General features: G+C 61.3%; 56 protein-coding genes and 1 other RNA gene (2 of these 57 running past the window's edge). 26 read left to right on the forward strand and 31 right to left on the reverse strand.

Going from position 1 to position 55,984, the window contains the following annotated elements:
- Together HX869_RS02135 and HX869_RS02140 are read left to right on the forward strand one after the other, a co-directional pair.
- Positions 1-684 carry the end of a glutamine synthetase family protein gene (locus tag HX869_RS02135; protein ID WP_003213894.1) on the forward strand. 693 nt of this gene lie to the left of the window's left edge, so only the last 684 of its 1,377 coding nucleotides appear in the window; its start codon lies beyond the left edge, outside the window; its stop codon occupies positions 682-684.
- A 252-nt stretch (positions 685-936) separates the two neighbouring features.
- Positions 937-1,575 carry a TetR/AcrR family transcriptional regulator gene (locus HX869_RS02140; protein WP_008438907.1) on the forward strand — a complete coding sequence of 213 codons (639 nt, stop codon included), beginning with the start codon at positions 937-939 and terminating at the stop codon, positions 1,573-1,575.
- Positions 1,576-1,746: 171 nt separating this feature from the next.
- On the opposite strand, the gene HX869_RS02145 is transcribed toward HX869_RS02140, so the two are convergent.
- The 10 genes from HX869_RS02145 to argE form a co-directional block, all read right to left on the reverse strand.
- The gene (locus tag HX869_RS02145) at positions 1,747-1,962 is read right to left on the reverse strand and encodes a molybdopterin-binding protein (protein ID WP_003213899.1); all 216 of its coding nucleotides are present in this window, start codon (positions 1,960-1,962) and stop codon (positions 1,747-1,749) included.
- A 29-nt stretch (positions 1,963-1,991) separates the two neighbouring features.
- Complete coding sequence (ssuB, locus tag HX869_RS02150) at positions 1,992-2,798, reverse strand: aliphatic sulfonates ABC transporter ATP-binding protein (RefSeq protein WP_003213901.1); 807 nt, start codon at positions 2,796-2,798, stop codon at positions 1,992-1,994.
- On the reverse strand, positions 2,795-3,583 hold the full coding sequence (gene ssuC, locus HX869_RS02155) for an aliphatic sulfonate ABC transporter permease SsuC (protein WP_008438905.1): 789 nt from the start codon (positions 3,581-3,583) through the stop codon (positions 2,795-2,797). The genes ssuB and ssuC overlap by 4 nt, the downstream gene beginning before the upstream one ends.
- Positions 3,584-3,592: 9 nt before the next feature.
- The gene (gene ssuD / locus HX869_RS02160; protein WP_003213905.1) at positions 3,593-4,741 is read right to left on the reverse strand and encodes an FMNH2-dependent alkanesulfonate monooxygenase; all 1,149 of its coding nucleotides are present in this window, start codon (positions 4,739-4,741) and stop codon (positions 3,593-3,595) included.
- Positions 4,742-4,766: 25 nt separating this feature from the next.
- Positions 4,767-5,735, reverse strand: coding sequence for a sulfonate ABC transporter substrate-binding protein (locus tag HX869_RS02165; protein ID WP_003213907.1), 969 nt, complete (start codon positions 5,733-5,735; stop codon positions 4,767-4,769).
- A gap of 108 nt (positions 5,736-5,843) precedes the next feature.
- Entirely contained in the window at positions 5,844-6,437 is a 594-nt protein-coding gene (ssuE, locus tag HX869_RS02170) for an NADPH-dependent FMN reductase (protein WP_003213909.1), read from the reverse strand.
- Between the two features lie 317 nt (positions 6,438-6,754).
- Entirely contained in the window at positions 6,755-7,393 is a 639-nt protein-coding gene (locus tag HX869_RS02175) for a peroxiredoxin (protein ID WP_003213910.1), read from the reverse strand.
- 273 nt (positions 7,394-7,666) lie between these two features.
- Entirely contained in the window at positions 7,667-9,025 is a 1,359-nt protein-coding gene (locus tag HX869_RS02180; protein ID WP_003213912.1) for an OprD family porin, read from the reverse strand.
- Positions 9,026-9,618: 593 nt separating this feature from the next.
- Positions 9,619-10,917, reverse strand: coding sequence for an amino-acid N-acetyltransferase (argA, locus tag HX869_RS02185; RefSeq protein ID WP_010167865.1), 1,299 nt, complete (start codon positions 10,915-10,917; stop codon positions 9,619-9,621).
- 136 nt (positions 10,918-11,053) lie between these two features.
- A complete protein-coding gene (gene argE, locus HX869_RS02190; protein WP_003213916.1) occupies positions 11,054-12,202 on the reverse strand; it encodes an acetylornithine deacetylase in 1,149 nt (382 codons plus the stop codon).
- 158 nt (positions 12,203-12,360) lie between these two features.
- Here argE and HX869_RS02195 point away from each other — a divergent pair, with 158 nt between their 5' ends.
- Positions 12,361-13,728: an inorganic triphosphatase gene (locus tag HX869_RS02195; protein ID WP_008438903.1), complete on the forward strand. Its 1,368-nt coding sequence runs from the start codon at positions 12,361-12,363 to the stop codon at positions 13,726-13,728.
- Positions 13,729-13,784: 56 nt separating this feature from the next.
- Here HX869_RS02195 and HX869_RS02200 read toward each other — a convergent pair whose 3' ends face one another.
- A complete protein-coding gene (locus HX869_RS02200) occupies positions 13,785-14,255 on the reverse strand; it encodes an Lrp/AsnC family transcriptional regulator (protein ID WP_087693276.1) in 471 nt (156 codons plus the stop codon).
- Positions 14,256-14,382: 127 nt separating this feature from the next.
- Between HX869_RS02200 and HX869_RS02205 the strand changes: the two genes are divergently transcribed.
- The 7 genes from HX869_RS02205 (at position 14,383) to HX869_RS02235 (ending at position 20,460) form a co-directional block, all read left to right on the forward strand.
- A complete protein-coding gene (locus HX869_RS02205) occupies positions 14,383-14,721 on the forward strand; it encodes a hypothetical protein (RefSeq protein ID WP_087693277.1) in 339 nt (112 codons plus the stop codon).
- A gap of 84 nt (positions 14,722-14,805) precedes the next feature.
- On the forward strand, positions 14,806-16,509 hold the full coding sequence (locus HX869_RS02210) for a GspE/PulE family protein (RefSeq protein WP_087693278.1): 1,704 nt from the start codon (positions 14,806-14,808) through the stop codon (positions 16,507-16,509).
- 56 nt (positions 16,510-16,565) lie between these two features.
- Complete coding sequence (locus HX869_RS02215) at positions 16,566-17,486, forward strand: SPFH domain-containing protein (RefSeq protein WP_003213925.1); 921 nt, start codon at positions 16,566-16,568, stop codon at positions 17,484-17,486.
- Positions 17,487-17,496: 10 nt separating this feature from the next.
- Positions 17,497-17,943, forward strand: a complete 447-nt coding sequence (locus HX869_RS02220; RefSeq protein ID WP_008438897.1) for an NfeD family protein — start codon at positions 17,497-17,499, stop codon at positions 17,941-17,943.
- A gap of 69 nt (positions 17,944-18,012) precedes the next feature.
- Positions 18,013-18,330, forward strand: coding sequence for a DUF2388 domain-containing protein (locus HX869_RS02225; RefSeq protein WP_008438896.1), 318 nt, complete (start codon positions 18,013-18,015; stop codon positions 18,328-18,330).
- A 160-nt stretch (positions 18,331-18,490) separates the two neighbouring features.
- Positions 18,491-19,162 (forward strand): outer membrane protein, encoded by a 672-nt coding sequence (locus tag HX869_RS02230; protein WP_008438895.1) that lies wholly within the window; start codon positions 18,491-18,493, stop codon positions 19,160-19,162.
- Positions 19,163-19,320: 158 nt separating this feature from the next.
- The gene (locus HX869_RS02235; protein ID WP_087693281.1) at positions 19,321-20,460 is read left to right on the forward strand and encodes a DegT/DnrJ/EryC1/StrS aminotransferase family protein; all 1,140 of its coding nucleotides are present in this window, start codon (positions 19,321-19,323) and stop codon (positions 20,458-20,460) included.
- A gap of 42 nt (positions 20,461-20,502) precedes the next feature.
- Here HX869_RS02235 and gcvH read toward each other — a convergent pair whose 3' ends face one another.
- The 9 genes from gcvH to HX869_RS02280 form a co-directional block, all read right to left on the reverse strand.
- Complete coding sequence (gene gcvH / locus HX869_RS02240; protein ID WP_087693282.1) at positions 20,503-20,886, reverse strand: glycine cleavage system protein GcvH; 384 nt, start codon at positions 20,884-20,886, stop codon at positions 20,503-20,505.
- A 51-nt stretch (positions 20,887-20,937) separates the two neighbouring features.
- Positions 20,938-22,020 carry a glycine cleavage system aminomethyltransferase GcvT gene (gene gcvT / locus HX869_RS02245; protein WP_003213938.1) on the reverse strand — a complete coding sequence of 361 codons (1,083 nt, stop codon included), beginning with the start codon at positions 22,018-22,020 and terminating at the stop codon, positions 20,938-20,940.
- Positions 22,021-22,176: 156 nt separating this feature from the next.
- Positions 22,177-23,793, reverse strand: coding sequence for an iron ABC transporter permease (locus tag HX869_RS02250; protein WP_134327502.1), 1,617 nt, complete (start codon positions 23,791-23,793; stop codon positions 22,177-22,179).
- A gap of 197 nt (positions 23,794-23,990) precedes the next feature.
- Positions 23,991-24,995: an extracellular solute-binding protein gene (locus tag HX869_RS02255; RefSeq protein ID WP_178902694.1), complete on the reverse strand. Its 1,005-nt coding sequence runs from the start codon at positions 24,993-24,995 to the stop codon at positions 23,991-23,993.
- Positions 24,996-25,090: 95 nt separating this feature from the next.
- Entirely contained in the window at positions 25,091-26,308 is a 1,218-nt protein-coding gene (locus HX869_RS02260) for a 2-octaprenyl-3-methyl-6-methoxy-1,4-benzoquinol hydroxylase (protein ID WP_162835188.1), read from the reverse strand.
- A 9-nt stretch (positions 26,309-26,317) separates the two neighbouring features.
- Complete coding sequence (locus tag HX869_RS02265) at positions 26,318-26,803, reverse strand: DUF4442 domain-containing protein (RefSeq protein ID WP_003213946.1); 486 nt, start codon at positions 26,801-26,803, stop codon at positions 26,318-26,320.
- Positions 26,796-27,983 carry a 2-octaprenyl-6-methoxyphenyl hydroxylase gene (gene ubiH / locus HX869_RS02270; RefSeq protein WP_134327503.1) on the reverse strand — a complete coding sequence of 396 codons (1,188 nt, stop codon included), beginning with the start codon at positions 27,981-27,983 and terminating at the stop codon, positions 26,796-26,798. Before ubiH ends, HX869_RS02265 begins: the two co-directional genes overlap by 8 nt.
- A complete protein-coding gene (pepP, locus tag HX869_RS02275; protein ID WP_178902695.1) occupies positions 27,980-29,302 on the reverse strand; it encodes a Xaa-Pro aminopeptidase in 1,323 nt (440 codons plus the stop codon). The genes ubiH and pepP overlap by 4 nt, the downstream gene beginning before the upstream one ends.
- A 20-nt stretch (positions 29,303-29,322) precedes the next feature.
- Positions 29,323-29,880 (reverse strand): YecA family protein, encoded by a 558-nt coding sequence (locus HX869_RS02280; RefSeq protein ID WP_003213952.1) that lies wholly within the window; start codon positions 29,878-29,880, stop codon positions 29,323-29,325.
- A 139-nt stretch (positions 29,881-30,019) separates the two neighbouring features.
- On the opposite strand from HX869_RS02280, the gene HX869_RS02285 reads away from it, so the two are divergent.
- The 4 genes from HX869_RS02285 to HX869_RS02300 all read left to right on the forward strand — a co-directional run bounded on the left by HX869_RS02285 (position 30,020) and on the right by HX869_RS02300 (position 31,438).
- Positions 30,020-30,229: a TIGR02449 family protein gene (locus tag HX869_RS02285; protein WP_003213954.1), complete on the forward strand. Its 210-nt coding sequence runs from the start codon at positions 30,020-30,022 to the stop codon at positions 30,227-30,229.
- Positions 30,226-30,543 carry a cell division protein ZapA gene (locus tag HX869_RS02290; RefSeq protein WP_003213956.1) on the forward strand — a complete coding sequence of 106 codons (318 nt, stop codon included), beginning with the start codon at positions 30,226-30,228 and terminating at the stop codon, positions 30,541-30,543. The genes HX869_RS02285 and HX869_RS02290 overlap by 4 nt, the downstream gene beginning before the upstream one ends.
- Before the next feature lie 30 nt (positions 30,544-30,573).
- Positions 30,574-30,752, forward strand: a non-coding RNA gene (gene ssrS, locus HX869_RS02295) — 6S RNA.
- Positions 30,753-30,808: 56 nt separating this feature from the next.
- On the forward strand, positions 30,809-31,438 hold the full coding sequence (locus HX869_RS02300) for a 5-formyltetrahydrofolate cyclo-ligase (RefSeq protein ID WP_087693301.1): 630 nt from the start codon (positions 30,809-30,811) through the stop codon (positions 31,436-31,438).
- Between the two features lie 7 nt (positions 31,439-31,445).
- On the opposite strand, the gene HX869_RS02305 is transcribed toward HX869_RS02300, so the two are convergent.
- On the reverse strand, positions 31,446-31,595 hold the full coding sequence (locus tag HX869_RS02305; RefSeq protein ID WP_003213959.1) for a hypothetical protein: 150 nt from the start codon (positions 31,593-31,595) through the stop codon (positions 31,446-31,448).
- A gap of 196 nt (positions 31,596-31,791) precedes the next feature.
- On the opposite strand from HX869_RS02305, the gene HX869_RS02310 reads away from it, so the two are divergent.
- The 4 genes from HX869_RS02310 to HX869_RS02325 all read left to right on the forward strand — a co-directional run bounded on the left by HX869_RS02310 (position 31,792) and on the right by HX869_RS02325 (position 37,184).
- Entirely contained in the window at positions 31,792-32,241 is a 450-nt protein-coding gene (locus HX869_RS02310) for an EVE domain-containing protein (RefSeq protein ID WP_003213961.1), read from the forward strand.
- Between the two features lie 140 nt (positions 32,242-32,381).
- On the forward strand, positions 32,382-33,347 hold the full coding sequence (locus tag HX869_RS02315) for an HlyD family secretion protein (protein WP_003213963.1): 966 nt from the start codon (positions 32,382-32,384) through the stop codon (positions 33,345-33,347).
- A complete protein-coding gene (gene rbbA, locus HX869_RS02320) occupies positions 33,344-36,064 on the forward strand; it encodes a ribosome-associated ATPase/putative transporter RbbA (RefSeq protein ID WP_177080599.1) in 2,721 nt (906 codons plus the stop codon). The genes HX869_RS02315 and rbbA overlap by 4 nt, the downstream gene beginning before the upstream one ends.
- A 1-nt stretch (position 36,065) precedes the next feature.
- On the forward strand, positions 36,066-37,184 hold the full coding sequence (locus tag HX869_RS02325; RefSeq protein WP_003213965.1) for an ABC transporter permease: 1,119 nt from the start codon (positions 36,066-36,068) through the stop codon (positions 37,182-37,184).
- Positions 37,185-37,302: 118 nt separating this feature from the next.
- Here the strand turns inward: HX869_RS02325 and HX869_RS02330 are convergent, their stop codons facing one another.
- On the reverse strand, positions 37,303-37,710 hold the full coding sequence (locus HX869_RS02330) for a flagellar basal body-associated protein FliL (RefSeq protein ID WP_003213967.1): 408 nt from the start codon (positions 37,708-37,710) through the stop codon (positions 37,303-37,305).
- A gap of 149 nt (positions 37,711-37,859) precedes the next feature.
- Between HX869_RS02330 and HX869_RS02335 the strand changes: the two genes are divergently transcribed.
- From HX869_RS02335 to glpT, 3 genes are all read left to right on the forward strand, one after another.
- Positions 37,860-38,837 (forward strand): NADPH:quinone oxidoreductase family protein, encoded by a 978-nt coding sequence (locus tag HX869_RS02335; protein ID WP_003213968.1) that lies wholly within the window; start codon positions 37,860-37,862, stop codon positions 38,835-38,837.
- Between the two features lie 76 nt (positions 38,838-38,913).
- The gene (locus tag HX869_RS02340; RefSeq protein WP_178902696.1) at positions 38,914-39,531 is read left to right on the forward strand and encodes a flagellar basal body-associated protein FliL; all 618 of its coding nucleotides are present in this window, start codon (positions 38,914-38,916) and stop codon (positions 39,529-39,531) included.
- A 220-nt stretch (positions 39,532-39,751) separates the two neighbouring features.
- Complete coding sequence (gene glpT / locus HX869_RS02345; RefSeq protein ID WP_003213972.1) at positions 39,752-41,089, forward strand: glycerol-3-phosphate transporter; 1,338 nt, start codon at positions 39,752-39,754, stop codon at positions 41,087-41,089.
- On the opposite strand, the gene HX869_RS02350 is transcribed toward glpT, so the two are convergent.
- On the reverse strand, positions 41,086-41,739 hold the full coding sequence (locus HX869_RS02350) for a gamma-glutamylcyclotransferase (RefSeq protein ID WP_003213974.1): 654 nt from the start codon (positions 41,737-41,739) through the stop codon (positions 41,086-41,088). The genes glpT and HX869_RS02350 overlap by 4 nt on opposite strands.
- A gap of 40 nt (positions 41,740-41,779) precedes the next feature.
- Entirely contained in the window at positions 41,780-44,173 is a 2,394-nt protein-coding gene (locus tag HX869_RS02355; RefSeq protein ID WP_003213976.1) for a TonB-dependent siderophore receptor, read from the reverse strand.
- Positions 44,174-44,502: 329 nt separating this feature from the next.
- Here HX869_RS02355 and HX869_RS02360 point away from each other — a divergent pair, with 329 nt between their 5' ends.
- The gene (locus HX869_RS02360) at positions 44,503-44,979 is read left to right on the forward strand and encodes a sn-glycerol-3-phosphate transporter (protein ID WP_178902697.1); all 477 of its coding nucleotides are present in this window, start codon (positions 44,503-44,505) and stop codon (positions 44,977-44,979) included.
- Positions 44,980-45,129: 150 nt separating this feature from the next.
- On the opposite strand, the gene HX869_RS02365 is transcribed toward HX869_RS02360, so the two are convergent.
- From HX869_RS02365 to HX869_RS02390, 6 genes are all read right to left on the reverse strand, one after another.
- Positions 45,130-46,098 (reverse strand): CDP-6-deoxy-delta-3,4-glucoseen reductase, encoded by a 969-nt coding sequence (locus tag HX869_RS02365; protein WP_003213981.1) that lies wholly within the window; start codon positions 46,096-46,098, stop codon positions 45,130-45,132.
- Complete coding sequence (gene ubiD / locus HX869_RS02370) at positions 46,098-47,564, reverse strand: 4-hydroxy-3-polyprenylbenzoate decarboxylase (RefSeq protein ID WP_008438879.1); 1,467 nt, start codon at positions 47,562-47,564, stop codon at positions 46,098-46,100. Before ubiD ends, HX869_RS02365 begins: the two co-directional genes overlap by 1 nt.
- 89 nt (positions 47,565-47,653) lie before the next feature.
- Positions 47,654-49,639 carry an acyltransferase family protein gene (locus HX869_RS02375; protein ID WP_177035325.1) on the reverse strand — a complete coding sequence of 662 codons (1,986 nt, stop codon included), beginning with the start codon at positions 49,637-49,639 and terminating at the stop codon, positions 47,654-47,656.
- Positions 49,640-49,795: 156 nt separating this feature from the next.
- Positions 49,796-51,055: a transcription termination factor Rho gene (rho, locus tag HX869_RS02380; protein ID WP_008438874.1), complete on the reverse strand. Its 1,260-nt coding sequence runs from the start codon at positions 51,053-51,055 to the stop codon at positions 49,796-49,798.
- Between the two features lie 234 nt (positions 51,056-51,289).
- Positions 51,290-51,619 (reverse strand): thioredoxin TrxA, encoded by a 330-nt coding sequence (gene trxA, locus HX869_RS02385; RefSeq protein WP_003213989.1) that lies wholly within the window; start codon positions 51,617-51,619, stop codon positions 51,290-51,292.
- Between the two features lie 121 nt (positions 51,620-51,740).
- Complete coding sequence (locus HX869_RS02390) at positions 51,741-52,436, reverse strand: FadR/GntR family transcriptional regulator (RefSeq protein WP_178902698.1); 696 nt, start codon at positions 52,434-52,436, stop codon at positions 51,741-51,743.
- A gap of 255 nt (positions 52,437-52,691) precedes the next feature.
- On the opposite strand from HX869_RS02390, the gene HX869_RS02395 reads away from it, so the two are divergent.
- From HX869_RS02395 to HX869_RS02410, 4 genes are read left to right on the forward strand one after another with little or no spacing between them, the layout of a single operon-like run.
- Positions 52,692-53,477 (forward strand): transporter substrate-binding domain-containing protein, encoded by a 786-nt coding sequence (locus HX869_RS02395; protein ID WP_003213993.1) that lies wholly within the window; start codon positions 52,692-52,694, stop codon positions 53,475-53,477.
- A gap of 22 nt (positions 53,478-53,499) precedes the next feature.
- Positions 53,500-54,168 (forward strand): amino acid ABC transporter permease, encoded by a 669-nt coding sequence (locus HX869_RS02400; RefSeq protein WP_003213995.1) that lies wholly within the window; start codon positions 53,500-53,502, stop codon positions 54,166-54,168.
- On the forward strand, positions 54,165-54,815 hold the full coding sequence (locus HX869_RS02405) for an amino acid ABC transporter permease (protein ID WP_003213996.1): 651 nt from the start codon (positions 54,165-54,167) through the stop codon (positions 54,813-54,815). Before HX869_RS02400 ends, HX869_RS02405 begins: the two co-directional genes overlap by 4 nt.
- Positions 54,802-55,539, forward strand: coding sequence for an amino acid ABC transporter ATP-binding protein (locus HX869_RS02410; RefSeq protein ID WP_003213999.1), 738 nt, complete (start codon positions 54,802-54,804; stop codon positions 55,537-55,539). Before HX869_RS02405 ends, HX869_RS02410 begins: the two co-directional genes overlap by 14 nt.
- Positions 55,540-55,543: 4 nt before the next feature.
- Here the strand turns inward: HX869_RS02410 and HX869_RS02415 are convergent, their stop codons facing one another.
- Positions 55,544-55,984, reverse strand: partial view of a hypothetical protein gene (locus HX869_RS02415; protein ID WP_178902699.1) — the 3' portion only. Its footprint extends 150 nt past the window's final position; only the last 441 of its 591 coding nucleotides appear in the window; its start codon lies beyond the right edge, outside the window; its stop codon occupies positions 55,544-55,546.

Consider the following 55,984-nt stretch of genomic DNA (forward strand, 5'->3'; position numbering starts at 1 on the left):
GACTACGCGGTACTGCTCAAGCGCTTGATCAAGAACATCGCCTACGACCATGAGATGGACACCACCTTCATGGCCAAGCCTTACCCGGGCCAGGCAGGCAACGGCCTACACGTGCACATTTCGATCCTGGACAAGGACGGCAAGAACATCTTTGCCAGCGAGGATCCCGAGCAGAACGCCGCATTGCGTCACGCGATCGGCGGTGTGCTGGAGACCCTACCCGCCCAAATGGCGTTCCTGTGCCCTAACGTCAACTCCTACCGTCGTTTCGGCGCACAGTTCTACGTGCCGAACTCGCCGTGCTGGGGCCTGGATAACCGCACCGTGGCGATTCGCGTACCGACCGGCTCGTCCGACGCCGTACGTATCGAACACCGTGTGGCCGGGGCTGATGCCAACCCTTACCTGCTGATGGCTTCGGTATTGGCGGGCGTGCATCACGGCCTGACCAACAAGATCGAGCCTGGCGCACCGGTGGAAGGCAACAGCTACGAGCAGAACGAACAGAGCCTGCCGAACAACCTGCGTGATGCCCTGCGCGAGCTGGACGACAGCGAGGTGATGGCCAAGTACATCGATCCTAAATACATCGATATCTTCGTCGCCTGTAAGGAAAGTGAGCTGGAGGAGTTCGAACACTCCATCTCCGACCTTGAGTACAACTGGTACCTGCATACCGTGTAAGCGGTTGCCGGGCTAAAAAGAACGCCGCAGGCCTTTGGCCTACGGCGTTTTTTTATGGCTGTTGTGGCGAGGGAGCCTGCTCCCGCCGGGCTGCGAAGCGGCCCCAATAAGAACACCGGGTTCTTTCAGGCGGAACCGAGGTGCAGGTCTTGGGCCTGCTGCGCAGTCCAGCGGGAGCAAGCTCCCTCGCCACAGGGTATGGATCATCCAGTGGCTCTGCGTACAATGCCCGCTGCCCTGTAGGAGACTTCAATGAATCGCCCTGCCACTCCTCGCAAACCCCGCGCCCGCAGCCAGGCCCGGATCGACGCGATCCTCGATGCCGCCCGCACCTTGCTGGCCGCCGAAGGCGTGGCCAGCCTGTCGATCTACAGCGTGGCCGAGCGGGCGCAGATTCCACCGTCATCGGTGTATCACTTCTTCGCCAGCGTGCCGGCGTTGCTGGAGGCGCTGACCGCTGACGTTCATGCGGCCTTTCGCGCGGCCATTCAGGCGCCCATCGATCATGATTCACTCAAGCACTGGCGCGACCTGTCCTGCGTGGTGGAGCAGCGCATGCTCAGCATCTACAGCAACGACGCCGCCGCCCGCCAATTGATCCTGGCCCAGCACGGGTTGACCGAAGTGACACAGGCCGACCGCCAGCACGACCTAGAGCTGGGAAACCTGATGTTTGAGGTGTTCAACCGGCACTTTGAGGTGCCGAGCCTGCCCGCCGATGTCGACGTGTTTGCCCTGGCCCTGGAACTGAGCGACCGCGTCTACGCACGCTCGGTGCATCAGCACGGGCAAATCACCCCGCGCATGGCCGAGGAAGGCATGCGGGTGTTTGATGCGTATGTGGGGCTTTATCTGCCGGGGTTCTTGCCCAAGCGGGTGGCTGCGCTCTGATTTTTTGTTGCCTGTCCGGGCCTCTTCGCGAGCAAGCCCGCTCCCACATTCGACCGTATTCCAAAGGTAGAACTCGGTCAAATGTGGGAGCGGGCTTGCTCGCGAAAGCAATCTTGAGAACGACAAAAACCCCGACAGGCTTTCACCTTCGGGGTTTGTGCGAACCATTGATCACAACTTGGCGATCGACACCTCGGTGGATTTCACGAAGGCAATCACTTCACTGCCGATCACCAGTTCCAGCTCTTTCACCGAGCGGGTGGTGATCACGGAAGTGACGATACCGGACGCGGTCTGTACGTCGATTTCCGACAGCACGTCGCCTTCGACGATTTCCTTGATGGTGCCTTTGAACTGGTTACGCACGTTGATGGCTTTGATAGTCATGGTCGTTCTTCCTGTGTAAGACAAGTGAGTTATTGAGCCCAACGCAATTGCGTAGGCAGCGGTGAAACAGGTTCGGGTTCCGGCGGGGTGCCGGGCAGCGACAACACACGATTAAGCACTTCGGTTTCCAGCGCCGCCAGGCGGTGGGAGCCACGCACCCGCGGACGTGGGAGTTCCACGTGCAGGTCGAGGCCGATTTCGCCGTCTTCGATCAAAATCACCCGGTCGGCAATGGCCACGGCTTCGCTGACGTCGTGGGTCACCAGCAACACGGTGAAGCCGTGCTTCTGCCAGAGGTTCTCGATCAGTTGCTGCATCTCGATCCGGGTCAGGGCATCCAGCGCCCCCAGCGGTTCGTCCAGCAGCAACAGGCGCGGTTGGTGGATCAGGGCGCGGGCCAGGGCCACGCGCTGCTTCTGGCCACCGGACAACGCCGCCGGCCATTCATTGGCGCGCTCGGCCAGGCCGACCGCTTCCAGCGCTTCCAGTGCCTGCGGGCGCCAGTTGCCCTTGAGGCCAAGGCCCACGTTGTCGATGATCTTTTTCCACGGCAGCAGGCGCGCTTCCTGGAACATCAACCGCGTGTCTTCAATCGCTTCGCTCAGCGGCGCGGAGCCGGCGAGCAGTTCGCCGCCGCTGGCTTTGTCCAGCCCGGCCAGCAGGCGCAGCAAGGTACTTTTGCCGCAGCCACTGCGGCCCACGACCGCCACGAATTGACCGGCAGGAATATGCAGGTCGATTTCCTTCAGCACTTCCCGCGAACCGAAAGCCTTGCGCAACTTGCGCACTGCCAGGGGAATGCCCCGCAGCAGGCGTGGAGGTTGTTGAGCGGTCATGCCGCACCTCCTTTATTCACTTGATAAGCCGGGTGCCAGCGCAGCCAGACTCGCTCCAGGCCTCGCGCCGCCAGGTCTGCCAGCTTGCCGAGGACCGCGTAAAGCACGATCGCCAGGACCACCACGTCGGTCTGCAGGAATTCCCGGGCGTTCATCGCCAGGTAGCCGATACCGGAACTGGCGGAGATGGTTTCCGCGACGATCAACGTCAGCCACATAAAGCCCAGCGCGAAGCGCACGCCCACCAGAATCGAAGGCAAGGCGCCCGGCAAAATCACTTGGCGAAACAGGCTGAAACCGGACAGGCCATAACTGCGGGCCATTTCCACCAGCGCCGGGTCGACGTTGCGGATGCCGTGGTAAGTATTGAGATAGATCGGGAACAGCGTGCCGAGGGCGACCAGGAATATCTTCGCCGTCTCGTCGATGCCGAACCACAGGATCACCAGCGGGATCAGCGCCAGGTGCGGCACGTTGCGGATCATCTGCACCGAGCTGTCCAGCAGGCGTTCACCCCAGGTCGACAGGCCGGTGATAAACCCCAGGGTCAGGCCGATGCTGCCGCCGATCACAAAGCCCAGGCCCGCACGCCAGCCGCTGATGGCCAGGTGGGTCCAGATTTCGCCGCTACGCACCAGGCTGACACCCGCTTCGATCACCGCGCTGGGTGCCGGCAGAATGCGCGTCGACAACCAGCCGGCCGAGACGGACAGCTGCCATACCGCCAGCAACAGGATCGGCAGCGCCCAGGGCGCCAATCGATGACTTAACTTTTCAAGGTTCATGGCGGCGCCTCAGCTCTGGGACGCAGCTTTGGGAAGAATGTCGTTGGCGACCATTTCGCCGAACGGGCTGACGTAGCCGGCGCCTTTCGGCAACTCGGGACGCTCGATGTCGAGATGCGGGAACAGCAACTCCGCTACGCGATACGACTCTTCCAGGTGTGGGTAGCCGGAGAAGATAAAGGTGTCGATACCGAGGTCCGCGTATTCCTTCACCCGCGCGGCCACGGTCGGGCCATCGCCCACCAGTGCCGTGCCGGCGCCACCGCGTACCAGGCCTACGCCCGCCCACAGGTTGGGGCTGACTTCCAGGTTGTCGCGACTGCCGCCGTGCAAGGCGGCCATGCGTTGCTGGCCTACGGAATCAAAGCGCGACAACGACGCCTGGGCGCGGGCGATGGTTTCATCGTCCACGTGGGAGATCAGTTTGTCGGCGGCCTGCCAGGCTTCGGCGTTGGTTTCACGCACGATCACATGCAGGCGAATGCCGAAGCGCAGGGTACGTCCGAGCTTGGCGGCCTTGGCGCGAACCTGTGCAATCTTTTCCGCCACCGCGGCCGGTGGCTCGCCCCAGGTCAGGACCATTTCCACTTGTTCGGCTGCCAGGTCCTGGGCCGCTTCGGAAGAGCCACCGAAATACAGCGGCGGACGCGGTTGCTGGATCGGCGGATAGAGCAACTTGGCGCCTTTGACGCTGATGTGCTGGCCGTCGTAATCGACGGTCTCGCCTTCCAGTACGCGGCGCCAGATGCGGGTGAACTCCACCGACGCCTGGTAACGCTCTTCATGGCTCAGGAACAAACCGTCGCCGGCCAATTCATCCGGGTCTCCACCGGTCACCAGGTTGAACAACGCGCGGCCGCCGGACAGACGATCCAGGGTCGCGGCCTGACGCGCAGCCACCGTCGGGGAAATGATCCCGGGGCGCAGCGCGACAAGGAATTTCAAGCGTTGGGTCACCGGGATCAGCGACGCCGCCACCAGCCACGAATCTTCGCAGGAGCGGCCGGTGGGGATCAGTACCCCGCCGAAGCCAAGGCGGTCGGCCGCCTGGGCCACTTGCTGCAAGTAACCGTGATCAACGGCGCGAGCGCCTTCGGCGGTGCCAAGGTAATGGCCGTCGCCGTGGGTAGGCAGAAACCAGAAAATATTGAGGCTCATGGAGTTGTCTCCTGAAGAAGTCGGATTACGGCGCTTTGGCAACGGCGGCAGGTGGTGTCCAGATCACGTCCTTGATGCTCAAGGGTTTGGGGATCAATTTGAGTTGGTAGAAGCTGTCGGCGATTTTCTGCTGCGCCGCGATCACTTCAGGCGTCAGGAACTGCGCACCGTAGCCCTGGCGTTTTACCGAGGTCAGGGTGATGTCAGCCGGCAGGCCCAGCAGCGGAGCAACTTGTTCGGTGACTTGTTCCGGGTTGGCCTTGGACCATTCGCCCACGGCGCGGACTTCTTCCACCAGCGTCTTGATCACTTCAGGGTGTTTTTCGGCGTACGGCTTGGTGGCCAGGTAGAACTGATGGTTGTCGGCAATGCCGGTGCCGTCACGCAGGGTGCGGGCTTGCAGTTGCTTCTCGGCGGCTGCCTGGTACGGGTCCCAGATCACCCAGGCATCGACGCTGCCACGCTCGAACGCGGCGCGGGCATCGGCGGGCGGCAGGAACACGGTTTGCACGTCGGTGTATTTCAGGCCGGCATCTTCCAGGGCACGTACCAGCAGGTAATGCACGTTGGAGCCTTTATTGAGGACGACTTTCTTGCCCTTGAGGTCTTGCACCGATTTGATCGGCGAGTCTTTCGGTACCAGGATCGCTTCGCTGGTAGGCGCCGGCGGTTCATAGGCGACGTAGAGCAGATCGGCACCGGCAGCCTGGGCGAACACTGGCGGGGTTTCACCCGTCACGCCGAAGTCGATGGAGCCTACGTTCAACCCTTCCAGCAGCTGCGGGCCGCCGGGAAACTCGGTCCACTGCACTTGCACGCCCTGCTCGGCCAGGCGCTTTTCCAGCGAGCCCTTGGCCTTGAGCAGCACCAGGGTGCCGTATTTCTGATAGCCGATCCGCAAGGTTTCGGCGGCCTGGGCTTGAACAATGGCGCCGAAGGACACAGCCGCAGCAAACAGTGCGACCAGACCACGACGCAAGATGACAGTGCGCATGGCGCTCTCTCCAAATATACGATTAGGGGGTTGGCTGCACCTGCTTGGCCGTTGGCGGCTGAGTAAGGTGAGTAGTACTTGTCGAATTCAGGTAAAGCTGGGTAAGGCTTAAATGCTCCAGCGAGCACTCAACAAACGTTCATTCAACACATTGGGGTCAAGGGGTTTCGGGCGGCGGGCCATGGCGCTGTAGAACGTCTCCAGGGCCTCGCTCAAGCGTTGTTCCAGCACCGGCACCAGTTGCGCCTGGGCGCTGCCTTCGCCGTAGGCGATCTGGCTGTCTTCGGCGAAAATCCCGTGGAGCAATTCCTGGGCTTTCAATGCCGACAGCACCGGCTTCAGCGCGTAGTCCACCGCGAGCATGTGGGCGATGCTGCCGCCGGTGGCCATCGGCAACACTATTTTGTGGGCCAGGGCGCGTTCAGGCAGCAGGTCGAGGATGGTTTTCAGCGCGCCGGAAAACGAAGCCTTGTACACCGGCGTGGCGATCACCAGGCCATCGGCGTTCGCCACTTGCTGCAACAGGTCGATGATTTTCGGGCTATCGAACCGCGCGTGCAGCAAGTCTTCGGCCGGGAAGTCCCGTATCTGATAACTCACCACTTCCACGCCTTGTTGCTGCAACCAGTTGCGGGTGTGATCCAGCAAGACCCCGGACCGGGAACGTTGGCTGGGGCTACCACCAAGTGTTACGACCAGCATGTAGGAAATTCCTTTGGAAAGTGTCGGCGGTTCGCTATGTGGCGATGGCGCCAAGATGGGACAGACCATATCAGCCAATTTATATATCTATAAATCTTATTTTTTCATTTGTTTATTCTTTAAATGCATATGCTGCCGACTAAATCGCAGGCATAAAAAAAGGCCGTCGAAACGGCCTTAAAACCCCTGCTATGTGAGACTTGAAATGCGCGCAAGTGTGGGAGCGGGCTTGCTCGCGAAAGCGGTGTGTCATTCAAAGATGCATCAACTGACAGTGCGCATTCGCGAGCAAGCCCGCTCCCACATGTGGTTGTGTGTCAGCGATTCGGTTGAGGCGTGAGCCGCAGGTACGGCTTCACCGCCCGGTAACCCTTCGGAAAGCGTTTCTTGATCTCTTCCTCGTCCTTGAGCGACGGCACTATCACCACTTCGTCACCGTCCTGCCAGTTGGCCGGGGTCGCGACTTTGTGGTTGTCGGTCAGTTGCAGCGAGTCGATCACCCGCAGGATTTCGTGGAAGTTGCGACCGGTGCTGGCCGGGTAGGTGATGGTCAGGCGAATCTTTTTGTTCGGATCAATCACGAACAGCGAACGCACGGTAAGGGTGTCACTGGCATTCGGGTGGATCAGGTCGTACAGGTCGGAGACCTTGCGGTCAGCGTCGGCCAGGATCGGGAAGTTGACGATGGTGTTCTGGGTTTCGTTGATGTCTTCGATCCACTTGTGGTGGGAGTCCACCGGGTCCACCGACAGCGCAATGGCCTTGACGCCCCGCTTGGCGAATTCATCCTTGAGCTTGGCGGTGAAACCCAGCTCGGTGGTGCACACCGGGGTGAAGTCCGCCGGGTGGGAAAACAGCACGCCCCAGCTATCGCCCAGCCACTCGTGGAAGCGAATCTTGCCGGCGCTGGAATCCTGTTCAAAGTCGGGGGCGATGTCGCCCAGTCTGAGGCTCATGGTGTGGCTCCTGATGAGTGCTTATGGAGCCCACTGTGCCTGTGTCGCGGATTATTTAAAAAGAATAAATATCGATTTATCTAGACGATAAAGGAATATTAAAAATCTGTTCATTGGACTTGGCAACGGGCGTGGATCAACATCCGCTTCAAGGTTCGAGAAGGCCTTGAGACGCTGTACAAAGAGGGGTTCAGGACGGGCTTGCGGGGGTTGAGCCCGGCTTGAAAAGTAAAGCACCCTGCCCGGCATTGCGCCGGGCAAGGTTTTACGCTCTTACTTGAACGCGTAGGTGTAGCTGAGGATTACGCGGTTTTCGTCCTGGGAACGGGTGTTCGCCAGGTCGGTACGCCACATCGCGTTTTTCCAGGCAACGCCCAGGTTTTTCAGCGGACCTTCTGGAACAACGTAAGCCAGGGTCAGGTCGCGTTCCCACTCGTTACGCTCGCCGACGGTGGTGTCGATGTTGCTACCTTTGAGGTAAACCACGCCGGCAGTCAGGCCAGGTACGCCGATCTTGGCGAAGTCATAGGCGTAGCGAGCTTGCCAGGTACGTTCGCCAGCACGGGCAAACTTCTGGATTTGCATGTCGGTGATGGTGCTGTTAGACGAGCCGTCACCTTGGTTCAGCCAAGGGAAGTCGCTGTCGCCCTTGGTGTACTGGTAGCCAGCACCGAAGGTGTGACCGGCAACCGAGTACAGCGCCAGGTAGCTGTACAGGTCGTTGTCGACCTTACCTTTGACCTTGGTGGCGTTGGTCGGATGATCCGAGTAGTAGCCGGAGGTGTAGTAACCGGCAGTATCACCGTTGGCACCGTTGTCACGGCTGCGGTAGTAGCGCAGGTCACTTTTCAGGACGCCAGGACCGATCGCCCAGTTGTGGACCAGGCCCAGGAAGTTCTGAGAGTAGAAATCCTTCAGCTCGCCGAAGTAGTACGAAGCGGTCAGGTCTTTGTTGATTTTGTAGTCAGCACCGGCGTAGTAGAACTTGTTGACGAAGTTACCAGCGTCGTAGTTCGAGCTGCCGTTGGCACCGGCCAGGGACAGACCTTCATTGTTGCTGGAGTTACGGCCTTTGGAGTGCTCGATCTGACCAGCAGTCAGGGTCAGGTCCTTGAACTCGTTCGAAGAGATCTCGCCGCCCTGGAAGGTTTGTGGCAACAGACGACCGTCGTTGGTCTTGATCACCGGGTTGTTCGGCTGCAAGGTACCGATCTTCAGCACGGTTTGGGAGATCTTGACCTTACCGGTCACGCCCAGGCTGGCGAAATCGTGAACGGCCTTGTTGCCATCACTTGGGAACACGGTGCCGCCGGAAGCAGTACCAGTGTAGTTACCGTGATCAGCGCGGCTGGAATCCAGACGCACGCCGTACAGGCCGATGGCGTCAAGACCGAAGCCCACAGTACCTTGGGTAAAACCCGAGATGAAACGCAGGTCGAAACCCTGACCCCATTCAGCGTTTTTGCTGCGGGTGTTCGAGGTAGCCGATGGCTTCAGATCGCGGTTGTCGGTGTTGATGTAAAAGTTACGTACGCCCAGCGTGATCTTGCTGTCATCGATAAAACCAGCGGCGCCTGCTTGTTGGGCGATTGCCCCCAAAGCTACGGCCAACGCCAATGTTGACTTCTTCATGTACCGCTCCTCTCATTTCTAATTTTTGTATTTCTTAGGTCTCGGGTCTGACGCCCTCGATCCACAGATGCGCGATTAGCACCGGATAGTGACTGACAAGTCAATCGTAACCTTGTGTGTCTACTACTTTCGTCTAACCGCAGTTAATTTGGTCCTTGCAGGGTAATGAGTTTTTCATACACCCAAAAAGAATTGTTTCGTCCTTTTTCATACCATTCAGGAATAACGCTTTCCATGGGACGGTCAAGCCGACAGGCGATGCCGCTCCATAAGCGTTTTCCGAAAGAGTATGTCTTTGCGCTTTTTTAGATCGTTTTGTGTTGACCAAACGGGGTCATACGTCACTCACGATCAAAAACGCGACGCCATCATGGCCAAACGCACATCATTCCGTCAATTTGTTACAGTTTTTGTATCGATGAAACTTTCCTGCCGTCCCAGCAATCCACCTCACCGTACCCGGTGATAATGTCACTTTGATGTCAGTTATATGTATAAATTGGCAAACCCTGTGTTCAGGGCCGATGCATCCGCCGAGGAGCATGACTCGCCAAAGTGACAGGCGAGAGGATTGCCCCCTCGCCCCTTCAGGCTTACAACGCCTTTTCGAAAATCTTCGAATTACGCTGATAGTTGTATAACGACGCCCGCGCCGACGGCAGGCGATCCACCGTGCTCGGCACAAAACCACGCTCGCGGAACCAGTGGGCGGTACGGGTCGTCAGCACGAACAGTGTCTTCAAACCCTGGGCCCGGGCACGGGTCTCGATGCGCTCCAGCAGTTCGTCACCGCGACCGCCATGGCGGTATTCCGGGTTCACGGCCAGGCACGCCAGCTCCCCTGCGTCGGAGTCGGCGATCTGATACAGCGCCGCACAGGCGATGATCATGCCTTCACGTTCCACCACGCTGAACTGCTCGATTTCCCGCTCCAGCACTTCCCGGGAACGACGCACCAGAATCCCCTGCTCTTCCAGCGGGCTGATCAGGTCCAGCAACCCGCCGACGTCTTCAATCGCCGCTTCGCGCACCAGTTCGAACTGTTCCTGGGCCACCAGCGTACCGCCGCCGTCCCGGGTGAACAGCTCGGTCAGCAAAGCACCATCTTCGGCATAACTGACAATGTGGCTGCGGCCTACGCCGCCACGGCAAGCTTCAGCCGCCGCGTCCAGCAGCTCAGCCTGGTAGTTGCTGCCCAAGCGTTGCAGGTGCGCAGGCACCTGTTGCGGCCGCAACTCACGCACCAGGCGGCCGTGCTCGTCGATCAGACCGAGATCGGCACCGAACAGCAGCAACTTGTCCGCGCCCAGGTCGATGGCCGCGCGGGTGGCGACGTCTTCACAGGCGAGGTTGAAGATTTCGCCGGTAGGCGAGTAGCCCAGCGGCGACAGCAGCACGATGGAGCGCTCGTCCAGCAGGCGGTTGATGCCCTTGCGGTCGACCCGGCGCACTTCGCCGGTGTGGTGATAGTCGACGCCTTCAAGTACACCGATCGGGCGCGCCGTCACCAGGTTGCCGCTGGCCACCCGCAGGCGCGAGCCCTGCATCGGCGAAGAGGCCATGTCCATCGACAAGCGCGCTTCGATAGCAATGCGCAGATGGCCGACCGCATCGATCACGCACTCCAGGGTTGCGGCATCGGTGATGCGCAAGCCTTCGTGGTAAGCCGGGGTCAGGCCGCGGGCGGCGAGGCGGGTTTCAATTTGCGGGCGCGAACCGTGGACCAGCACCAGTCGTACGCCCAGGCTGTGGAGCAGCACCAGGTCGTGGACGATATTGCCGAAGTTCGGGTGCTCTACACCATCGCCCGGCAGCATGACGACAAAAGTGCAATCCCGGTGGGCATTGATGTAAGGCGAAGCGTGACGAAGCCAATTGACGTATTCGGGCATAAAAACCTGGGCCTGTAATAAAAAGCAGCCAAAAATGGATGAATCGCAAAAACGCACAGCGGGCTGTTGGTTATCGTCGGAACAGGCTTGGCGACACGCTCGCTCTCCTTCTATGTACGGATGGGCAGGGGTTAATTTATGCAGGTGTCAGGCAGTAATGTTGAATCAGTTCACGCAATAGACGCACTGTAGGCGTCAAGCGTGACATTTCAAGGTACTCGCCTGGCTGGTGGGCGCAGGCGATATCGCCAGGGCCAAGCACCAGGGTCTCGCAACCAAGGCGCTGAAGATAAGGCGCTTCGGTGCCGAACGCCACTGCTTCGGCGCGATGACCGGTAAGTCGTTCAGCTACCCGCACCAACTCTGCATCCTCGGCCTGCTCGAACGGCGGCACTTCGGGGAACAGCGGCGCATAGTCGATCTTCACCTGATGGCGCTCGGCCAAGGGTTCGAGCTTCTGCCGGATGGCAGCGCGCAGCACCTGGGGATCCATGCCCGGCAGGGGCCGCAGGTCGAATTCCAGGGAGCATTGGCCGCAGATGCGGTTGGGGTTGTCGCCACCGTGGATGCAGCCGAAGTTCATGGTCGGCTGTGGCACGCTGAACTGCGGATTGCGGTATTCGCGCTGCCAGGCCAGGCGCAGGCCACGCAGTTCGCCAATGGCGTCATGCATGGCTTCGAGGGCGCTGTGGCCCAGGCTTGGGTCCGACGAATGGCCGCTGCGCCCGAGAATATCGATGCGCTCCATCATTACGCCCTTGTGCAGGCGGATGGGTTTGAGGCCGGTGGGTTCACCGATCACCGCCGCACGGCCCAAGGGACGACCCGCCTCGGCCAGTGCACGAGCACCGGCCATGGAGCTTTCTTCATCGCAGGTAGCAAGAATCAGCAGCGGCTGCTTGAAAGGCTGGTCGAGCAACGGCTGGACGGCTTCGATCACCAGGGCGAAAAAGCCCTTCATGTCACAGCTGCCCAGTCCTACCCAGCGGCCGTCGACTTCCGTCAGCTTGAGCGGATCGGTCTGCCATAGGGCGCCGTCGTACGGCACGGTGTCACTGTGGCCCGCCAACACCAGGCCGCCAGGGCCGGTGCCGAAACTGGCCAACAGGTTGAATTTGCCTGGGCTGACCTGCTGGATGTCGCAGGCAAAGCCCAGGTCTGCCAGCCAGGTGGCGAGCAAATCGATGACCGGGCGGTTGGATTGGTCGAGAGAGGCCTGGGTACAACTGACCGAAGGCGCGGCAATCAGCGCGGCGAATTGTTCTTTCATGGACGGTAAAGGCATGCGCTGTCTCTCAACTTCCCGGACGAACCCCATCATAGAGCTATCTGAGTGACACAATAAACCGTTGCGGCACGTTGCCGGGCTCAGTCCTGTACACTGCACGACCTTGGCAGCCACTCTTTTCCCCGGCTGCGCTCCCGATCCTGGATTTTCCGGCCATGCAGAAAGAAACCGAAATCAAGCTCCGTGTCAGCCGCGAAACCCTCGCCGCGCTGCGTGAGCACCCGTTACTGAAAAAACGCAACAAAAGTGGCTGGGAACGCCGTGAGTTGATGAACCAGTACTTCGACACCCCGGAACGCGACCTGGCCCAGGCCAAAGTGGCCCTGCGCCTGCGCAAAGACGGCGACGAAGTGATCCAGACCCTCAAGACCCGTGGCCAGAGCGTCGCCGGCTTGTCGGAACGCAATGAGTACAACTGGGACCTGGCCAAAGCCAAGCTCGACGTGAAGAAACTCGACGGCGAATGCTGGCCCGAGCAACTGGCCGAGCTGGACAAAAAGACCCTCAAGCCGATCTTCACCACCGATTTCGTCCGCGAACGCGCTGAAATCGCCTGGGGCCGCGGCAAGGCCAAGGTGGTGATCGAAGCCGCCCTGGACCTGGGCCACGTGGTTGCCGGCAAGCAGAAAGAAGAAATCTGCGAGCTGGAACTGGAACTGCGCGAAGGCGACCCGGCCGCCCTGCTGGAGCTGGCCGCTGAACTGGCCGCGACCCTGGCGCTGATGCCGTGCGATATCAGCAAGGCCGAGCGTGGCTATCGCCTGTTCGACGCCAACAGCTACTCCCTGAGCCTGCCGGCACCGCTGCTGCACGCCGAAATGCCGCTGGACGACGCATTTGCTGCCGTCATGTGGCATCTGTTGGGCAGCAGCCAGCGCCTGGCCGAGCAATACCGTTTCAACGGCCACTGGCGCCTGCTGCAGGACTGGGTGGAAAACCTCGGCGAACTGCGGGCCCTGCTCGGCAGCCTCGGCCAGGCCGCACCGCGTCAGTCCACCAGCGAATTGCGCGCCGCACTGGACGCCTTGCTGGAAGACTGGCGTCCGCTGGTCCAGGCCGGTGACGACGATGAAGACATCCGCAAGGCCGCGCCGGAGCAGTTCGCCGAAGAACTGGAAGACGTGCGCTGGGGCTTGTTCTCCCTGACCACTTCCCGCTGGCTGCTGGCCCGCACCTGGGCCGCGGATCGCAACGTGCGTGGCAATCGCCAGGGCGCTGCACAGCTGGCCAACTGGCTGCCGCGCCTGCTGGCCGATGACGCCGTTGCCCTGCAACTGCCGCGCTACCAGCAACAGCCGGAAGACCTGGCCGAGCAACTGCCGCGTATCGAACGCATCCTGGCCTGGCTGCACCATGCACGCCAGGTGCTGGATATCGCCGAGCTGGACCGTTTGTATGGCGAGCTGAACAAGCTGGCGCACCTGGCCAACCAGCCGATCACCGATGAGTCGCTGGATGCGCGGATGCATCAGGCGATTGCGGTGTATCAGAATCGCGCCTGGAAAACCCTGCTGCGCCTGTAAAACCTTGTGGCGAGGGAGCTTGCTCCCTCTTCACTAAAATCAGGCCAAGACAACTATCAGCGCAACACCGGCAAACTCGTGGTGGACTTGATCTCCGACAAGGCCACTATCGAGTTGACCTCCTGAATCCCCGGCACCATCGAGAGTTTTTCGAAGAAAAACCGCTCATACGCCTCGATGTCCGACGTGACGATCCGCAGTAGAAAGTCCACCGCCCCCATCAGCACATAACATTCCAGCACTTCCGGAAAACCGCGAATCGCCTCGGTGAACTCGGTGAAGTTGGAACGGCCGTGGGCGTTGAGTTTCACCTCGGCAAAAATCTGCGTATTAAGGCCGATTTTCTTGCGATCCAGCAGGGTGACTTGGCCGCGAATCACACCCTCCTCTTTCAGCCGCTGAATCCGGCGCCAGCACGGCGACTGCGACAGGCCGACCTGTTCGGCGATCTGCGCGCTGGAGAGCGAAGCGTCTTCCTGCAACAGCGCGAGAATGCGCCGGTCGTACACGTCCAATTCAGCGTGCATAGAAATACCCATTAATCATGATTTAAAGAATTACATGATTCTCTTATAAGCCAATACAGGCTGTTTTAGATAAGAAATCTCCCGCGACGAATGCAAAAATTTCTCCAGTCGAATCCGGAGAATCATCATGCACGTCGTCGAAGCCTCCCACCCCGCCCAACGCGTTGACGCCTGGGCCGTCAGCAATGCCCACTGCCAGGCGCACTATCAAATGCTCGCCGAGGCTGAACCCGACGTGTTGTGCCGGGTGCTCAACTATTTTGCCCTGCAGTTCCTGGTGCCACGTCAGGTGAGCGTGCAGCGTGAAGACGACCTGCTGGCGATCGATATCGTGATGGATGGCCTGAGCTGGCACCGGGCCCAGGTGATCGGCGAAAAACTTCGTAACCTGATCAGTGTGTGCTCGCTGGAGCTGCGCCCGGTAGATGCTGCGCGGCCTCTGGCGGTCCAGGCGGCCGCTCAGTAAAAGCCTGCAATAAACCCCGGAGGCCGAAGCGCAAAGGGTGACTAGCCTGAGGACTACGCCTAATCGTTGCCCAGGAACGTCACCATGTCCGTTGCGCCAAATCCCCAGGATCGCTGGCTGGAAATCCATCAGTTGTTGCCTGCCCTGATCGACCAGGGCCTGGTGCCCGCCGACCTGGCTCTACCGGCGAACAGTGGGCTGCATCCCCTGGAATGCATTGCCAGCCATGGGCCGTCTCTGGAAATGCTGACCGAATGGCTCGCCCGCCACTGCGGCCAGCCCTACCTGCGTATCGACCCGTTGAAAATCGACGTCGCGGCGGTGGTGCCGCTGATGTCCTATGCCTTTGCCCAGCGCCACAAGATCCTGGCCGTTGCGGTCGACGCCCACAGCGTTACCGTCGCCAGTGCCCAGCCTTACGTGTGCAGTTGGGAAGCCGGCCTGGCTCAGGTGTTGAAGCGCTCCATCAAGCGGGTGCTGGCCAATCCCCAGGAGATCCAGCGCTGCACCGTGGAGTTTTACCGACTGGCGAAATCGGTCAGCGGCGCCATTGATCAAAAAACCTCCGGCGCGCCGAATATCGAACAACTGCTCAATCTCGGCGCCAGCGACCAGGAGCCCGACGCCAACGACGCGCACATCGTCAACATCGTCGACTGGCTGTTGCAGTACGCCTTTGGCCAGCGGGCCAGTGATATCCATATCGAACCCGGACGCGATCAGGGGCGCGTGCGTTTTCGCATCGACGGGCTGCTGCATGACGTCTATCAATTCCCATCCCAGGTGACGATGGCGGTGGTCAGCCGCCTGAAAAGCCTGGGCCGGATGAACGTGGCGGAAAAACGCAAACCCCAGGACGGCCGGGTGAAGACCAAAAGCCCCACGGGCGGGGAAGTGGAGCTGCGCCTGTCGACCTTGCCCATAGCCTTCGGCGAAAAGCTGGTGATGCGAATTTTTGACCCGCAGGTGCTGCACAAGGATTTCCAGCAACTGGGACTTTCCAGCGACGACCTGCAACGCTGGCAATCCATGACCGGCCAGGCCAACGGCATCATCCTGGTCACCGGCCCTACCGGTTCCGGCAAGACCAGCACGCTGTACACCACGCTCAAGCAACTGGCCACTCGCGAGGTCAACCTGTGCACCGTCGAAGACCCGATCGAGATGGTGGAGCCGGCCTTCAACCAGATGCAGGTGCAGCACAACATCGACCTGACCTTCGCCAGCGGCATCCGCGCCCTGATGCGCCAGGACCCGGACATCATCATGATCGGCGAGATTCGCGACCTGGAAACCGCAGAAATGGCGATCCAGGCCGCCCTGACCGGGCATCTGGTGCTGTCGACGTTGCACACCAACGATGCGCCCGGCGCCATCAGCCGCTTGCTGGAACTGGGCATTCCCCATTACCTGATCAATGCCACGCTGCTGGGGGTGATGGCCCAGCGCCTGGTCAGGCTGTTGTGCCCGCACTGCAAGCGGCAAGCCGGGCAGGTCCATCAGGCAGTGGGTTGCGGCGAGTGCCGGGAAAGTGGCTATCGGGGTCGAGCCGGGGTCTACGAGATCATGCTGATGAACGATCGCCTCAAGGCCCTGGTCAGCCCGGGCACCGACCTCCAGGCCCTGCGTCTGGCGGCCCTTGACCAGGGAATGTGCAGCTTGCGGTCCGCCGGTATGCGCAAGGTAATGGCAGGACTGACAACACTTGAAGAGGTACTGCGAGTGACGCCTGGGGATTCAGAAACAAATCCTTTGATCGATGGCGCGGTAATCCGTCCTTATCGGTGACAACACCGTTACAATCGGAAAAACCTCGCTTCACCGTCACCAGACAAGGAATCGTTATGCAGATCGGAACCGTACTGCTTCTTTTTGTAGGCTTGGCCGTCGCCATCCTTTTCATGGGTTTCAAGGTGGTCCCGCAGGGTTACCAGTGGACAGTCGAGCGCTTCGGCCGCTACACCAACACCCTCAAGCCCGGCCTGAACATCATCATTCCGGTCATGGACCGCATCGGTCGCAAGATCAACGTGATGGAAAGCGTGCTGGATATCCCACCCCAGGAAGTCATCACCGCTGACAACGCCACGGTGCAGATCGACGCCGTGTGCTTCTTCCAGGTGGTCAATACCGCCCAGGCTGCCTACGAGGTGAACAACCTCGAACACGCCATCCGCAACCTGTTGCAAACCAACATCCGTACCGTGCTCGGCTCCATGGAGCTGGATGCGATGCTCAGCCAGCGTGACGGCATCAACGAAAAACTGCTGCGCACCGTCGACGAAGCCACCGCACCGTGGGGCATCAAGATCACCCGGATCGAGATCAAGGACATCAGCCCGCCTGCCGACCTGATGGCCGCCATGTCCGGCCAGATGAAGGCCGAGCGGATCAAGCGTGCGCAGATCCTCGAGGCCGAAGGCCTGCGAGCCTCCGCGATCCTGACCGCCGAAGGCAAGAAGCAGGCGCAGATCCTGGAGGCCGAAGGTGGTCGTCAGGCCGCCTTCCTGGAATCCGAAGCCCGCGAACGTCAGGCCGAGGCCGAAGCCCGCGCCACTCAAGTGGTATCGGAAGCCATCGCCACCGGTAACGTGCAGGCCATCAACTACTTCGTCGCCCAGAAATACATCGACGCACTGGGCAAGCTGGCCTCGGCCAACAACAGCAAGGTGATCCTGATGCCGCTGGAAGCCAGCCAGGTGATTGGCGCAGTCGGCGGCATCGGCGAAATCGTCAAGGCAACCTTCGACAACAAGAAAGCCTGAGGCACGCACCATGTGGGAATTCCTGCAGCACCTGTCGTTTTGGGACTGGCTGGCACTGGGCACGGTGCTGTTGATCCTTGAAGTGTTCGGTGCCGGTGGTTATCTGCTGTGGATGGGCATCGCCGCGGCAGCCGTGGGCGTGATCAAGTTCCTGGTGCCGAGCCTGGGGCTGGAGTGGCAACTGCTGCTGTTCGCCGTGTTGTCGATCCTCACGGCGGTGTACTGGTGGCGACGCCAGCGCAGCAGCGCCAAGGTCAGCGACCAGCCGGGGCTGAACATGCGCGGCTCCGAGTTGATCGGTCGCACCTTTGTGGTGCATCAGGCCATCGTCGAGGGCCGTGGCAAGATCAAGGTGGGTGACGGTGTGTGGATGGCATCCGGGCCGGACGCGCCGGCTGGGGCACACGTACGTGTCATTGGTCAGGAAGGCGTGATTTTGCAGGTTGAAACTGTTTAGTCATCCATGGAACTCGGCTGGGCTATCTACAATCAAACTGTTCAGATAACCCAGTCGGAGTCACCCATCATGCGTCTAAAATATGCTGTCGCAACCCTCGCTGTGCTTTCCCTTCCTGTCGGTTCAGCCATGGCCGACAGCTTCTGGCGTAATGTCATCTCATCGGGTGCCACGACCGGCTCGACGTACCTGACCTTCAAGGACCACAAAATGGTAGTCGCCGCCCAGGACGACGCCGGTAGCTTCGTCGCCAGTGACGGCAACATCCGTGGCCCATACCTGGAAGCTGCGATGCAGAAAGTCCGCGCCGATAACCCTGGCCTCAAGGCCACGGATATGGACCTGGCGAACGCAATCCTGGCAAAAAACGCCATTGCTTCCGAGTAATACCGCCGCATAAAAAATGCCGTTCCTCGAGAGCGGCATTTTTTTGCCCTGATTTCCTACGCCAGACGCTGGCGATTCCGCATCTGAACAGGAAAAGTCCTGTCGAGTTGCAGGCGCGCCCGGCAACAAGCTATCGATTCCCTTCAGACTGAGTGAATCGATGACCATGCAAAAACTCTCCTACGCCCTGCTGCTCGCCGCGGTTGCCACGCCTTATGCCCAGGCAGAAAGCTGGTACGGGTCGGCAAAGCTCAACAGCGCCCGGCAGAATCTCTCAAGCTCACTGCTGACCAGCCCACGCGTAACCCACCGGGTAGAAGCCCCCGACAGCAGCAAGACGTTCACCGGCTCATTCGCCGTGGGCTATGCCTTTGCCGATGGCTGGCGCCTGGAGGGGGAATACACGATGCCCAGCCACTCGACCTTCAAATCCCATTGGGCACCGTTCAATGCCAACGTCAACAGCCTGCGCACCGACAGCCAGCGCCTGATGCTCAACGGTTATAAAAACATCCCGATCAATGAATGGCTGTCGTTCTACGGTATGGCGGGAGTCGGCGTGGCCCAGGTTGACGCCGAGGGTTACCAGACCAACGACACCCGCCGTTTCGCCAGCAATCGCCAATACAACTTCGCCTACAGCGTTGGCCTGGGGCTGGATGCCAAGGTCAGCGAAACCCTGACCCTGGGTACCGGCTGGCGTTACGTGGACATGGGCGGGATCGAGACCGGCTACAACACGTTCGCCAATCGGATAAACGCCCGGGACGAACAGCTCAAAGGCAAGCTCAAAGAGCAGAACGTGTTTCTTGAGGCACGCGTTGCCTTCTGACACCGATGCTGAAATGCCGCTCCCGAGGCGGCATTTTTTGTTTCAGGCGGGACGATTCATTCACAGACGACAGGCTATATTCAGTCGAGCCGTGCAACCATGCCCGGCATTGATATGCTTTTTTCTCATCGCCTTCTGAAACGGATGCCTTCAACGTCATGAGCCAACTGCCCTTTCTGCCGTTCTCCAAGCCCACCATTGATGAAGCCACCATCTCGGCGGTAGGCGACGTACTGCGCTCCGGCTGGATCACCAGCGGGCCGAAAGTGCAGGCGTTCGAGGCGCAGTTGTCGGAATATTTTGGGGGGCGCCCGGTGCGTACCTTCAACTCGGGCACCTGCACCATGGAGATTGCCTTGCGCATCGCCGGTATCGGGCCTGGTGACGAAGTCATCACCACCCCGATTTCGTGGGTAGCCACGGCCAACGTGATTCTGGAAGTCGGTGCCACGCCGGTGTTCGCCGACATCGACCCGGTGACCCGCAATATCGACCTGGCCAAGGTGGAAGCCGCGATCACACCGCGGACCAAGGCAATCATCCCGGTATACCTGGCGGGCCTGCCGTTGGACATGCCATTGCTCTACGCGCTGGCCAACAAGTACAACCTGCGCATCGTCGAAGATGCAGCCCAGGCCCTGGGTTCCAGCTGGGATGGCCAACGCATTGGCGCTACCGGCGATTTCGTATCGTTCAGCTTCCAGGCGAACAAGAACATCACCTCGTCCGAAGGCGGCTGCCTGGTATTGAACAACGCTGAAGAAGCGCGCCTGGCGGAAAAATATCGCCTGCAGGGCGTGACCCGCACCGGCTTCGATGGCCTGGACGTGGATGTGTTGGGCGGCAAGTTCAACATGACCGACATCGCAGCAGCCATCGGCCTGGGCCAGTTTGCCCATATCGAGAAGATCACTGCCCACCGCCAGGAACTGGCACGGCACTATTTCGAATGCTTCGGCAGTGATTTTGAAGCGCAGTACGGTGCGCAATTGCCACCGGCAGACTTCGAAAACAGCAACTGGCACCTGTTCCAGCTGGTACTGCCGGAGCGTCAGGACGGCCTGCCCGCACGCGCCACGTTCATGGAGCAGATGCAGGCCCATGGCGTCGGCATTGGCTATCACTACCCACCGATCCACCTGCTGAGCTTGTACAAGGCACAGGGATTCAAGGAAGGCATGTTCCCGGTAGCGGAAAAAGTGGGGCGTTTGATTGTGTCGTTGCCGATGTTCACGGCGATGACGAAAGCGGACGTAGAGCGTTCGGTAGCGGCGGTAAAAGCGGTGTTGAAGCGCTGACAAAACCTTTGCGGGAGCCGGTTGCCGGCTCCCGCAGCGGGATCACTCGCCGATGGCAGCCTTGTAGCCGGCAGCGTCCAGCAATTTTTTCAGTTCATCCGGGTTGCTTGGCTTGAGCTTGAAGATCCAGGCGCCGTAAGGGTCGGAGTTCAACAGCTCTGGCTCACCGCTCAAGGCGTCGTTCACCGCGATCACTTCGCCAGCAATTGGCGAGTAGATATCCGAAGCGGCCTTCACCGATTCAACCACGCCGGCCTGGTCAGCCGCCTTGAACACGTTGCCGACTTCGGTCAACTCAACGAACACTACATCCCCCAATGCTTCCTGGGCATGGTCCGAGATCCCGACGGTCACGGTGCCGTCAGCTTCCAGACGGGCCCATTCGTGACTTTCGGCAAAACGCAGGTCGGCAGGGATATCGCTCATAGTCTGTGTCCTCAAGGAAAAATGTCAGCGGCCATTGGCCCGCCGGAAAAGTTAGATCAATGTTTTGCCATGGCGCACGAACGTCGGTTTGACCACCCGAACCGGGTACCACTTGCCGCGGATTTCCACCTCGGCCCGGTCAGCAGTCGCCGACGGCACACGCGCCAGGGCAATGGATTTGCTTAGCGTAGGAGAGAAACTACCACTGGTGATCTCTCCTTCGCCAACATTGGCGATACGAACCACCTGGTGAGCGCGTAAAACCCCGCGCTCTTCCAGCACCAGGCCGACCAGCTTGGACTTCACACCCGCAGCCTTTTCGGCTTCCAGGGCGGCGCGGCCGATGAAATCCCGCTCGGCCGGCTCCCAGGCGATGCTCCAGGCCATGTTGGCTGCCAGGGGCGAAACGTCCTGATGAATATCCTGACCGTAGAGGTTCATGCCGGCCTCAAGGCGCAGCGTGTCGCGGGCGCCGAGGCCGATAGGCGAAATGCCTGCGCCTACCAGGTCGTTGAAGAACGCCGGGGCCTGATCGGCCGGCAGGACAATTTCAAGACCGTCTTCGCCGGTGTAACCGGTGCGCGCGATAAACCAGTCGCCGTCAGCCAGGCCTTCAAAGGGCTTGAGCTGATGGATCAGGGTGGCGCGGGACTGGGTCACCAGTTCAGCGATCTTTTGCCGGGCATGGGGGCCTTGAATGGCGAGCATGGCCAATTCGGGCCGCTCGCGGAGCTGGGCCTGATAGCTGCCGAGCCGAGCCTGCATCCAGGCCATGTCCTGGTCACGGGTGGCGGCGTTGACCACCAGCCGGTAACCGCCCTCGGTACGGTAGACGATCATGTCGTCCACCACGCCGCCCTGCTCGTTGAGCATGGCGCTGTATAACGCGCGGCCGCAGCCGTGCAATCGGTCAACATCATTGGCCAGCAAATGCTGGAGCCATTCCTTGGCCTGGGGGCCTGTGATATCGATCACGGTCATATGGGATACATCGAACACCCCGCAGTCGCGTCGCACCTGATGGTGCTCCTCAACCTGCGAGCCGTAGTGCAAAGGCATATCCCAACCGCCAAAATCGACCATTTTCGCGCCAAGGGCGAGATGCAGGTCATACAGAGGCGTGCGCTGTCCCATGGGTTTCTCCTTCCGGGCGTGGCGAAGGTGCGGACGGTCGCCGTTCGGGCCGCACGCCTTGAAATACAAGGCCTGTAGCCGCGTTCAGCAACCCGATCTGAAAGATCGACCGCACCGAATGCCGCGCATTGTAGCCTCAAGCCGTAGGACTGGCACCTAACCGATTCGTCGCGCCGAACGTCGGATCAACCCGATGACCGGTAACAGCCCCACCAATACCAGGGTCAGGGCCGGCAGCGAAGCCCGCGCCCACTCCCCTTCGCTGGTCATCTCGAAAATCCGCACCGCCAGCGTGTCCCAGCCGAACGGGCGCATCAGCAGGGTCGCCGGCATTTCCTTGAGCACATCGACAAACACCAGCAGCGCCGCGCTCAGGGTGCCCGGCAGCAAAAGTGGCAGATACACTTTGCAAAACAGTCGCGGCCCGCTGACCCCAAGACTGCGGGCGGCTTCCGGCAAGGATGGACGGATTCGCGCCAGGCTGTTTTCCAGCGGCCCGTAGGCCACCGCAATGAAGCGCACCAGATACGCCAGCAGCAAGGCCGACAAACTGCCCAGTAACAGCGGTTTGCCGGCGCCCCCCAGCCAGCCGGAGACCGGGATCACCAGTTCACGATCCAGGTAGCTGAACGCCAGCATGATCGACACCGCCAGTACCGAGCCGGGCAGCGCGTAGCCTACGTTGGCCAGACTGATGCCGGAGCGGATGGCCCGGGTGGGCGCCAGGCGATGGGCGAACGCCAGCACCAGGGCCACGCTGACGGTGATCAGGGCAGCCATACCGCCCAGGTACAGGGTATGGACGATCAAACCGGCGTAGCGCTCGTCCAGGTCGAAACGGCCACGCTGCCAGAACCAGGCCACCAGTTGCAGCATCGGGATCACGAACGCGCAGGCGAACACCAATCCGCACCAACCACTGGCCGCCGCAGCCTTGAAGCCGCGCAGGTGGTAAAGCGCCTTGCCGCGAGGTCGCTCATTGGTCGGCCGGCTGGCGCCCCGGGCACGGCGTTCGCCGTACAGCACCAGCATCACCACCAACAGCAACAGGCTGGCCAGTTGCGCGGCACTGGAGAGGCTGAAAAAGCCGTACCAGGTCTTGTAGATGGCGGTGGTAAAGGTGTCGAAGTTGAACACCGAGACGGCGCCGAAATCAGCCAGGGTTTCCATCAGCGCAAGGGCCACGCCCGCACCGATGGCGGGACGCGCCATGGGCAGGGCCACCCGCCAGAACGCTTGCCACGGCGACTGCCCCAAGACACGCGCCGCTTCCATCAGGCCTTTGCCCTGGGCGAGGAACGCGGTGCGTGCCAGCAGATAAACATAGGGGTAGAACACCAGCACCAGCACGATGATCACACCGCTGGTCGAGCGCACACGCGGCAGGCGCAAGCCTGTACCAAACCATTCGCGCAGCAGGGTTTGCACCGGGCCGGAGAAGTCCAGCAGGCCGACGAAGACGAAGGCGAGCACATAGGCGGGAATCGCGAAGGGCAGCATCAACGCCCAGTCCAGCCAGCGCCGGCCGGGGAATTCGCAGAGGCTGGTCAGCCAGGCCAGGCTGACGCCCAGCAGCGTAACGCCCACACCGACGCCCAGCACCAGGGTCAAGGTGTTGCCCAGCAGACGTGGCATCTGGGTTTCCCACAGGTGGGACCAGATTTGATGGTCGATGGTCTGCCACGACAGCAACAGCACGCTCAGCGGCAGCAGCACCAGGGCGGCAACGGTGAAGACCGGCAGGTACCAGCGGCGTTGGGCGGGATGGGCCAAAGGTTAATTCTCAGAGAATGAATAGCTTGAAGCCAGCGCTAACCAATGTGGGAGCGGGCTTGTGTGGGAGCGGGCTTGCTCGCGAAAGCGGCGTGTCAGTCAACGCCTATGTGACTGATACACCGCTTTCGCGAGCAAGCCCGCTCCCACACAAACCCGCCCCCACATTTAGATCGGCGGCGCCTTGCAAATTGTATCTAGTTCCAGCCAGCGCGATCCATCAAGCGAATCGCCTCAGCCTGACGCTTGCCCGCCACTTCCACCGGCAATGTGTCAGCCACAAACTTGCCCCAGGTCGCCACCTCCGCCGACGGCGGCACCGCCGGGTTGGCCGGGAATTCCTGGTTCACATCCGCAAAGATCTTCTGCGCTTCCGGCGTGGTCATCCACTCCACCAGCGCCTTGGCTGCTTCCGGGTGCGGTGCATGCTTGGTCAGGCCGATGCCCGACAGGTTGACGTGCACCCCGCGGTCGCCCTGGTTCGGCCAGAACAACTTCACCGCCAGGTCCGGCTTCTGCTTGTGCAGGCGGCCGTAGTAGTAGGTGTTCACGATGCCCACGTCACACTGCCCGGCGTTGATCGCTTCCAGCACGGCAATGTCATCGGAGAACACGTCGGTGGACAGGTTGTTGACCCAGCCCTTGACGATTTCTTCGGTCTTGGCCGCGCCGTGGGTTTCGATCAGGGTGGCGGTCAGCGACTGGTTGTAGACCTTCTTCGCGGTGCGCAGGCACAGGCGGCCTTCCCACTGTTTGTCGGCCAGGGCTTCGTAGGTGGTCAGGTCGCTCGGTTTCACGCGATCGGTGGAGTAGGCGATGGTCCGCGCTCGCAGGCTCAGGCCAGTCCAGGCATGGGCCGAAGAACGGTATTGAAGGGGAATATTCTTGTCGATCACCGCAGAGGTGAACGGCTGCAGGATGCCCATCTGCTCGGCCTGCCAGAGGTTACCGGCGTCGACGGTGAGCAGCAGGTCGGCGGTGGCGTTTTCACCTTCGGCCTTGATGCGCTGCATCAGCGGCGCTTCCTTGTCGGTGATGAACTTCACCTGCACGCCGGTCTTCTTGGTGTAGGCGTCGAACACCGGCTTGATCAGTTCGTCGATGCGCGAGGAGTAGACCACGACCTCATCGGCCGCCTGCACGGTGGTGCTGCCGATAAGAGTGAGTGCCAGGGCAGTCAGGAGGCGCTTGGGTGCCAGCATGGGTGCGGTCTCTCATTTGCAAAAAGAGCGCAAATGATAAGGACTCACATTTGGTAACGCTCAACGGAGCCGTTACCAGATGTTGCGCAGCACCCTCAGGCCTTGGCCAGCTCCGGCAAATCCCCGGTCAAACCCAATGCCTGACGCACAAACAACGCCTTGGCCTCCGGCATCTGCTCAACCACCTTCAGCCCTGCATTACGCAGCCAGCGCAACGGCAGTTGATCGGCCTGGAACAACCGCTCAAAGCCTTCCATCGCCGCCATCAGCGCCAGGTTGTGCGGCATGCGCCGACGCTCGTAACGGCTGAGCACCTTCACATCCGCCAGGCGCTCGCCGCGCTCGTTGGCCGCCAGCAGGACCTCGGCCAGCACGGCCGCATCGAGGAAGCCCAGGTTCACCCCCTGCCCCGCCAGCGGATGAATGACGTGGGCCGCGTCGCCAATCAATGCCAGGCCTTCGGCCACGTAACGTTTGGCGTGGCGCTGACGCAACGGCACGCACAGCCGTGGATCGGCGCTTATCACGCTGCCCAGGCGGCCTTCGAAGGCATTTTCAAGTTCACGGCAGAAGCTTTCATCGTCCAGCGCCATCAAGCGCTCGGACTCACTCGGGGTGGTCGACCAGACGATCGAACACCAGTCTTCCTGCCCGTCCCGCACCAGCGGCAGGAATGCCAGCGGGCCATTGTCGGTAAAACGCTGCCAGGCCGTCTTTTGATGCACCTGGCTGCTGCGCACACTGGTGACGATGGCGTTGTGCAAATAATCCCACTCACGGGTAGCAGTGCCGGTCAGGCGACGTACTGCCGAGTTGGCACCGTCCGCCGCGACCACCAGTGGCGCGCGCAAGGTGCGGCCATCGGCGAGGGTCAGCAGCCAGTCATCGCCGGAGCGGCGCATCTGTTCCAGGCGCGCATTGGCCAGCAGGCCGAGGTCGCAGTCGTGCAGGCGGTCGAGCAAGGCGTCCTGGACCACACGGTTTTCGACGATATGCCCCAGCACCTCAGCATGCACGCTGGCCGCCGAGAAGTGGATCTGCCCGGTGCCGCTGCCGTCCCACACCTGCATCTCGCCGTACGGGCTGGCACGTCGCTCGACAATCCCGTCCCACACGCCAAGGCGCTCGAGGATGCGCTGGCTGGCGGCCGACAAGGCGCTCACCCGCGGTTCGAACGCAGCATGAGGGTCGAACGGCTTGACACTCAGCGGGCTGCCGTCGAGCAGCAGCACCTGCAGGCCACTGCCCTGCAACGCCAGCGCCAGGGCGCTTCCGACCATTCCGGCCCCGACAATCAGCACATCTGCGCGCATGTCCATGCTTTAAGCCTGTCTCGATTGCAGCTTGCGCCGCACGTAAAGGGTTTTGTCGACCCGCGCCACCAGGGTGCCGGAGCCGTCATGAATCTGTACCTTGAGCTGCGGTAAATACTTGTCGCCGCTGGCGGTGTGCTGGCGAATCTCGTCCAGCAACGCCTGGTCGATGGAAAATTCGGCGAACACCGGGCCTTTGCCCGGCGAGATAAAGTCGATAGCGGCAGCCTTGTCCCAGACAATGTAGTCGCGGCCCAGGTTCTCCATCAGCATCAGCATGTAGAACGGGTCGACCATCGAATACAGGCTGCCGCCAAACTGCGTGCCGACGTAGTTGCGGTTGTACCAGCCCAGGCCCATGCGCACCTTGACCTCGCGGAAATCGCTGCCGATGTGCAACACCCGAACTCCGGCCCCGAGGTACGGCGGGTACAGGGTCATGATCCAGCGCAACAGCCGCGCCTTGCCCAGGCGTCGGGTCAGCCACTCACGCATCGGGACGGGTACCCAGGCCCATGGCCTGGCGCGCGAACCAGCGCTTGGCCGGCGGCAGCAAGTCGAGGCCCAGCAAGCCCATGTTGCGGCCCAGCGCGACCAACGGTTGCGCACTGCCAAACAGGCGGGTGACCTGATCGGAGAAGCCGACGGTGAGTTTCTGGTCCATGCGCTGACGCTCGCGGTACGCCTGCAGTGTCGCCAGGTCGCCCGGAATCGCCGGCCCGGCCAGCAGCGCCTCGGCCAACGCGTAGGCATCCCGCAGGGACAGGTTGAAGCCCTGACCGGCAATCGGGTGCAGGCTGTGGGCGGCATTGCCAAGTACGGCCAGATGAGAGCGCACTTGTTCTTCCGCTTCCACGAGCGTCAGCGGGTACAGGTGGCGCGCACCGACTTGCTTGAGGGTGCCCAGGCGGTAGCCGAACACGCCCTGCAGTTCACTCAGGAAGCTGCGTTCGTCCAGATCGGCCAGGCGCTTGGCGTCCATGCCGACGCGGGTCCAGACCAGCGCGCAGCGGTTGTCCGGCAACGGCAGCAAGGCCATCGGGCCTTCGTCGGTGAACCGCTCGAACGCCTCGCCGTTGTGGGCCTCGCTTGGGGTGATGTTGGCGATCAGCGCGCTCTGGTTGTACGGCCGCTTTTTAACGCCGATGCCCAGTTGCTCGCGCAAACCTGAGCGACCGCCATCGGCCAGCACCGCGAGGTCGCACTCCAGCACGGTTTCGTCATTGAGGGTCAGGCGGTAGCCATCGGCAAGCGGCTCCATGCGCGTAACTTCCGCCGGGCAACGCCAACTGACCACGTCCTTGTCCAGCCCTTGCCACAGGCATTGGCCCAGCCAGGCGTTTTCCACCACGTAGCCAAGCGCCGGCACACCCTCTTCCATGGCCGACAGGCGCGCGGTAGAGAAGCGGCCACGGTCCGACACATGAATCTGTTTGATCGGCTCGGCGCGGCGAGAGATTTCCTGCCACACGCCCAACCGTTGATAGATCTGCCGCGCGCCAAAGGACAGCGCTGAAGAACGCGCGTCATAGCTCGGCTGGTAGCTGTCGCCGGGGGCAAACGGCTCGATTAGCACGATCTTCCAGCCCCGGGCCTTGGCTCCGGCCTGCAAGGCCAATGCGAGGCTGGCACCCACCAGGCCGCCGCCGATAATCGCCAGGTTGACCCGGCTCATCGGGCGCTCGCCATCAATGCTTCGATCTCGGCGACGGACTTGGGCACGCCACCGGTCAGAATTTCACAGCCTTGCTTGGTCACCACCACGTCGTCCTCGATGCGTACGCCAATGCCACGCCATTTCTTCGCCACGTTCTGGTTGTCCGGCGAGATGTAAATCCCCGGCTCCACGGTCAGTGCCATGCCGACTTCCAGCACCCGCCACTCGCCGCCGACCTTGTATTCGCCGACATCGTGCACATCCATCCCCAGCCAGTGGCCGGCGCGGTGCATGTAGAAGGCTTTATAGGCTTCACTGGCGATCAGTTCGTCGACATCACCCTGCAACAATCCCAGCCTCACCAGCCCGGCAGTGATCACTTGCACCGTCGCCTCGTGGGCCTGGTTCCAATGCTTGTTCGGGGCGATTTCGGCAAAGGCGGCTTCCTGGGAAGCCAGCACGATTTCATAAATCGCCTTCTGCTCGGCGGAAAACTTGCCGCTCACCGGCCAGGTGCGGGTGATGTCGCTGGCGTAGCAGTCGATCTCGCAGCCGGCGTCGATCAGCACCAGGTCGCCGTCCTTGAGCACCGCGTCATTCTGCTGGTAATGCAGGATGCAGCTGTTGCGCCCCGAGGCGACGATGGAACCATAGGCCGGCATCTTCGCCCCGCCCTTGCGAAACTCGTAGTCGAGCTCCGCTTCCAGGCTGAACTCATGCAACCCGGCGCGGCTGGCCTGCATCGCCCGTACATGGGCCGCGCAGGAAATCCGCGCCGCCTCGCGCATCACCTTCACTTCTGCCGCCGATTTATACAGGCGCATGTCATGAAGCAGATGATCCAGGGCAACAAATTCGTTCGGTGGCTGGGCGCCGAGGTGCGCTTTAGAGCGGATCACGTTGATCCACTCCATCAGGTGCCGGTCGAATTCGGCATTGCTGCCCATGGCCGAATACACCCGGTCGCGGCCTTCGATCAGGCCGGGCAGGATGTCGTCGATATCGGTAATCGGGAAGGCGTCATCGGTGCCAAAATCGCGAATCGCGCCTTCGGTGCCCGCTCGCAGGCCGTCCCACAGTTCGCGCTCGGCATTGCGTTCGCGGCAGAACAGCACGTACTCGCCGTGCTGGCGGCCGGGCATCAGCACGATCACCGCCTCCGGTTCGGGGAAGCCGCTCAGGTACTGGAAGTCGCTGTCCTGGCGGTAGACGTGCTCGACGTCACGGTTGCGGATGGCTACCGCGGCCGCCGGCAGGATGGCGATGCTGTTGGGTTCCATCTGCGCCATGAGCGCCTTGCGGCGCCGGGTGTATTCCGCTTTGGGGATATGGATCATGGGCAGATGGGCTTCCTTTCTTAGTGCAGCGACGGCTTGGGTGCAGCGGGCTCAGCCGATTTACGGGTCTCGGTGAACAGCAGCAGCGGCGCGACGCGCAGGTATTCCATGACTTCCATGTAGTCGCTTTCGCCGTCTTCGGACTCTTCCAGGGCGTCTTGCACCTGAGAGATGGCGGCCAGGTCCTGCAGCACTTCCTGGGCATCGGTGCTCAGGTCGAGGCCGCCGGCGTTCACGCCGAAACCGTGGAGGAAGCCTTGGCACCATTGGCCCAACGCGGCGGCGCGCTCGGTGAGCGGCGCGTCATCGGTAGGCAGCAGCAGGACGACGGTGACGTCATCACCGGTCAGCTCGCCTTTAACCATCTCTTGCAGGCCGATGAGCGCATTGCGCACGTTTTCGGTAGGCTCGGTTTCCAGCAGCTCGGCGACGTCGGCCAGCCAGTTGTCGGCATCAAAGCCGACACCGGTGCAACTGCGGCCCAGCAGCACGCCGTGCAGTTCGGCAGGCGAGCAAGGATGACCGCTGGAACTCAGCAGTTTGGAAAAAGCATCGTACGGGGAGTTCTGAATGGGCATGGTGAGCTAGGCGCCAGACGGCGCAATGTCTAGAATGAAGCGCTGTATCCTAGCATCGGCAGACGTACCAAGACTATCGAGGGCGTCAGATCGTTTATCCAGCAGTTGCCATTCATCAGACAAAATCCAGTGGAACCCAATGGAAGACACCGACCTGCAAGCGCTGATGGCCAGACTCGAGCTGCTAATTAACCGGGTCGAGCAACTTAAGAGCCAAAACGGACTCCTATTAGCTCAGGAAAAGACCTGGCGCGAGGAACGCGCTCACCTCATTGAAAAAAACGAAATCGCCCGGCGTAAGGTCGAATCGATGATTTCGCGCCTGAAGGCCCTGGAGCAAGACTCATGAGTTCAAGCAATAGCGTCACCGTGCAGATTCTCGACAAAGAATATTCGATCATCTGCCCCCAGGAAGAACGCAGCAACCTGGTGAGCGCTGCCCGCTACCTGGACGGCAAGATGCGCGAAATCCGCAGCAGCGGCAAAGTCATCGGCGCCGATCGCATCGCCGTGATGGCCGCCCTGAACATTACCCACGATCTGCTGCATAAGCAGGAACGGCCTGACGTGCAGGCCAGCGGCTCGACGCGCGAGCAGGTGCGCGACCTGCTGGAGCGGGTCGATCTGGTACTTTCTACCGATCCAGAGCCACCCAAGGGCTGATTGCGGCGTCGGTTTCGGGTATACTCGCCCCACTCCCTGGCGTGCTTGCCAGTCGGCGATGTCCCTGAGCCGATTCGCACTACCCTGGAAGTTACACGTTGGGCTGGTGTGCATGTCCGCTAGACGGAAAGCCTTAAAGCCTACTGTTTCTTCCACCTTGAACTTTCGGGTTCAAGGGCTAAGTCGACAGCGGTTCTGTCGGGGAGCCTGATTCCCAAATCCAATGCCAGTCCCAGGACTGGCATTGTTTTATGAGCCGAAAACCATGACCGAACCTGCGCCGCTTTCCCGCCCGCAACTTCGACGCATGCTGCGCAAAGCCCGCCGCGCCCTGACGCCAAGCGAGCAACGCCAGGCCGCCCTGGGCCTGTATCGGCAACTGGCACAGCACCCGCTGTTTCGCCGGGCCAAACACCTATCCTTATATCTACCGACGGACGGTGAAATCGATCCGCGCCTGCTGCTGCGCGCTGCACAGCGCCGGGGCAAGGCGACGTACCTGCCGGTGCTCAGTGCATGGCCGCGAACCAAGATGGTGTTCCAGCGAGTGCGCCCCGGCGAAAAGCTGAGGCCCAACCGTTTTCGCATCCTCGAGCCCCAGGTAAATGCCGGCCGGCAACGCAAGGTCTGGGCGCTGGACCTTGTGCTGCTGCCACTGGTTGGCTTTGATGATGTGGGCGGACGGTTGGGCATGGGCGGCGGGTTTTATGACCGCAGCCTGGCCTACATGGCCCGCCGGAAATCCTGGCGCAAGCCGACGCTGTTGGGCCTGGCCCATGAATGCCAGAAGGTCGAACGATTGGCGCAGGCAAGCTGGGATGTCCCGCTTGAGGGCACAGTCACCGATAAGGATTGGTATATAGCAGAGACGCTACTGGAATCAGCAGCGCCTTGAAGACGGGTCAGCGTTTGAACGGTTGCGGCTGTTGCTGTGCGAGTTCAATCGGCGCGTCAGTCTTGTTCGACCACAAGCTCTGCGCATAGCCGGTGGTCACAACGCCCAGGCCGAACAAAATAACCAAAATCCATAGTAAATCCGGTTTGCGTTTCATCGATTGCCCCCCTTCAGGCATCTTGCACACGATGACAGCAACGTTCCATTAGTAGTCCGTGCCAGCTGCGTCAAGCTCAAAACCCCGGCATTCTGCGTTAACGTGAACCAACACGCAAACCTTGACGCCAACCGACTGTCGGTTTGTCATAAAATTGCAGGACAACTTTCCCAATCGACTTTTGAGGAGCGAAAACATGGCCTATTGGCTGATGAAATCCGAGCCCGATGAACTGTCCATCAAGGGCCTGGAAAAGCTCGGCGAGGCCCGGTGGGACGGGGTGCGCAACTACCAGGCGCGGAACTTCCTGCGGGCGATGGCGGTGGGTGACCAGTTCTTCTTCTACCACTCCAGCTGCCCGGAACCGGGGATTGCCGGCATCGGTAAAATCGTCGAGGCAGCCTACCCGGACCCGACCGCGCTGGAGCCCGACAGTCATTATTTCGACGCCAAGGCCAGCCCTGAAAAAAACCCGTGGAGCGCGATCAATGTTGCCCACGTCGAGACCTTTGCGAAGGTCCTGGGGCTGGGCTACCTGAAACAGCAAACCGCCCTCGCCGAGTTGCCTCTGGTGCAAAAAGGCAGCCGCCTTTCGGTGATGCCGGTCACCGCCGAGCAATGGGCCGCCGTACTCGGCCTGCGCTGAAACAGCAGAACCCTGCGGTCACGCCCATGGCGCATGCATCTGCGCGCCAACCGGGTTAGGCTGGCGCTTCATTTGACCCGCATCAAGGGCCTCCGGGCAGGATCGGTCAAACTAGGACGCTAACGCCGCAGGATGCACCCATGTCGACGAACCACCGTACCTCCCATCTTTTCGCCATTCCATTGATTGTCTTGCTGCTGGCCGCCGGCGGCTTCGGCTATTGGCAATCCACCCAGGACCGCCTGCCCGAAGGCTTGAGCATGGGCAATGGCCGGCTGGAATCGACTGAAGTGCAGATCGCCGCCAAGATCCCCGGGCGCCTCGCCGAAGTGCGGGTGGACGAAGGCGACAAGGTGCTCAAGGGCCAACTGCTGGCGCGCATGGACACCCGCACCCTGGAAGCCCAACGCGCCCAGGCCGAAGCCGAAGTGCTGCGGGCCAGGGAGAATTTCGCTGCTGCCGAAGCCAATGTGCAACTGCGCCGGAGCGAACAACTGCTGGCCAGCCAGGAACTCAAGCGCACCCAGGAGCTGTACAAGCGCGGCTTCGCCAGCGGCCAGCTGATCGACCAGCAGCAGGCCCGGCAAAACACCGGCAACGCTGCCGTGGTCGCCGCCCAGGCCCAGGTCAATTCGGTAAAGGCCGCCATCGGCGCCGCCCAGGCTCAGGTCGCCCAGCTCACCAGTGAAATCGAAGACAGCAGCCTGCGGGCGCCTATCGACGGCATCATCCAGCTACGCCTGGCCGAACCCGGCGAAGTGCTCGGCGCGGGTGGTCGCGTGTTGCTGCTGATCGACCCCAACGACCAATACATGAACCTGTATCTGCCCGCTTCGGTAACCGGCGCCCTGACCGTCGGCAGTGAGGCGCGGATCGTCCTCGACGCCCTGCCGAAGCAACCGCTGCCGGCGAAAATCAGCTTCGTCGCCGCCAAGTCGCAGTTCACCCCCAAGGAAGTGGAAACCCGCGACGAACGTCAGAAGCTGGTGTTCCGGGTCAAGCTGCGCCTGACCCAACCAAGCGCCGTGCCCCAAGCCAAACCGGGCATGCCCGGCGCCGGCTATGTGCGCACCGCTGACCTGGACTGGCCGGCCAACCTGCAATGAACGGCCTGGCGCTGCACGCCACGGGGATCAACCATCGCTACGGCAAGCAACAGGCGCTGATCGACATCGCCTTCAGCCTGCCCGCCGGCACACGCTGCGGGTTGATCGGCCCGGACGGCGCCGGCAAGTCGAGCCTGCTGGGCTTGATCGCCGGGGTCAAAAAGCTTCAACAAGGCGAACTGCAAGTACTCGGCGGCTCGATCGAAGACCGCCGCCACCGCAACAGCCTGTACCCGCGCATCGCCTTTATGCCCCAGGGCCTGGGCGGCAACCTGTACCCCGAGCTGTCCATCAGCGAAAACATCCGGTTCTTTGCCACGCTGTTCGGCCTGTCAAAAGCCGATTGCGACCAGCGCATGCACAACCTGCTGCTGGCCACCGACCTCGCACGCTTCGCCGAGCGCCCCGCCGGCAAGCTCTCCGGCGGCATGAAGCAGAAGCTCGGCCTGTGCTGTGCGCTGATCCACGACCCGGACCTGTTGATCCTCGACGAACCCACCACCGGGGTCGACCCATTGTCCCGTCGGCGCTTCTGGGAACTGGTGGAAACCGTACGCAGCGAACGCCCGCAGCTCACACTGCTGGTGGCCACCGCCTACATGGAAGAAGCCGAGCAGTTTGAACACTGCCTGATGCTCGACCGCGGCAAGCTGATCGCCGACGGCCTGAGCAGCGAACTCGCCGCCGCGACGCCCAGCGGCAAACTGGACGAAGCCTTCACCCATTTCCAGGGCGACAGTGCCCATAACAACGAGCCGCTGGTGATTCCGCCCCGGCAAAGCGACAACACCGACATCGCCATCGAAGCCCACGACCTGACCCTGCGCTTCGGCGACTTCACGGCAGTCAACAAGGTCAGCTTCGCCATTGGCCGGGGCGAGATCTTTGGTTTCCTCGGCTCCAACGGCTGCGGCAAGACCACCACCATGAAAGTCCTCACCGGGTTGATGCCCGCCACCGAGGGCACCGCCACGCTGCTGGGCAACCCGGTAAACGCCAAGGACCTGGCCACCCGCAAGCGCGTGGGTTTCATGTCGCAAAGCTTCTCGCTGTACGGCGAACTCAGCGTGCGCCAGAACCTGGTGCTGCATGCGCAGTTGTTCGACCTGCCCAAGGCCGAGAGCGGCCAGCGCATCGACGAGTTGATCAAGCGTTTTGACCTGGGCGACGTTGCCGAGCAGCCGTCCGGCGAGTTGCCGCTGGGCCTGCGCCAGCGCTTGTCCCTGGCGGTGGCGGTGCTGCACCGCCCGGAAGTGCTGATCCTCGATGAGCCGACCTCGGGCGTCGACCCGGCCGCGCGGGATGACTTCTGGCGGCTGCTGATCGAACTGTCCCGGGAACAGGGCGTGACGATCTTCCTGTCCACCCACTTCATGAACGAAGCCCAGCGCTGCGACCGCATCTCGCTGATGCACGCGGGCAAGGTGCTGGCCTGCGACACGCCGGACGCGCTGCAACAGCAGTTCCACGGCGAAACCCTGGAAGCGGCGTTCGTCACCTGCCTCGAACAGGCCCAAGGCGCGCCCGAAGCGGCCACCGCGCCCTCCGAAACCGTCAGCGAACCCATGGCCCCACCCGTCAGCAAACGCGGGTTCAGCGTCGCCCGCCTGTTGGCCGTGGCCAGCCGCGAAGGCAAGGAACTGCTGCGGGACAAAGTGCGCATGGCCTTCGCCCTGTTGGGGGCGATTTTCATGATGGTGATCTTCGGCTACGGCATTTCCCTGGACGTGGAAAAGCTCGCCTTCGCCGTCTACGACCAGGATCAGACGCCGCAAAGCCGGGCCTACTTGGAAGCCTTTCGCAGTTCGCGCTATTTCGCCGAACAGTCGCCGATCACTGACTCCAACGAACTGCACAAACGCCTGCAGCGCTCGGAGATCAAACTGGCGCTGGAGATTCCGCCAGGGTTCGGCCGCGATCTCTACGCCGGCCGCCAACCCGCCGTGGCCGCCTGGCTCGATGGCGGCATGCCGTTCCGTGCGGAAACCAGCCGCAATTATGTCGAGGCCGTGCACCAGGCCAACCTCCAACAACTGGCCGAACTGAACAGCACACCACTGAATCAGCAAGCCGCCGCCAAACTGGAAACCCGCTTTCGCTACAACCAGGACGTGGTCAGCGTGAACGCTATCGGTCCCGGCGTGATGGCGCTGATCCTCGCGTTTATCCCGGCGATGCTCACGGCCCTGGGGATCGTGCGCGAGAAGGAACTGGGCTCCATCACCAACTTCTACGCCACACCCCTGACCCGCCTGGAATTCCTGTTGGGCAAGCAGGCGCCGTACCTGGCCGTGAGCCTGATCAACCTGGGCCTGCTGGTGGCGATGAACCGCTGGCTGTTCGGCGTGCCGTTCAAGGGCAGCGGCGTGACCCTGGCTTTCGGCGGCCTGCTGTATGTGCTGGCCACCACCAGCATGGGCCTGCTGATTTCCGCGTTCACCCGCACCCAGATCGCAGCGATCCTCGGCACCATGATCATCACCAGCCTGCCGACCATCCAGTTCTCCGGGCTGATCGTGCCGCGCTCGTCCCTGGAAGGCGCCGCCGCGTTGATGGGCATGTTGTTTCCGGCGGGCTACTTCCTCGACATTGCGGTGGGCACCTTTACCAAGGCCCTGGACCTGCGTCAGCTATGGCCACAGTGCCTGGCGCTGTTCGGGTTTTTCCTGGGGTTCACCGGGCTTAGCCTGATCATGCTCAAGAAGCAGGAGGCCTGAGATGCACAAGTTCGCCCATATCCTGCGCCTCGGCATCAAGGAACTGACCAGCCTGCGCCACGACAGCGTGTTGCTGCTGTTCCTGTTCTACGCCTTTACCGTCGCCATCTATATGCCCGCCGCCGGCTCGGTGATCGGCGTGCACAACGCCAGCGTGGCCTTTGTGGATGAAGACCACAGCGCGCTTTCCCGGCAACTGGCCGAAGCGCTGCAACCGCCGGAATTCCAGGCGGCGGTGCCGTTGCCGTACGACCAACTGGACAAGGTGATGGACAGCGGCCAGTACACCTTCGTGATCAACGTGCCGGCGAATTTCCAGGCCGACCTGTTGGCCGGGCGCCAGCCGGGGGTGCAGGTCAACGTCGATGCCACGGCCATGAGCCAGGCATTCATGGGTGCCGGGTATATCGGGCGGATTTTCCAGCGGGAATTGCTGACCTATGGCAACCAGGCCGATGCCGCCCAAAAGGCGCCGGCGCTGCTGACCACCCGGGCGCTGTTCAATACCAATCTGGAAGGCGGCTGGTTTCTGGCGGTGATCCAGATCGTCAACAACATCACCATCCTCGCCATCGTGCTGACCGGCACCGCGCTGCTGCGTGAGCGCGAACACGGCACCCTCGACCATTTGCTGGTGCTGCCGCTGACTGCGCTGGAAATCATGCTGGCGAAAATCTGGAGCAACATGCTGGTGGTGGTGCTGTGCACCTGGCTGTCGCTGGAAGTGGTGGTGAAAGGCTTGCTCGGCGTGCCGCTGGCCGGGTCGCTGACTTTGTTTTTGCTGGTGACGGCGCTGTACCTGTTTGCCAGTACTGCCCTCGGCATCTTCCTCGCCACCCTCGCCCGCTCGACGCCGCAGTTTGGCCTGCTGGCGATCCCGGTGATTATCCCGATGCTGCTGTTGTCCGGCGGCAGCACGCCGCTGGACAGTATGCCGCAGTGGTTGCAATGGGTGATGCAGGGCTCGCCGTCGACGCACTTTGTGAGCCTGAGTGCGGCGATTCTGTTCCGGGATGCGGGTGTGAATGTGGTGTGGCCGGACTTGCTGGCGCTGGCGGGGATTGGGTTGCTGTTCTTTGCGGTGGCGTTGGCGCGGTTCAGGAAGAGCCTGGCTTCCTGAGGTGTCTGTCAGGGCCTCTTCGCGAGCAAGCCCGCTCCCACATTCAACCGCATTCTCATGTTAGAACTCGGTCAAGTGTGGGAGCGGGCTTGCTCGCGAAGAGCGCGAAGCGACCGGCTTACTGGATGATCAGGTTGTTGAACAACAGATCCTCAACCTGCGGCTTGCCGGTTTCGTCGTTCATCACTTGCTGGGTCTGCTTCAGGGCTTCCTGGCGCAGTTTTTCCTTCCCATCAACGCTGCTCATGGTGTCGTTAGTCTGCTGGGTAAACAGCGCCACCAACTGGTTGCGAATCAGCGCGTCGTTGGCTTTCACGGCAGCGGCTGCCTCGGGACCGGTGACCCGCAGGGCGATATCCGCCTTGAACACCCGCAGCTTCGCGGTGCCATCAAGGCCGTAGTTACCGACAAACGGCGGGCTCAGGCTGATATAGCTGACCTTCGGCGCTTCGCCTTCTTTGGCTTCTTCGGCCAGGGCTGCCGTCGGCAGTGTCAGGGCCAGCATCAACAGGATCCACGCTTTCACAGTTCATTCCTCAATTCGGTTGCCCAGTAGCATAACGCTAGCAGCCCTGAGCACAAGCTTATGGCGACTTATCAGGCCGGGGCATGCTCGTTGACCCGTCGCCCTGCCCACCTACACTTATCGGCCAACACGCCAAAAGGAATAGTCCGATGAAAGCTGTGCTGTGCAAAGCCTTCGGCCCCGCCGAAAACCTGGTGCTGGAAGACGTCGAAAGCCCGGCGATCAAGAAGAACGAAATCCTGTTGGACGTGCATGCGGCCGGGGTCAATTTCCCGGACACCCTGATCATCGAGGGCAAGTACCAGTTCAAGCCGCCCTTCCCGTTTTCGCCGGGCGGTGAAGCGGCAGGCGTGATCAGCCAAGTCGGTGAGAACGTCAGCCACCTGAAGGTCGGTGACCGGGTGATGGCCCTGACCGGCTGGGGCAGCTTCGCCGAGCAGGTTGCGGTGCCGGGCTACAACGTGCTGCCGATCCCGCCGAGCATGGACTTCAACACCGCCGCCGCCTTCAGCATGACCTACGGCACGTCGATGCACGCCCTGAAGCAACGGGCCAACCTGCAACCCGGGGAAACCCTGCTGGTGCTCGGTGCCTCCGGCGGCGTCGGCCTGGCTGCGGTGGAAATCGGCAAGGCCATGGGCGCCCGGGTGATCGCCGCGGCCAGCAGCGCCGACAAGCTGGCGGTGGCCAAGGCTGCCGGTGCCGATGAGTTGATCAACTACAGCGAAGCCAGCCTCAAGGACGAGATCAAACGCCTTACCGGCGGCAACGGCGTGGACGTGATCTACGATCCGGTGGGCGGCGACCTGTTTGACCAGGCCATTCGCGGCATCGCCTGGAATGGCCGGCTGCTGGTGGTGGGCTTTGCCAGCGGGCGCATTCCCGAGCTGCCGGTGAACCTGGCGCTGCTCAAGGGCGCGGCGGTGGTCGGGGTGTTCTGGGGGTCGTTCGCCCAGCGCCAGCCGCAGGACAATGCCGCCAACTTCCAGCAACTGTTCGGCTGGTTCGCCGAGGGCAAGTTGAAGCCGCTGGTGTCCCAGGTGTACCCGCTGGAGCAGGCGGCGCAGGCGATCAACGACCTCGGCCAGCGCAAGGCTGTGGGCAAGGTCGTGGTGCAGCTACGCTGACTATTGTTTCATTTTGTCCGCGGAGTGCCTGGGCCCATGATCGGCCGAGGCACTCACTCACTGGCAGGAATGAATAATGGTCACACCGCTGCGCGCGCTGTTTCTGGGGTTGTTGATGATGGTGTCGGCTCACGCCTTTGCCCATAAAGAGGGCAAGGATGTACGCGGGCTGAACAACGTGACGGTGCTGATCGTGCGCCATGCGGAAAAACCCGATGAAGGTCCGTTGCTGAGCCCCAAGGGCGAACAGCGGGCGGCGGCCTACGCCAGCTATTTCGACCCGCTGCTGTTGAACGGCATCTCCGTGGTGCCCCAGCGGCTGATCGCTACCAGCGACAGCAAGGAAAGCTCTCGCCCGCGCCTGACCCTGACACCCCTGGCCCGGCGCCTGCAGCTCCCGCTTGAAACACCCTACTCAGACGATCAAGTCGGCAAGCTGGTGAAGTCCCTGCGCAAGTCCAACCAGGCGCAGACCGTGTTGATCGCCTGGCATCACGGGCATATCGACAAGTTGATCGAGGCCTTCGGCGGTGACGGCGCGGCGCTGACCGGCATGAAGAAATGGCCGGAAAATGTGTATGACTGGCTGATCGTGTTGCGCTTCGACGACCAGGGTCAACTGGTGGAATCCCGCAGCCAGAAGATCCAGGAACACCTGCTTCCAGGTGATATCGCAGCCGCCAACGGCAACTGAACCGAATCACTGCCTGTGGTGAGGGAGCTTGCTCCCTCACCACAGCTTCTTGGCATTCCCGCCTGAAAACGCCCCTCACTTGCCTCTAAGCGACATGTTCGTAAAAGAACATGCAATTGCACTCAATTCCTATGCCCGCAGATAAGAGGCGGTGCTATTTTCGGTAACGAAACTGTAACATTCGCATCCGCAGTCAAAACAAGAAATCTGGAGCTCTTGAATGTTTGCTTTCTTCCGTCCTGCCGCACATCAGGCGCCCCTGCCTGAAGAAAAAATAGACAGCACGTACCGACGCCTGCGCTGGCAGATCTTCGCCGGTATTTTCTTCGGTTACGCCGGGTACTACCTGCTGCGCAAGAACTTCTCCCTGGCCATGCCGTACCTGATCGACGAGGGTTACACCCGTGGCCAGTTGGGCCTGGCAATGTCGGCGATCGCAATTGCCTACGGCCTGTCCAAGTTCCTCATGGGCCTGGTGTCCGACCGCTCCAACCCACGCTACTTCCTGCCCTTCGGCCTGTTGGTGTCCGCCGGGGTGATGTTCATTTTCGGTTTCGCACCTTGGGCTACCTCCAGCGTGACCATGATGTTCATTCTGCTGTTCATCAACGGCTGGGCCCAGGGCATGGGCTGGCCGCCAAGTGGGCGGACCATGGTGCACTGGTGGTCGCAGAAGGAACGTGGCGGTGTGGTTTCCGTATGGAACGTGGCGCATAACGTCGGCGGCGGCTTGATCGGCCCGCTGTTCCTGCTGGGCATGGCCTGGTTCAACGACTGGCACGCGGCGTTCTACGTCCCGGCTACCGTGGCCCTGCTGGTGGCGGCGTTTGCCTTCATCACCATGCGCGACACCCCGCAATCGGTGGGCCTGCCGCCCATCGAGCAATACAAGAACGATTACCCGGAAGGCTACGACGCCAGCCACGAGGACGAATTCAGCGCCAAGGAAATCTTCGTCAAGTACGTGCTGCGCAACAAAATGCTCTGGTACATCGCCTTCGCCAACGTCTTCGTCTACCTGCTGCGCTACGGCGTGCTGGACTGGGCACCGACGTACCTCAAGGAAGCCAAGCACTTCGACGTGGATAAAACCTCGTGGGCGTACTTCTTCTACGAGTGGGCGGGCATTCCGGGCACGCTGCTGTGCGGCTGGATGTCGGACAAGATCTTCCGTGGCAACCGTGGCCTGACCGGCATTGTGTTCATGGGCCTGGTCACCGTGGCGACCCTGGTTTACTGGCTCAACCCGCCGGGCAACCCGATGATCGACATGATCGCGCTGTTCTCCATCGGCTTCCTGATCTACGGCCCGGTGATGCTGATCGGCCTGCAGGCGCTGGAACTGGCACCGAAAAAAGCCGCCGGTACCGCAGCGGGCTTCACGGGCCTGTTCGGTTACCTGGGTGGTTCAGTGGCAGCGAGTGCGGCCATGGGCTACACCGTTGACCATTTCGGCTGGGACGGTGGTTTCGTATTGCTGATCGGCGCGTGCCTGCTGGCCATCGCGTTCCTGATCCCCACCTTGTGGCACACCAATAGCGTCAGTGCCGCACGTTAATCGTCGGAACAGCCTTTGGAACACCGCTTGAGCCGCGCCTCCAGATTCTTGTCTGGCATGGCGTGGCTACGCAGGGCGTTGACGGTCTGCTCGACATAATCGCGCGTAGTGCCGTAACGCCCGCAAGCGCTTTGCAACACGTGATTCAGCACGATGTCGGGCAAATTGCCGGCATAACTGGGCAGGTGCCGCTCCAGGACAAAACCCAATGCCTGCACCTGGCTGCCATCTTCCAGACGACAGCTGAGCCAGTGCGGCCGGTACGAGGGATACGGCATCTCGCGCTGCCACAGGGCATACAGCGAGGCCTCCAGTTGATCTTCCGGCAAGCGGTAGGCAAACCCGCTGCACGAGCCGCCGCGATCCAGGCCAAACACCAACCCCGGTATTTCCGGCGTGCCCCGGTGCTCATGGGACCACAGGTACAAGCCCCGGTGATAACCGTGGACCCGCGCCCGCATCCGCTGTGTCGACGAACATTCAGGCCGCCAGATCAGCGAACCGTAAGCGAATAGCCAGACCGGCCCACCCTTGTGCAGCGCCATGGTGGCTTGCATCGAGCTCATCAACTGTTCGTGAGTGAGTTGCGGCCCCAGATCGAGCCGCGGAGGGTAAGCCAATTGCAAAAGATCAGATTCAATGGCGGTCATGGCAGATCGCTTAGGTCTCCTTTGTTGTTACGAGAAGCTGTTACCAGTTGTAAGCAACTTTACCGTAATAGAACGCGCCGCTGTAACCGTACGGCGAAAAAGTGCTATAGGCCAAATTGCCACCACTGCTGGCGTAGGCATTGAGTTTTTCCGGGTATTTGTCGGTGACGTTGTCGCCGCCAACGGTGAAGGTCCAGTTTTTCAGCTTGTAGTCGGCTGACAGATCCAACAGCCAGGCGGCCTTGAAGCGCTGGTCGTTGGTCGGGTCGGCCTGGTAGCTGGTGAATGAACCATAGCGCACCAAATTACTGTGCAGCGCCCAGTTGCCGAAACTCAGGTCGTTGCCCAGGCTCAGCTTGTGCTGTGGCGTGGTATCGCCCAGCAGGCCGATGCGCTCGCGACGGTCCACCCGAACCAGGCTCGCGCCCAGGCTATCCAGCACGGACGGGTTGGCTTTTACGTCGGTGACCTTGGTGTGGTTGTAGTTGTAGCCCACGGTGCTGTTCCAGCGCACACCGTTGTCCAGTTGGTAGCGATAGTTGGCCACCAGGTCGACGCCATTGGTGGTGGTGTCGGTGGCGTTGGTGAAGTAGCGCACGGTGGTGTAGTTGATGTTGCCGACGCCATTGGCCTGCAGATACGCGAGCGCAGCCGGGTTCTTGCTCAGGTCCAGGTTGGAGGACAGGCTGATGCGGTCGCTGATGTCGATACGGTAGACATCGGCGGTCACGGTCAGGTTGTCGGTCGGCTCCAGCACCAGGCCGAGACTGTAGTTGCGGGACTTCTCGGCTTTCAGGTCTTCAGCGCCGAGCAGGCGCGCCACCTGGCTGTTGGCCGGGAAGGTGCCGGCTTCCTGGATGGTGTTGCCGATCAGTTGCGACGAGGTGTAGGCGAAGTTTTGCTGTGCCAGGGACGGCGCACGGAAACCGTTGGATACACTGCCGCGCAAGGCCACTTGCGGGGTGAAGTCGTAGCGCGCCGAGAGCGAGCCGCTGACGTTGGAGCCAAAATCACTGTAGTCCTCGTGACGCACGGCGGCGGAGGCACTGAGTTTTTCGGTGAAGTTGGTTTCCAGGTCCAGGTACTGCGCCCAGTTGTGGCGCGTGCTGGTGCCGGCGTCGGAATCACGGAAGCCGCCCAGGCCCGAGCTGCCGGTCTGGTAGTAGGACGCCGGGTCGCCCGCCTTGATCTGGTAACCCTGGTCCAGGTATTCGCCGCCAAACGCCACCGACACTGGATACGGCAACCAGCCCAGGCTGAATTCCCGCGACAGGTCCAGGCTGAGTTGCTTCTGGTCATTGACCAACGTGCCATTGTCGAACTTGCGCGGCGTGGCCAGGCCCAGCGAGGTGTTGATGGTTTCGGTACCGATCTGGTACTGGTTCTTGCCGTAGTTGACCGACACATCGTAGTGCCAGTCATAGGCCAACAACCCGCGCAGGCCGACCGCCAGGGACGTGTCTTCCACGTCACCGCGAATCAACGGCAGGTAACCATTGGGGTTGAGCGCAGGAATGTTGTTGCTCGCGTTGCTGGCCCGGTAGAACGCCGCCGTCTCGCCGCGGGTCTTGCTGTAGCCGCCAAACGCATAGAACTCGGCCGCATCGCTGAAGGAATATTCCGAGTTGAGAAACAGCTTGCCCTGGTCAGTGGCCGGCTCGCCCTGGCGGAACACCCGCTGGCCGTAGGTCGTCGAACCAACGCTGCCCGGACGCAGGTCCTTGCCGGCGCGGTTGGTGTAATCGTTGTCGGCGCCTTCGGCAGAGATGTTGATAAACCCGTTATCGCCCAGCGCCACACCGGTGTTGCCGCTGAGGTTGCGCTGGATACCGTCGCCCTTCTTGTACTCACCAAACTTGCTGGTGATCGAGCCGCCGTGGTCGTCATGCTTGAGGATCACGTTGATCACCCCGGCAATCGCATCGGAGCCGTAGCGGGCCGATGCGCCGTCACGCAGCACCTCGATATGGTCGACCGCCGACAACGGGATCGCATTCAAATCCGCCGGCGCCGAGCCACGCCCAACCGCACCGCCGAGATTGACGAAGGCACTGGTGTGGCGGCGCTTGCCGTTGACCAGCACCAACACCTGGTCCGGTGACAGGCCACGCAGCTGCGCCGGGCGCACCAGTTCGGCACCGTCTACCAGGCTCGGGCGTGGAAAGTTGATGGAAGGAATCAATCGGGCCAACACCGCGCCCAACTCATCAGAGCCGGTGCTGCGCAAGGTGTCGCCGGAAATCACATCGATAGGTGACAGCGAGGCACTGGCGGTGCGCTCTTGGGCGCGGGTGCCGGTGACAATGACTGTATCGAGTTTGGGTACATCGGCAGTGGCCGTTTCGGCGGATGCCACTGGACTGAATCCCACAGCGGTCAGCAAATTAGCCGACAAAATCGCCGTGTACAGCAGGTGCTGCTTGTTGCTCCCCATACCGCTCCCCTTGGAATCAAAAGCCAGAACGTCAATGCTCTGAGCTCGTACGATCGATCCGTGTGGCGGACGGTGGCGGTCATTTATTGGTTATTGGCAGAAAGTCGGTAGTCCGTTGGCATATAGCTTAATGATATTTATGTAACAAATTAAATACCTTTAAAGAATAAGCGAATGCATAAGCCCAGGCCGCTCCGCTCATCAGGATTGGCTGCCTCAATCCCTGTAGTTTCAGCGCAGGTTCAGCCTGGGGGCACGCTGAGCCTTCAAAATAGGCGTCTGTCACGACCCACCTGGCCGCCAACCGAATCGACTACCGAGGTCACTCCATGAAATACCGACTGCCCAGCCTGTTGTTCCTGGCACAGGCCACCACCGCCCTGGCGGCGGAAGTGCCGACCCAGGACGAAAAAGGCTTCTGGTATACCCAGACGAGCGTCTACACCCGGCATTTTGCGCCGGACAAGGACCACAACAACAACCAGGACCTGATCGGCCTGGAGCGCAATGAAGCGTCAGGCCTGGTGTATGGCGGGGCGACGTTTCGCAACTCGTTCAGCCAGCGTTCGTACTACGCCTATGCCGGCAAACGCTACGACATGCCCGATTACCCGGTGTACTTGAAGCTGACAGGGGGTGTGATCCAGGGCTATCGCGGCAAGTACCGCGACAAGATTCCGCTGAATGGACTGGGGGTAGCGCCGGCGATCATCCCCTCGGTGGGCACCCACTACGGGCCGGTCGCCGCCGAGCTGGTGTTGCTCGGGTTCAATGCGGCGATGGTGACCACGGGCGTTCGTTTCTGATCGAGCCGCTGAAGGGCTTCTGTGGCGAGGGAGCTTGCTCCCGCTGGGTCGCGAAGCGGCCCTGAAGTTCATGCGATCTTAAAGATAGAACCCAGCGACTGTTTCGGGGCCGCTGCGCAGCCCAGCGGGAGCAAGCTCCCTCGCCACACGTTACGGGCGGGGTGCGTAGGCAAATACGTCAGCACGCATCTGGTGTGCATCCATGCCGGCCTCGACCAGCGCATCCAGGGTGCCGTAGATCATCGCCGGTGAACCGCTGGCGTAGACATGCACGGCCTTGAGGTCGCTGATGTCTTCGCACACCGCTTCATGCAACAGCCCGCAGCGCCCTTCCCAGCCACACAGGTCGCTGACCACTTTGTGCAGGAACAGGTTGGGCAGTTGCAGCCACTGGTCCCAGTGCTCGATGTCGTAGAAGTCTTCCGGTCGACGTACACCCCAATACAGATGCACCGGGTGCTTGAAGCCACTGGCGCGACAGTGTTCGATCAGGCTATGCATCTGGGCCATGCCGGTGCCGGCGGCGATCAGCACCAGCGGCCCGTCGGGCAGTTCCGCCAGGTGGGTGTCGCCAAACGGCATTTCGATGCGGGCCATCTGGTTGCGCTGCAACTGCTCCAGCAGGCTGCGGGCGCTGTCTTCCCGGGCCAGCACGTGCAATTCCAGCTCGCGCCCGGCGTGGGGCGCCGAGGCCAGGGAGAATGCCGACTTCTCGCCGTTTTCCCGCTCGATCATCAGGTATTGCCCGGCGTGGTAGCGTACCGCCTTGCCGGCCGGAGCCCGCAGGCGCACGCGCCAGACGTCACCGCCCACTTCAACGCATTCACTCAGTTGGCAAGACAGTTTGCGCACCGGCAATTCTCCCGGCGCCAGCACGCCATCCCACAACACAATGCAATCTTCCAGCGGTTCGGCAATGCAGGTATAGAACTCGCCATGGTCACGCACCTCACCGGCTTGCTGCACCCGGCCTTCCACCAGCAGCGCCGCGCACACGTGGCACACGCCATTGCGGCAGGCCTGGGGGCAATCGTAGCCCAGGCGGCGCGCGCCCTCGAGGATCCGCTCGCCGGGCGTCAGTTCAAGTACCGCACCGGAAGGCTGCAGGGTTACACGCATCAATCTATTCCTAATTCTTTCCAGAGCGCATCGACACGGGCAGTGACCGCTTCGTCCTTGACGATCACGCGGCCCCATTCGCGGGTGGTTTCACCCGGCCATTTATGGGTGGCGTCCAGGCCCATTTTCGAGCCGAGGCCCGATACCGGGGAAGCAAAGTCGAGGTAGTCGATCGGCGTGTTGTCGATCATCACCGTGTCGCGCTTGGGGTCCATACGCGTGGTGATGGCCCAGATCACGTCGTTCCAGTCCCGGGCGTTGATGTCGTCGTCGGTGACAATAACGAACTTGGTGTACATGAACTGTCGCAAAAACGACCACACACCCAGCATTACCCGCTTGGCGTGGCCGGGGTACGACTTCTTCATCGTCACGATGGCCATGCGGTACGAGCAGCCTTCGGGCGGCAGGTAGAAGTCGGTGATTTCCGGAAACTGCTTTTGCAGGATCGGCACAAACACTTCGTTCAACGCCACGCCGAGGATCGCCGGCTCATCCGGCGGGCGGCCGGTGTAGGTGCTGTGGTAGATCGGCTTGATCCGGTGGGTGATGCGCTCGACGGTGAACACCGGGAAGCTGTCGACTTCGTTGTAGTAGCCGGTGTGGTCGCCGTAGGGGCCTTCATCGGCCATCTCGCCCGGGTGAATCACGCCTTCGAGGATGATTTCGGCGGTGGCCGGCACTTGCAGGTCGTTACCGCGGCATTTCACCAGCTCAGTGCGATTGCCGCGCAACAGGCCCGCGAAAGCGTACTCGGACAGGCTGTCGGGCACCGGCGTGACGGCGCCGAGGATGGTCGCCGGGTCGGCGCCCAGGGCCACGGAAACAGGGAATGGCTGGCCGGGGTGCTTTTCGCACCACTCACGGAAATCCAGGGCGCCGCCACGGTGGCTCAGCCAGCGCATGATGACCTTGTTGCGGCCGATCACTTGCTGACGGTAGATGCCGAGGTTCTGGCGGTCCTTGTTCGGGCCCTTGGTGACGGTCAGGCCCCAGGTGATCAGCGGGCCGACATCGCCAGGCCAGCAGGTCTGCACGGGGAGCATGCCGAGGTCGACATCCTCGCCTTCGATCACCACTTCCTGGCAAACCGCGTCTTTCACGACCTTGGGGGCCATGGCGATGATCTTGCGGAAGATGGGCAGCTTCGACCAGGCGTCCTTGAGCCCCTTGGGTGGCTCGGGCTCCTTGAGGAAGGCCAGCAGCTTGCCGATCTCGCGCAGTTCGCTGACCGACTCGGCGCCCATGCCAAACGCCACGCGGTCGGGGGTGCCGAACAGGTTGCCGAGCACCGGGATATCAAAGCCCACCGGGTTTTCGAACAGCAGCGCCGGGCCCTTGTTGCGCAAGGTGCGGTCGCAAATCTCAGTCATCTCCAGGACCGGGGAAATCGGCACCTGGATACGTTTCAACTCTCCGCGCTGCTCAAGTTGCTGCACGAAATCCCGAAGATCCTTGAATTTCATTAACCATGCCACCCGTAAAATAGGCGTACATCCTACCTGCTCTTACGGTCGCTGGCAGCTTATTGAGCAGCATTGCCGACGACACAGACTCAAAGAGCCGATGCCTGGGTTTCATCGCGCAAGGCTTTGAACAAGGGTTCAAGAAACGCCTCGACATACCGCGAACCAACCGCCGAGAGGTGATTGTCGTCGGTGTACAGCGACTGACCGTCCAGTTCCACCCGGCACCAGTCATTCGCACTGCATAACTTGGGCGCCGGATCCATTACCTTTACCCCGGGATCAGCCGCCGCCATGCGCTCGAATACGCTGCTGATATAGGCCTGGCGCTGGAGGTGCTCATCCAGGGGCATGCCTTCTTTGTCGGTGGGCCGGCCGAGCATCGCCAGGCGACTCAGGCGGTAAGGCGGACTGAATTCCTGCAGGGGGACTTCCTTGACCAGCCACACCCGATGGCCGCTGGCGCGCAATTGCTGCACAAGGGCGCCGAGACTTTCAGCGAAGCGCCGCTCGGCGAAGGCGCGGTCATAGGTTCCGGTCGCCGGGTCCAGCAACGAAGCCTCGGTATCACCATCGCGCTGCCCATAGACATACAGGCTCCAGCGCGCCACCAGCACCACGTCGCTAAAGGTTTCCTTGCCGAGCAGTTGCGTGACCTGCTGGTTAAAGGTCAAGCAGCCCGGAACGCTTTCCTTGCGATTAAACGGCAGGCAACCGGCATAACCTGCCTGCGTGACGCTGACACCGTACTTGCTGGCGCCGTCTCGCAACGCCGGAACCAGCGCCGTGGCATGGCTATCGCCCCAGACCAGCGCGCGCGTCGGCGCGGACTGAGGCCCGAAATGACAAAATCCATGGTGGCGATTTTTCCCACCATCCACCAGGCAGGCCATAAGGTCCGGGCTCCACTCGCGCGCCTGGGCAAATTGCAGCGCCTCGGGCGACAGGCGCCAAGGCAAGCCCTTCGTCATGACCAGGCCTTTGCCGAGCAGTCCCACCCCAAGCAGCGCGATACCCGCCGCCACCAGGATTTGCTTGCGCCCTGCCAACAGCCGACGTTCACGGAACGGCGCCTCGACAAACCGCCAGGACGCATAACCCAGCACCAGGCTCAACACAAACAGTGCACCAAGCTCCCACGGGCCCAGCCCGTCGACACTGGCGTACTTGCCAAACACGTACACCGGCCAGTGCCACAGGTACCAGGAGTAGGAGATCAGGCCAATCCCCACCAGCAAGCGGCTACCCAGCAGCTTGCTGGTCAGGGTAGTTTGCTGGCCGTTGGCCCAAATCAGGCAGACCACGCCCACCACCGGCAACAGCGCTGCGGCGCCGGGAAACGGCGTGCTCGGGTCATACGCGAAGACCGCCAGCAGGATCAGGCCGAGGCCGGCAAGGCTGACGGCCTGCGCCAACGCCGGGCTGGCGCGGTACTCGCGTACCGGCATTACCGCCAGCATTGCGCCCGCCAACAGCTCCCAGGCACGCATCTGCAGCAGGAAAAAGGCTCTTTCCGGAGCGTGGGCCACCGCCCATGTACTCATGCCGAATGACACCAGCAACAACACGAACAGCGCCGTGCGCCAATATTTGAGCCGGCTCGACAGCAGTGTCAGCAGGAGTGGGAAGAGGATGTAGAACTGTTCTTCAACCGACAATGACCAGGTATGCAGCAACGGTTTGATATCGGAGGCCACATCAAAGTAACCGTCCTGACGCATGAAAAACAGGTTGGAGATAAACACCACCTGGTTATGTATCGAGCGCCCCAACTCGCTGTAATCCTTGGGCGCCAGCAGGAACCAGCCCACCACCAGCGCGCCGAGCATCATCACGAACAGTGCCGGCAGGATACGCCGCGCTCGCCTGGCCCAGAAGCTGACAAAACTGAAACGGCCGGCCTCACGCTCGCGCCAGATGATCGAGGTGATCAAGTAGCCGGAGATCACGAAAAACACGTCGACGCCGACAAAGCCGCCGGTAAAGCCCGGTACACCAAAATGAAACAGCACAACAGCGAGCACAGCTATGGCACGCAGGCCGTCAATGTCCCTGCGATAAGCGAGAATGGTCATAAAATCTTGTAATTTGCCTGATCGGATGGACAGCGAGTGTAGTCACACACGCGAATTTGTTTCTAAACAGACACACACTAAAGCCAAAACTCCTTTTCCAGAAACAAAAAAAATGGCGCCCCATGGGGCGCCATCCTTTTTGACCGAAGCGTCGTGTTACTTACGCTTCATCGACAGGAAGAACTCGTCGTTGGTCTTGGTGGTTTTCAGCTTGTCGATCAGGAACTCGATGGCCGCAACTTCGTCCATCGGGTGCAGCAGCTTGCGCAGGATCCACATGCGCTGCAGTTCGTCATCGGCGGTCAGCAACTCTTCGCGGCGCGTGCCGGAACGGTTGATGTTGATGGCCGGGAACACCCGCTTCTCGGCGATACGACGGTCCAAAGGCAGTTCCATGTTGCCGGTACCTTTGAACTCTTCGTAGATCACTTCATCCATCTTCGAACCGGTTTCAACCAGTGCGGTGGCGATGATGGTCAGCGAGCCGCCTTCTTCGATGTTCCGCGCAGCGCCGAAGAAACGTTTCGGTTTCTCCAGGGCGTGGGCATCGACACCACCGGTGAGCACCTTGCCGGAGCTTGGGATCACGGTGTTGTAGGCACGGGCCAGACGGGTGATGGAGTCGAGCAGGATCACCACGTCTTTCTTGTGTTCGACCAGGCGCTTGGCCTTCTCGATCACCATTTCGGCAACCTGCACGTGGCGGGTTGGCGGCTCATCGAACGTCGAGGCAACCACTTCGCCGCGCACGGTGCGCTGCATTTCGGTTACTTCTTCCGGACGCTCATCGATCAGCAACACGATCAGGTGAACTTCAGGGTTATTACGGGCGATGTTCGCTGCGATGTTCTGCAGCATGATGGTCTTGCCGGCTTTCGGCGGGGCCACGATCAGGCCGCGCTGGCCTTTGCCGATCGGGGCACACAGGTCGATGACACGACCGGTCAAGTCTTCGGTGGAACCGTTGCCGGCTTCCATCTTCATGCGCACGGTCGGGAACAGCGGCGTCAGGTTCTCGAAGAGAATCTTGTTTTTCGCGTTCTCGGGACGATCGTAGTTGATCGTGTCGACCTTGAGCAGGGCGAAATAACGCTCGCCTTCCTTTGGAGGGCGGATCTTGCCAACGATGGTGTCACCGGTGCGCAAGTTGAAGCGACGGATCTGGCTCGGCGAGACGTAGATATCGTCTGGGCCGGCGAGATAGGAAGCGTCTGCAGAGCGGAGGAAGCCGAAGCCGTCCTGGAGAATCTCCAGCACGCCATCACCGGAGATTTCCTCGCCGCTTTTCGCGTGCTTTTTCAGCAGGGAGAAAATCACGTCCTGCTTGCGCGAACGGGCCATATTTTCTATGCCCATCTGTTCGGCCAATTCGAGCAGTTCGGTAATCGGCTTTTGCTTGAGTTCAGTCAGATTCATATAGGAATGACGTAATCATTTATGGAGGGGGGGAAATTAAGCTTTTGGCTTAATGAGGCCGCGCCGCAGAGAAGGCGACAGGATCGCGTACTAATCGAAAAGGAGAGCGTCGGCGACGGCTTGCAGGGGGCAGTGGAGAAACCAGTGCGGGGCCGAATGTACCACCTGAGTTTCAGAGCGTCTAGCCCTGTTTCACGAAAAAGCCCCGCAAATTGCGGGGCTTTTTGAGGACGCTTAGATATTGGCGTCGAGGAAAGCTTGCAGCTGGGACTTCGACAGCGCGCCGACCTTGGTGGCCTCGACGTTGCCGTTCTTGAACAGCATCAGGGTCGGGATACCACGCACGCCGTGCTTGGCCGGAGTTTCCTGGTTGTCATCGATGTTCAGCTTGGCAATGGTCAACTTGCCTTCGTAAGTGGTGGCAATGTCGTCCAGGACCGGAGCGATCATTTTGCAAGGACCGCACCACTCAGCCCAGTAGTCAACCAGCACCGGGCCCTGGGCCTTCAGTACTTCGGCCTCGAAGGTCGCGTCGGTGACGTGCTTGATAAGATCGTTGCTCATGGATGTCTCCGGGTTGTAAGCAAAAAAAACGTTGCCCATCATAGCCGCCCTTCCCGCGTTCAGGAAGCTGCAGCTGATTGACTCTTCCTATGATGGCGCATGAGTTTGGGTATAGCCCAACTCATGGGGTTACGGGAGTGATGAAGGCAATCCCTGTACGCAACGCCGCGTTACGCACATGTTCCTGCATGCTTTTCTGCGCCGCCCCGCTGGCGCGTCGGGCCAGGGCACGGAGGACCTTGCGGTGCTCCTGCCAGGTCTCCATGGCCCGCTCCGGCCGGATGAACGGTAGTTTCTGGCTCTCCAGGAACACCTCGGCACTGGCGCTGAGGATGCTCACCATCGCCTGATTGCCGCTGGCCAGCAGGATGCGCCGGTGGAATTCGAAGTCCAGCTGGGCGGCTGCCTCGAAATCACCGGCCTTCAGCTCCTTGCGCATCGCCTCGACGTTATCTTCCAGGATGTCCAACTCCCCGGTGGTCAGCGTCACCGCCGCCAGCCCCGCCGCAAAACCTTCCAGGGCGTAGCGCAGTTGAAAGATATCCAGCGGCGTCGCCTGTGCCGTAAACGGCCAGGCCAACCCCGGCAGCTCTTCGGCCGCTTGCACGAACACGCCTTTGCCCGGCTGCACACTTACCACGCCCAAGGCACTGAGGGACGACAAGGCTTCACGCAAAGAGGCCCGGCTCACGCCCAATTGCAGCGCCAGGTCGCGCTGGGAGGGCAACGCATCACCCGGCCCGAAGCCCTCGTCAGCGATCAATTTGCGGATGGCCTGTAGCGCCACTTCCGGTACGGCTTGGGCGATGGAATTCATAAGAAACTCAGGTTTCCAGTCAACTGAGCGGCTAGTTGTAAAGCTATTCGCAGCGCCCGGCAAGCCACGCCCCAAAGGGGCTCGCGCGGTTTTGACGGCGCTCGAAAAGGGTGCAGAAAACCCATTAACTGTTCAGACCAGTAAGACCGCCAAGACTCAACAGCCACCGGCTCTGGCGCGAAATACGGCGGTGCTGGCATGGGCTGTGCACTGGCAAAAACCGGAAAATCCTTTCGTCCTTTTCGGAGAGTCGCCATGACCAAGCGTTGCAGCGCCCTGCTCACTGCCCTGTTTGCCAGCCTGATGCTGAGCCAGGCGCCCGCCCAGGCCAACGGTCTGGACGATATCGTCGCCCGTGGCACCCTCAAGGTGGCCGTGCCCCAGGATTTCCCGCCGTTCGGCTCGGTCGGCCCGGACATGAAGCCCCGCGGCCTGGACATCGACACCGCAAAGCTTTTGGCCGACCAGCTCAAGGTCAAGCTTGAACTGACCCCGGTCAACAGCACCAACCGCATCCCGTTCCTCACCACCGGCAAGGTCGACCTGGTGATTTCCAGCCTGGGCAAGAACGCCGAGCGCGAGAAGGTCATCGACTTCTCCAAGGCCTACGCGCCCTTCTACCTCGCCGTATTCGGCCCTCCCGATGCGCCGATCAGCACCGTTGACGACCTCAAGGGCAAAACCATCAGCGTGACCCGTGGCGCCATCGAAGACATCGAGCTGACCGCCGTGGCGCCTAAAGAGGCGACGATCAAGCGCTTTGAAGACAACAACTCGACCATCGCCGCCTACCTCGCCGGCCAGGTGGACCTGATCGCCAGCGGCAACGTGGTGATGGTGGCCATCAGCGAACGCAACCCCAAGCGCGTGCCGGCACTGAAAGTGAAGCTCAAGGACTCGCCGGTGTACGTGGGCGTGAACAAGAACGAGCCGGCGCTGCTGGACAAGGTGAACCAGATCCTGGTCGCGGCCAAGGCCGACGGCAGCCTGGAAAAGAATGCATTGCAGTGGCTCAAAGAGCCGCTGCCGGCTGATCTCTGAGCGCGGTAACGAGGGTTAGCCTATGGCCTATCAATTCGACTTTGTGCCGGTCCTGGCCAATACCGATCTGTTGCTGCGCGGCGCGCTGTTCACACTTGAACTGACCGCCATCGGTGCAGTACTGGGCGTGGCGCTGGGAATCGTCGGCGCCGTGGTGCGGGCGTGGAAGATCCAGCCGTTCAGTTGGATCTTCGGCGTGTACGTCGAGTTGATCCGCAACACGCCGTTCCTGGTGCAGTTGTTTTTCATCTTCTTCGGCCTGCCGTCCCTCGGCCTGAAAATCACCGAATGGCAGGCGGCAGTGCTGGCGATGGTGATCAACCTGGGGGCGTACTCCACCGAGATCATCCGCGCCGGGATCCAGGCGATCCCCCGCGGGCAACTGGAAGCGGCGGCCGCGCTGGCGATGACACGTTTCGAGGCGTTCCGCCATGTGGTGTTGCTGCCCGCGCTGGGCAAGGTCTGGCCGGCCCTGAGCAGCCAGATCATCATCGTGATGCTCGGCTCGGCGGTCTGCTCGCAGATCGCCACCGAGGAACTGAGCTTTGCCGCCAATTTTATCCAGTCGCGCAACTTCCGCGCCTTTGAAACCTATGCGCTGACAACCCTGGTCTACCTGTGCATGGCGTTGATGATCCGCCAATTGCTGAACTGGATCGGCCGGCGCTATGTCATGAGGAACGCCCGATGAGTGATTTTTCGTTCTGGGACATCGTGCGCAACCTGCTCACCGGTTTGCAGTGGACCTTGCTGCTGTCGCTGGTGGCGTTCATCGGCGGCGGCGTGATCGGTTTGCTGGTGATGACTATGCGCATCAGCACCAAGGCGTTCCCGCGCAATGTCGCCCGCACCTATATCGAGCTGTTCCAGGGCACGCCGCTGTTGATGCAACTGTTCCTAGTGTTCTTCGGCATCGCCTTGCTCGGCGTGGACATTTCGCCCTGGCTGGCGGCGGCGATTGCCTTGACCCTGTTCACCAGCGCCTACCTGGCCGAAATCTGGCGTGGCTGCGTCGACTCCATCGCCCACGGCCAATGGGAGGCGTCCGCGAGCCTGGCCCTGAACCCGCTGGAGCAATTGCGCTATGTGATCCTGCCCCAGGCCCTGCGCATTGCCGTGGCGCCAACCGTGGGTTTCTCGGTGCAAGTGGTCAAGGGCACCGCCGTGACCTCGATCATCGGCTTCACCGAGCTGACCAAGACCGGCGGCATGCTCGCCAACGCTACCTTCGAACCCTTCATGGTCTATGGCCTGGTGGCGCTGGGTTACTTCCTGCTCTGCTACCCCTTGTCCCTCAGTGCGCGCTACCTGGAAAGGAGACTGCATGCCTCTGCTTAGAATTTCCGCCCTGCATAAGTATTACGGCGATCACCACGTACTCAAGGGCATCGACCTGAGTGTCGAAGAAGGCCAGGTGGTGGCGATCATCGGTCGCAGCGGCTCGGGCAAATCCACCCTGCTGCGCACCCTCAATGGCCTGGAGTCGATCAATGACGGCGTGATCGAGGTCGACGGCGAATACCTCGACGCCGCCCGCGCCGACCTGCGCACCCTGCGGCAGAAAGTCGGCATGGTGTTCCAGCAGTTCAACCTGTTCCCACACCTGACGGTGGGCGAAAACGTCATGCTTGCGCCGCAAGTGGTGCAGAAAGTGCCGAAAGCCAAGGCCGCACAATTGGCGCGACAAATGCTCGAGCGCGTTGGGCTGGGGGAGAAGTTCGACGCGTTCCCCGATCGTTTGTCCGGCGGCCAGCAGCAGCGGGTAGCAATCGCCCGGGCTCTGGCGATGTCGCCCAAAGTGCTGCTGTGCGATGAAATCACCTCGGCCCTGGACCCGGAGCTGGTCAACGAAGTGCTCAGCGTAGTGCGCCAACTGGCCAAGGATGGCATGACACTGATCATGGTCACCCATGAGATGCGTTTTGCCCGGGAAGTGGGTGACAAGCTGGTGTTCATGCACCAGGGCAAGGTGCATGAAGTGGGCGACCCGAAAATCCTGTTTGCCAATCCGCAGACCGCCGAGCTGGCCAACTTCATTGGTTCGGTGGAGCGCACGGACTGAGGCATCAAGCCCCGGGCGCCCACTCAAAACCGCCCTGCCCCTCAAATGTCGTTTCATCCCTGACGGCCAGCAAAGCCGCAGGCAGGAAGGTCTCGACGTTGACCAGGGCGGTGAAGCGGCGCCCATGCACCGGCATACCCGCTACGTGTGCAACAAGCCTATGGCCCGGCAGCAATCGTCCGGTCGCCGGCTCTTCAGACAGGTGCGGCATTACCAGCTCAACGGATTTTCCATCGACTTGAGCGGACTGCAGGCTCAGGGTGAAATGCCCCTGGCGCCCAAACCGAAAGCCCTGCTGGTTGGCGGGTACGCCCGTAAAGCGCAGCGCCATGGATACCGGCACCTCACAGGCCATGCTCAGGCGAAGCGTGCGCTTGCCCAGCGCGATCTGTGGGTCGCCCCGCTCGGCCTGGCGAACCAGGCCGTAATCAACCCGGGGCTGGCT

Origin of the sequence: Pseudomonas sp. P7779 (assembly GCF_013386315.1) — a bacterium.
Classification (GTDB): Bacteria; Pseudomonadota; Gammaproteobacteria; order Pseudomonadales; family Pseudomonadaceae; genus Aquipseudomonas.

Excerpts from the sequence above, each read along its gene's own strand:
- HX869_RS02140 (WP_008438907.1), top strand. The coding sequence starts at position 937 with ATGAATCGCCCTGCCACTCCTCGCAAACCCCGCGCCCGCAGCCAGGCC.
- HX869_RS02145 (WP_003213899.1), bottom strand. The coding sequence starts at position 1,962 with ATGACTATCAAAGCCATCAACGTGCGTAACCAGTTCAAAGGCACCATC.
- ssuB (WP_003213901.1), bottom strand. The coding sequence starts at position 2,798 with ATGACCGCTCAACAACCTCCACGCCTGCTGCGGGGCATTCCCCTGGCA.
- ssuC (WP_008438905.1), bottom strand. The coding sequence starts at position 3,583 with ATGAACCTTGAAAAGTTAAGTCATCGATTGGCGCCCTGGGCGCTGCCG.
- ssuD (WP_003213905.1), bottom strand. The coding sequence starts at position 4,741 with ATGAGCCTCAATATTTTCTGGTTTCTGCCTACCCACGGCGACGGCCAT.
- HX869_RS02165 (WP_003213907.1), bottom strand. The coding sequence starts at position 5,735 with ATGCGCACTGTCATCTTGCGTCGTGGTCTGGTCGCACTGTTTGCTGCG.
- ssuE (WP_003213909.1), bottom strand. The coding sequence starts at position 6,437 with ATGCTGGTCGTAACACTTGGTGGTAGCCCCAGCCAACGTTCCCGGTCC.
- HX869_RS02175 (WP_003213910.1), bottom strand. The coding sequence starts at position 7,393 with ATGAGCCTCAGACTGGGCGACATCGCCCCCGACTTTGAACAGGATTCC.
- HX869_RS02180 (WP_003213912.1), bottom strand. The coding sequence starts at position 9,025 with ATGAAGAAGTCAACATTGGCGTTGGCCGTAGCTTTGGGGGCAATCGCC.
- argA (WP_010167865.1), bottom strand. The coding sequence starts at position 10,917 with ATGCCCGAATACGTCAATTGGCTTCGTCACGCTTCGCCTTACATCAAT.
- argE (WP_003213916.1), bottom strand. The coding sequence starts at position 12,202 with ATGCCTTTACCGTCCATGAAAGAACAATTCGCCGCGCTGATTGCCGCG.
- HX869_RS02195 (WP_008438903.1), top strand. The coding sequence starts at position 12,361 with ATGCAGAAAGAAACCGAAATCAAGCTCCGTGTCAGCCGCGAAACCCTC.
- HX869_RS02200 (WP_087693276.1), bottom strand. The coding sequence starts at position 14,255 with ATGCACGCTGAATTGGACGTGTACGACCGGCGCATTCTCGCGCTGTTG.
- HX869_RS02205 (WP_087693277.1), top strand. The coding sequence starts at position 14,383 with ATGCACGTCGTCGAAGCCTCCCACCCCGCCCAACGCGTTGACGCCTGG.
- HX869_RS02210 (WP_087693278.1), top strand. The coding sequence starts at position 14,806 with ATGTCCGTTGCGCCAAATCCCCAGGATCGCTGGCTGGAAATCCATCAG.
- HX869_RS02215 (WP_003213925.1), top strand. The coding sequence starts at position 16,566 with ATGCAGATCGGAACCGTACTGCTTCTTTTTGTAGGCTTGGCCGTCGCC.
- HX869_RS02220 (WP_008438897.1), top strand. The coding sequence starts at position 17,497 with ATGTGGGAATTCCTGCAGCACCTGTCGTTTTGGGACTGGCTGGCACTG.
- HX869_RS02225 (WP_008438896.1), top strand. The coding sequence starts at position 18,013 with ATGCGTCTAAAATATGCTGTCGCAACCCTCGCTGTGCTTTCCCTTCCT.
- HX869_RS02230 (WP_008438895.1), top strand. The coding sequence starts at position 18,491 with ATGACCATGCAAAAACTCTCCTACGCCCTGCTGCTCGCCGCGGTTGCC.
- HX869_RS02235 (WP_087693281.1), top strand. The coding sequence starts at position 19,321 with ATGAGCCAACTGCCCTTTCTGCCGTTCTCCAAGCCCACCATTGATGAA.
- gcvH (WP_087693282.1), bottom strand. The coding sequence starts at position 20,886 with ATGAGCGATATCCCTGCCGACCTGCGTTTTGCCGAAAGTCACGAATGG.
- gcvT (WP_003213938.1), bottom strand. The coding sequence starts at position 22,020 with ATGGGACAGCGCACGCCTCTGTATGACCTGCATCTCGCCCTTGGCGCG.
- HX869_RS02255 (WP_178902694.1), bottom strand. The coding sequence starts at position 24,995 with ATGCTGGCACCCAAGCGCCTCCTGACTGCCCTGGCACTCACTCTTATC.
- HX869_RS02260 (WP_162835188.1), bottom strand. The coding sequence starts at position 26,308 with ATGCGCGCAGATGTGCTGATTGTCGGGGCCGGAATGGTCGGAAGCGCC.
- HX869_RS02265 (WP_003213946.1), bottom strand. The coding sequence starts at position 26,803 with ATGCGTGAGTGGCTGACCCGACGCCTGGGCAAGGCGCGGCTGTTGCGC.
- ubiH (WP_134327503.1), bottom strand. The coding sequence starts at position 27,983 with ATGAGCCGGGTCAACCTGGCGATTATCGGCGGCGGCCTGGTGGGTGCC.
- pepP (WP_178902695.1), bottom strand. The coding sequence starts at position 29,302 with ATGATCCATATCCCCAAAGCGGAATACACCCGGCGCCGCAAGGCGCTC.
- HX869_RS02280 (WP_003213952.1), bottom strand. The coding sequence starts at position 29,880 with ATGCCCATTCAGAACTCCCCGTACGATGCTTTTTCCAAACTGCTGAGT.
- HX869_RS02285 (WP_003213954.1), top strand. The coding sequence starts at position 30,020 with ATGGAAGACACCGACCTGCAAGCGCTGATGGCCAGACTCGAGCTGCTA.
- HX869_RS02290 (WP_003213956.1), top strand. The coding sequence starts at position 30,226 with ATGAGTTCAAGCAATAGCGTCACCGTGCAGATTCTCGACAAAGAATAT.
- HX869_RS02300 (WP_087693301.1), top strand. The coding sequence starts at position 30,809 with ATGACCGAACCTGCGCCGCTTTCCCGCCCGCAACTTCGACGCATGCTG.
- HX869_RS02305 (WP_003213959.1), bottom strand. The coding sequence starts at position 31,595 with ATGAAACGCAAACCGGATTTACTATGGATTTTGGTTATTTTGTTCGGC.
- HX869_RS02310 (WP_003213961.1), top strand. The coding sequence starts at position 31,792 with ATGGCCTATTGGCTGATGAAATCCGAGCCCGATGAACTGTCCATCAAG.
- HX869_RS02315 (WP_003213963.1), top strand. The coding sequence starts at position 32,382 with ATGTCGACGAACCACCGTACCTCCCATCTTTTCGCCATTCCATTGATT.
- rbbA (WP_177080599.1), top strand. The coding sequence starts at position 33,344 with ATGAACGGCCTGGCGCTGCACGCCACGGGGATCAACCATCGCTACGGC.
- HX869_RS02325 (WP_003213965.1), top strand. The coding sequence starts at position 36,066 with ATGCACAAGTTCGCCCATATCCTGCGCCTCGGCATCAAGGAACTGACC.
- HX869_RS02335 (WP_003213968.1), top strand. The coding sequence starts at position 37,860 with ATGAAAGCTGTGCTGTGCAAAGCCTTCGGCCCCGCCGAAAACCTGGTG.
- HX869_RS02340 (WP_178902696.1), top strand. The coding sequence starts at position 38,914 with ATGGTCACACCGCTGCGCGCGCTGTTTCTGGGGTTGTTGATGATGGTG.
- glpT (WP_003213972.1), top strand. The coding sequence starts at position 39,752 with ATGTTTGCTTTCTTCCGTCCTGCCGCACATCAGGCGCCCCTGCCTGAA.
- HX869_RS02350 (WP_003213974.1), bottom strand. The coding sequence starts at position 41,739 with ATGACCGCCATTGAATCTGATCTTTTGCAATTGGCTTACCCTCCGCGG.
- HX869_RS02355 (WP_003213976.1), bottom strand. The coding sequence starts at position 44,173 with ATGGGGAGCAACAAGCAGCACCTGCTGTACACGGCGATTTTGTCGGCT.
- HX869_RS02360 (WP_178902697.1), top strand. The coding sequence starts at position 44,503 with ATGAAATACCGACTGCCCAGCCTGTTGTTCCTGGCACAGGCCACCACC.
- HX869_RS02365 (WP_003213981.1), bottom strand. The coding sequence starts at position 46,098 with ATGCGTGTAACCCTGCAGCCTTCCGGTGCGGTACTTGAACTGACGCCC.
- ubiD (WP_008438879.1), bottom strand. The coding sequence starts at position 47,564 with ATGAAATTCAAGGATCTTCGGGATTTCGTGCAGCAACTTGAGCAGCGC.
- HX869_RS02375 (WP_177035325.1), bottom strand. The coding sequence starts at position 49,639 with ATGACCATTCTCGCTTATCGCAGGGACATTGACGGCCTGCGTGCCATA.
- rho (WP_008438874.1), bottom strand. The coding sequence starts at position 51,055 with ATGAATCTGACTGAACTCAAGCAAAAGCCGATTACCGAACTGCTCGAA.
- trxA (WP_003213989.1), bottom strand. The coding sequence starts at position 51,619 with ATGAGCAACGATCTTATCAAGCACGTCACCGACGCGACCTTCGAGGCC.
- HX869_RS02390 (WP_178902698.1), bottom strand. The coding sequence starts at position 52,436 with ATGAATTCCATCGCCCAAGCCGTACCGGAAGTGGCGCTACAGGCCATC.
- HX869_RS02395 (WP_003213993.1), top strand. The coding sequence starts at position 52,692 with ATGACCAAGCGTTGCAGCGCCCTGCTCACTGCCCTGTTTGCCAGCCTG.
- HX869_RS02400 (WP_003213995.1), top strand. The coding sequence starts at position 53,500 with ATGGCCTATCAATTCGACTTTGTGCCGGTCCTGGCCAATACCGATCTG.
- HX869_RS02405 (WP_003213996.1), top strand. The coding sequence starts at position 54,165 with ATGAGTGATTTTTCGTTCTGGGACATCGTGCGCAACCTGCTCACCGGT.
- HX869_RS02410 (WP_003213999.1), top strand. The coding sequence starts at position 54,802 with ATGCCTCTGCTTAGAATTTCCGCCCTGCATAAGTATTACGGCGATCAC.